Below are 45,766 nucleotides of genomic sequence, written 5' to 3' on the forward strand. Positions count from 1 at the left end.
GCACGCGTGGCCGGGGCGGGCGTGGCGCTGTATGGCGTTGGCCTGCTGGTGGCCTGACGTTCGCAAAGGAGCCAGGCGATGATTCCCGGTGAACTGATGCCGCTGGACGGCGAGATCGAACTGAACGCGGGCCGCGCCACGGTCAGCGTGACCGTGGCCAATACGGGCGATCGGCCGGTGCAGGTCGGGTCGCACTTCCACTTCTACGAAACCAATGCGGCGCTGTCGTTCGACCGCGAAGCCGCGCGCGGCTTCCGGCTCGACATCGCGGCCGGCACGGCGGTGCGCTTCGAGCCGGGCCAGTCGCGCACGGTGCAGCTGGTGGCGCTCGATGGCGATCGCATCGTCTACGGCTTCAACGGCAAGATCATGGGAGCACTGTGATGAGCGTGAAGATTTCACGGCAGGCCTACGCCGAGATGTTCGGCCCCACCACTGGCGACCGCCTGCGGCTGGCCGATACCGGCCTGGTCATCGAGGTGGAAAAGGACTTCACGATCTATGGCGAGGAGGTGAAGTTCGGCGGCGGCAAGGTGATTCGCGACGGCATGGGCCAGAGCCAGCGCATGTCGAAGGATTGCGTGGACACCGTCATCACCAACGCGCTGATCATCGACCACTGGGGCATCGTCAAGGCCGACATCGGCCTCAAGCACGGCCGCATCGCGGGCATCGGCAAGGCCGGCAACCCCGACATCCAGCCGGGCGTGACCATCGTCGTGGGCCCCGGCACCGAGGTGATCGCGGGCGAGGGCATGATCGTCACGGCGGGCGGCATCGACACGCACATCCACTTCATCTGCCCGCAGCAGATCGACGAGGCGCTGATGAGCGGCGTGACCACGATGATCGGCGGTGGCACCGGGCCGGCCACGGGTACCTTCGCCACCACCGTCACGCCGGGGCCGTGGTACATGGAGCGCATGCTGCAGGCCGCCGACGCCTACCCGATGAATATCGGCTTCCTGGGCAAGGGCAACGCCAGCCAGCCGGCCCCGCTGACCGAGCAGGTAGAAGCGGGGGCCATCGGCCTGAAGCTGCACGAGGACTGGGGCACCACGCCGCAGGCCATCGACACCTGCCTGTCCGTGGCCGACGATACCGACACGCAGGTGGCCATCCACACCGATACGCTGAACGAGGGCGGCTTCGTCGAGGCGACCATCGCCGCGTTCAAGGGCCGCACGATCCATACGTACCACACCGAGGGCGCGGGCGGCGGCCATGCGCCGGACATCATCAAGGTGTGCGGGGAATCGAACGTGCTGCCGTCGTCGACCAATCCCACGCGGCCGTACACGGTGAACACGCTGGACGAGCACCTGGACATGCTGATGGTCTGCCATCACCTGGACCCGGCCATCGCCGAGGACATCGCGTTTGCCGAGTCGCGCATCCGGCGCGAGACCATCGCCGCCGAGGACATCCTGCACGACCTGGGCGCGTTCTCGATGATCTCCAGCGATTCCCAGGCCATGGGCCGCGTGGGCGAGGTCATCATCCGCACCTGGCAGACCGCGCACAAGATGGCGGCCCAGCGCGGCAAGCTTCCCGGCGATCCGCACGACGCGCGCGGTGGCCACGACAATTTCCGCGTGCGGCGCTATATCGCCAAGTACACGATCAACCCGGCCCTGACGCACGGCATCGCGCACGAGGTGGGCTCGATCGAAGTGGGCAAGTGGGCCGACCTGGTGCTGTGGAAGCCGGCGTTCTTCGGCGTGAAGCCGAGCCTGATCATGAAGGGCGGCATGATCGCGGCGGCGGCCATGGGCGACCCCAATGCGTCGATTCCGACGCCGCAGCCGGTGCATTACCGGCCCATGTTCGCGTCGGGCGGCGGCGCGCTGCCGAAGTCGTCGCTGACGTTTGTCTCGCAGGCGGCACTGGCGGCCGATGTGGGCGGGCGCTACGGTCTGGCCAAGACGCTGGCCGCCGTGCGCGGATGCCGCTCGGTCAGCAAGCGCGATATGGTTCACAATGACTGGCAGCCGCACGTGACCGTGGACCCCGAGACCTACCAGGTGGTGGCCGACGGCCAGTTGCTGATGTGCGAGCCCGCCACGGTGCTGCCGATGGCGCAACGCTACTTCCTGTTCTGAAGCTGAAGCCGTGATCAAGATCGACAAAGTCCTGCCCGCGCCGCACGGTATCGCACCGGTGCTGGTGCGGCGCGCCCCAAAGCTGGTCCTGCCGTTCGGCGACCGCAGCAAGAGCCGCCTGCGTGCGGCGCTCGACAACGGCGCCGAAGCGGCGCTGTTCCTGCCGCGCGGCACCGTGCTGCGCGGTGGCGACCTGCTGGTGGCCGAAGACGGCACCTTCGTCGAGGTGCAGGCCGCGCCGGAATCGGTGCTGCAGGTGACGGCCACCGACCCGCTCGCCCTGATGCGCGCCGCGTATCACCTGGGCAACCGCCACACGCCGGTGGAAGTGGGGCGCGACTACCTGCGCCTGGAATACGATCCGGTGCTGGCCGACATGCTGACGCGCCTGGGCGTGCAGATCGCGCGCGCCGAACAGCCATTCGAGCCCGAAGCGGGCGCCTACGGCGGCGGCCACAAGCACGGCCATGACGCGACGTTCGCCGAAGACTACGCGGCGGCCCAGGCGGTGTTCCACGAGCATCACGGGCATGCGCATGGTCACGGTCACGACCACGGTCATTCGCACGACCATGTGCATGATGAGCACTGCGGGCACAAGCATTAACCGGATGGCATCGTGAATCAGGCGCTTGCCCTCTCCCCCGACCCCTCTCCCGCGCGCGGGAGAGGGGAGACCACCACCGAGGTGGCAAATGCCGCGGGTTTTCTCCCCTCTCGCGCGTGCGGGAATGCGGAGACCAGCACCGAGGTGGCAAATGCCGCGGGTTTTCTCCCCTCTCCCACCAGCGGGAGAGGGGCTGGGGGAGAGGGCAGGCGGTTGACCAACCACGAATTCGCGAAACAGCTACGCTCGCATCAAACCGCAGCCGAAGAGCGCCTGTGGTACTTCCTGCGTGCCCGCCGTTTCCTGGGCCTGAAATTCAAACGTCAGAAGCCAGTCGGCCCGTATATTGCCGATTTCATCTGCATGGAGCACAAACTGATCGTCGAGGCCGACGGCGGTCAGCACGGCTCGCTTCGAGATTTCGATCGCGATATCTGGTTGCGGGAACAGGGCTACACAGTGCTCCGCGTCTGGAACAACGAGATCCACGATCAGATCGAGGGTGTGCTGGAAGCCATTCGTCAAGCTGCTTTGGCCAATGGGCTGGTCGAACCGCTGGCTCCCTCTCCCAACAGCGCAGCAAATGCAGTCGGTGTTCTCCCCTCTCCCGCCAGCGGGAGAGGGGCTGGGGGAGAGGGCGAGCCCGCCACGTTGCCGACAACGTGCAGACGGAGCCATACGCCATGACCGCGCTCCCCCAACTGATCTCGCTGCTGCACCTGGCATCGCCGGCGTTGCCCATTGGCGGGTTCAGCTATTCGCAGGGGCTCGAGGCGGCCATCGATTGCGGGCTGGTCAGTGACGCCGCCACGGCCGAGCACTGGATTCGCGACAACCTCGTGCAGGTGCAGGCCCAATGCGAGGCGCCGGTCTGGCTGCTGCTGCATCGTGCCTGGCGGCAGCAGGACGCGGCCGCGGTCGCCCGCTGGAACGACTGGTTCCACGTGACCCGGGAAACGTCCGAATTGCGGCTCGAAACCGAGCAGATGGGCTGGTCGCTGGCCAGGCTGGTCGGCCAGATGGAATGGGGCGATGTGGCGCTGCGCGACACCCTGCGCAGCCTGTCGCCGCTGTGCCTGCCCACGGCCTTTGCCGCGGCGTGCGTGGCGCTGGATATCGATGCCCGCGAAGGGCTTGCCGCCTACGCCTTCAACTGGGCCGAAAACCAGGTGGCCGCCGCGCTCAAGGCGGTGCCGCTGGGCCAGGTCGCCGGCCAGCAGATCCTGCGCGGCCTGCACCGCCATGTGCTCGACACCGTGGAAGAGGCGGCCCGTCGCGCCGATGCCGACCCGCCGCAGCTTTCCACGTTTTCTCCGATGCTGGGCCTGCTGTCCGCGCGACATGAGACCCAGTATTCCCGGCTTTTCCGCTCCTAGCGTTCCTGGACCGAATCATGACCCGTACCAAGAAGAATCCTCCGCTGCGCGTTGGCGTGGGCGGCCCTGTGGGCTCCGGCAAGACCACCCTGCTGGAAATGCTCTGCAAGGCCATGCGCGACCGCTATGACCTGGTGGCCATCACCAACGATATCTACACCAAGGAAGACCAGCGCCTGCTGACCATCTCGGGTGCCTTGCCGGCCGAGCGCATCATGGGTGTGGAAACGGGCGGCTGCCCGCATACGGCGATCCGCGAGGACGCTTCGATCAACCTGGAGGCCGTGGACCGCATGCTGGCCAGGTTTCCGGATGCCGACGTGGTGTTCATCGAATCGGGCGGCGACAATCTGGCCGCGACCTTCAGCCCGGAACTGTCCGATCTGACGATCTACGTGATCGATGTGGCGGGGGGTGAGAAGATTCCTCGCAAGGGCGGACCGGGAATTACGAAATCCGACCTGCTGGTGGTCAACAAGACCGACCTGGCACCCTACGTGGGGGCGTCGCTCGACATCATGGAAAGCGATACGCGCAAGATGCGTGGCGATCGTCCGTTCGTGATGGGCAGCGTGAAGTCAGGGCAAGGCCTGGACCAGGTGATTGCCTTTATCGAGCAGCAGGGCATGCTGAACGTCTGAGCCCTGCAGGCACCCCGCCGTGGGCGGGGCGTTTCAACGGGCGTGCCGGCGCGCCAGTGCCCGTGCCACGCCAGCCACGACATCGCGATCGACGTCGTTGAGATCGGCCATATAGCGCAGCGTTGCCTGTACCGACGGAGACTGCTCGGCGTCGAACGGCGAGCGTGGGGCTTCCTGCGCCTCTTCGGACCGATGCTTCGAAAAGTCAAGCATCTCGGTAGGCGAAACGCCGAGCGTGTCGGCAAGGGTACAAATGTTATACAGGGCAACATTGCGCGTGCCGCGCTCGATGCCGCTGAGGTAGGATCGGGCCAGGCCGCTTTCCAGCGACAGCGCCTCCTGAGACCAGCCACGTTGCTTGCGCAACCAGGTCAAATGTCGCCCGAACAGCTTGAGTGGGTCTGCTGTCATATGCTGCTGTGTGGATAGTAAGTCGCTAAGTCGATCGAGACTAAGGGCTCGATCTATGCGGAACGACAACTTATAGTTGGTCGTTCTATCGGTGCCGGTTCCTCATCGTAAGCGATACACCTGTCACCGATGCGGCACAGTTGCCGTGCCGGGCAGTCATCACAGACCGCCCTCCCGCAGGGGTCCACCACACGCCCATGGGCTGGAATCCGCGCCACGCGGACCATTGGGCATCCCGCCATCCTTCGGGGCACGGTCCAATTTCAACAAAATGCGATGCCGATATGCGCCTACCCCTGCCGGGAGAGGCGTTGTCACCCGACCCCGACACCCGATGCCATGGGCCGCATCGATTCTCATTTCTGTGTCATTCCGGCAACGGCCGGACCCGGCTGCCCGGCCTGAGTCCGTGAAGGACACGTCACCCGTCCGGGTGACGCCGGTGCCTAGCGCCGCTGGTACTGCGTGGCGCCGAACAGGATTTCGCGTTCCTTGTCCGACTGCAGCGGCTTGCGTTCCTTGGCCAGAACCTCCACGCCGCGCTTCACGGCCGGACGCTCGGCAATTTCGTTGAACCAGCGCTTCAGGTGCGGGTAGTCGTCCAGTTCCACGCCCTGGTTTTGCCAGCTGCGCAGCCACGGGAACGTGGCAATGTCCGCGATCGAATAGCTGTCGCCGGCCAGCCAGGCGTGTGCCGACAGTTGCTTGTCGATCACGCCGTACAGGCGCTTGGCCTCGTTGGTGTAGCGGTTCACCGCATACTCGATCTTTTCCGGCGCGTAGATCCGGAAGTGGTGCGCCTGGCCCAGCATCGGGCCCACGCCGCCCATCTGGAACATTAGCCACTGCAGCGCGTCGTACTTGCCGCGCACGTCGTCGGGCAGGAACTTGCCGGTCTTGCCGGCCAGGTACAGCAGGATCGCGCCCGATTCGAACAGCGAGATCGGCTTGCCGTCGGGGCCGTCGCTGTCGACGATCGCCGGAATCTTGTTGTTGGGGCTGATCTTGAGAAAGTCGGCGTCGAACTGGTCGCCGGCACCGATATTGATGGGATGGACCTTGTACGCCAGGCCGCATTCCTCAAGCATGATATGGACCTTGTGGCCGTTCGGAGTGGCCCAGGTGTAGACGTCGATCATGTGCAACGCTCTCCATGGAAGATTGGCCGGGGCATTTAAGCACAGAGTGAATAACCCTGCTGCCAGCAGATGAAAAAGCCCGGCACGGGGCCGGGCTTGTCGGTCGGGCAGGCTTTTCGCGCCTGTCAGGCGCCGCGCGTCACGGGCATCCGGATGCTGTCGGCGCTGACGTTCATGTGCTTGGCCAGTTCCAGCTTGGCGATGGCGTTGCGGTGCACCTCGTCCGGGCCGTCGGCCAGGCGCAGCGTGCGCTGGTGCGCCCACCAGTTGGCCAGCGGGAAGTCGCCGGACACGCCGGCGGCGCCGTGCACCTGGATGGCCCAGTCGATCACGCGCAGCGCCACGTTCGGTGCCACCACCTTGATCATCGCGATCTCGGCCTTGGCCACCTTGTTGCCCACGGTGTCCATCATGTAGGCCGCCTTCAGCGTCAGCAGGCGGGCCATCTCGATATCGCAGCGGGCTTCGGCGATGCGCTCCTGCGTCACGCCCTGACGGGCCACTTCCTTGCCGAACGCCACGCGCTCCAGGCTGCGCTTGCACATCAGTTCCAGCGCGCGCTCGGCCACGCCGACACTGCGCATGCAGTGGTGGATACGGCCCGGGCCCAGGCGACCCTGTGCGATCTCGAAGCCGCGGCCTTCGCCCAGCAGGATGTTGCTGGCCGGCACGCGCACGTTCTTCAGTTCGATTTCCATGTGGCCGTGCGGCGCGTCGTCGTAGCCGAACACGGGCAGGAAGCGTTTGATGGTGATGCCCGGCGTGTCGGCCGGCACCACGATCATCGACTGCTGCTCATGGCGGCCCGCCTGGGGATCGGTCTTGCCCATCACGATGTAGACCTTGCAGCGCGGGTCGCCGGCACCCGACGACCACCACTTGGTGCCATTGATCACGTAATAGTCGCCGTCGCGCTCGATGCGGCATTCGATATTGGTGGCGTCCGACGACGCCACGGCCGGCTCGGTCATCAGGAACGCCGACCGGATCTCGCCGCGCAGCAGCGGTTCGAGCCACTGGTCCTTGAGCGCCTCCGATGCGTACCGCTCCAGCGTTTCCATGTTGCCGGTGTCCGGCGCGGCGCAGTTGAACACCTCGGCGGACCAGGGCACCCGGCCCATGATCTCGCACATCGGCGCGTATTCCAGGTTCGACAGGCCTTCCGGCGCCCGCTTCGAACGCGGCAGGAACAGGTTCCACAGGCCCGCTTCGCGCGCCAGCGGCTTCAGTTCTTCGACGACCTTGGTCGGCACCCATGCATTGCCGGCCTCGCGGTTGGCCTGCACCTCGGCGTAGAAACGCTTTTCATTCGGGTAGATGTGCTCGTCGAAGAAAGCCAGCAGCCTGGCCTGCATCTCCTTGACCTTGGGCGAGTATTCGAATTGCATGGGGTCTCCTCGGGGTTTGATGGGCACGCCGTGCCGACTGTGGCTACTGTATCGGAACGTGACTAATAAGAAAAATGAATTTTCTGGATTGGTCAGTATCAATATTGTGCATTCCGTGCCAGAATGCGCGACATTGATGCCTCAGTAAAGCACGCGCGCAGGAAGGTGCCATGCAACTCAGCCGGATCGACCTCAATCTCTTCGTGGTGTTCGACGCCATCTACAACGAAGGCAGCATCACGGCCGCGGCGCGGCAGCTGAACCTGACGCAGCCGGCGGTGAGCCACGCGCTGGGGCGGCTGCGCACGCTGTTCGACGATCCGCTGTTCGAGCGGCGCGGACAGGGCATGGCGCCCACGCCGCTGGCGCGGTCGCTGGCCAGCGAGGTACGCGGCGCGCTGCAGTCGTTCGCGCGGACCCTGCAGGACACGCCGCATTTCGATCCCGCCAACACCACGCGGCGCTTCACCATCGGCATGCGCGACGCGCTGGAGAGCACGCTGCTGCCGCCGCTGATGGCGCGCGTGACCGCCATGGCGCCGCATGTGGAAATCGCGGCGATCCGCTTCGACCGCCGCGAGATGGAGTCCGAACTGCTGGCCGGCACGCTCGATACCGCCATCGACATCCTGCTGCCGGTGTCGCCGGCCATCCATCACAGCGCCTTCATGTCGGACCCGATGGTGGTGCTGGCTCGCCGCGACCATCCGCTGGTGAAGAAAGAACTGACGCTGGAACGCTATCTGGCCGCCGAACACGTGCACGTATCGTCGCGCCGGCGCGGGGCAGGGCTGGAGGACCAGGCGCTGCACCGCATGGGCCTGACGCGCCGCGTGCGGCTGCGCTGCCAGCACTATGCGGCCGCGTGCCGCGTGGTCAGCTGCACGGACCTGCTGGCCACGCTGCCGCTGCGCTACGCGCGCATTGCCAACGAGCCCTATGCCAACCGGCTGCTGTCGCTGCCGTTCAAGGTGCCGTCGCTGGAACTGCATCTGTACTGGCATGCGGGCGGCGAGAACGACGGCGCCAACCGCTGGCTGCGCGAACAGTTGATGGCGGTCATGACGTCGCTCGGCAGCGGCATGGGCGATGTCTCGGACGCGCCGGCAAGCTGACGCATCAGCGCTGCACCACCGCCGCGCCGCGCGCGTGCAGCGCGCTCGGATCACAGCGTAAGAAAGTGTTCGAAAGATGGACGATAGTGGCGGGTGTCCCTACCATCACTGCGTTCCATCTGTCCCCGACGCCTCATTTGGCGGCGCAGCAGCGCCCAGGCGTCGTCCCGGCCCACACACCGGGATGCGGGCAGTTTCCCCAATCCAGACCTATCACATCGAGGCACGCCGACATGCCAGGGAAACTCTTGCGCACTGCTTTCATCAACGGACGGCCGATGGCACTCGGCGCCATGGCCGCCTGTGCCGCCCTGACGCTGGCCGCCTGCGGCGGCGGTGACGGCGGCGGTTCGGCAACCGCCGCGGGCAGCAGCAGTGGCAGCGCCGCTCAATCGGGCGCCGCCACCCAGCCGGCCGCCAGCGGCCAGGCCGCCGCGCCAACCGCCGGCGGCACCGACCGCGCCTGCTACACCGTCAGCGGCGCCGCACCGGCTCCGGTGACCGGCTCGGTCGCGCTGCTGCCCGCGCGCGGCACGGGCGTATCCGGCTACAAGGTGCTGGCCGACGCGCGCAGCGCGGGCCTGTGCTACGCCAACTATCGCCGCGAGCAGGTGGGCCTGGCCCCGCTGACCGCGCGCGACCCGCTCAACACCGTGGCCCAGAACCACACGGCCTACATGCTGGCCAACAACACGCTGACGCACGATGAACAATCGGGCAAGACTGGTTACACCGGCGCGGCCCCGAACGATCGCATCCAGGCTGCGTACCCGAGCAACGCCACGGCCGAAGTGGTGGCCGGCGCCAATCGCTGGACGTCGCAAGCGGGCGCCAGCCTGTCGATGACGCCGAAGGACCAGCTCGTGATCGATCTGGTCGATGCCCCGTTCCATCGCGCCGCCCTGCTGGGCAGCTACGGATCGGCCGGCAGCGGGTTTGCCGAAAGCGTGGGCGCGGGCAGCAGCGGCGGCACGCAGGCGTACGACTTCCAGACCATCGACCTGGCCGACCGCAGGCAGGGCGGCGCCGACAACCAGATGGTGGCGTATCCGTACAACGGCCAGGCCGATGTGCCGGTCAGCTGGGTCAACAACGAGAGCCCGAATCCGGCGCCGGCCTACGCGGGCAAGACCATGGGCTACCCCGTGACGGTGCAGGCGGTGAACACGTCGCTGGCGTTCAACGCCGACACATTCTCGATCACCGATGCAGCGGGCAACGGCGTGCCGTGCGAGAAGGTGGATGCGCGCACGTCGGGCATGTCCGGCGCGGCGAGCGGCCTGGCGATCTGCACGCCGACCGCGCCGCTGGCCGGCAAGACGCGCTACAACGTCACCGTCAGCGGTACGCTGAACGGGCAGGGTGTGAACCTGAACTGGTCGTTCACCACGCTGTAATGCCGTGATCCATCGGGCCGGTATCGCGCCCGATGCGCGCCACGGGAAGGAGGACGGGAGGCATCTGCCTCCCGTTTTTCGTGTCAGCGCCTAGTTGACCCCGGGCGGCTCGGTGCCCTGTTCGATGCGCAGCTGGCCGCGCGCGAGCGCGTCGTCGCGCTGGATGCCGTAAGGCGCAACGGGGCGCGCATCGGCGGGCATGGCCGCCCATAGCCGGGCCACCCAGTCGCGCACGGCCGCATTGTCGGGCTCGGCGCTCCAGACATGCAGCCCCTTGCCGGGGCGCCACTGCATGGCGACCGAAGCGGGATCGTCCTCCAGCGTGACGGTGGCCGATTTCCGCGCTTCCGGCACAGCCGCCTGCCCCGTGGCCTTTGAAGCGGCCGGCGATTCAGCCGGCGCCGGGGCAGGCGCCGCCATGTACGCCGACTGCGGCACGCGCCGCGCGCGCGCTTCGGCGCCCACGCCTGGTGCAGGTGCTGGTGCTGGTGCCGCGTCGGTCGGGGCCTGCGCCGATGCCATGGGCGGGGGCGCGGCCAGGATAGCCGGCGCGGCAGGGGCAGCGGGTGCGGCAGGCGTGGATTCCGCAGTCGCCGCGGCCGGTGCGGTCGAAGGTGCGTGCGCCTTGCGGGCCGTGAGCGATGGCGTGGTCGGCCGATGCACGGGCGCCGCCTGGGGTGCCGCGCGCTCCGGGGCGGCAGCCGACGTCTGCACGTCCTGCGCATCCTCTGCGGCCGGGGCCGCCATTGCCGGCGCGGCGCCCGACGCCGGTGCGGACGCCAGCCCCGGCTCGTCTCGCGTTGCAGGCCCTGCGTCGTCGGCGATGACAACATTCGACGAGAGCGAGGCCGTCATCGGCGTGCCGTCATCAAGCTGGCTCAGCACGATCCGGGTGGCCAGGCCCGCGACGGCAAACGCAGTGGCTGCGACGCCCAGCGAACGCCACCAGCGCGACACGGCCGTGGCGCGCCGGGCAGGGGGCGGTGCGACGGCTGCCGTGGAAGCCGCGCCGTCACGGTGCTGCGCGGCCTGCGTCCGCAACCATGCCTCGGTCGGCGCGCTGACCGGCGCACCCAGTACGTCGTCGGCGGGCTTGCCCCGCAACACCTGATCGAACACGACATCGCGGCGCGCGGCCTGCGCGGCCTGCAATCGCGCGGCCTCGCGCAGCACGCTGTCGGACAGCGTGGGTGGTGCGCCAAAAGTGGGCGGTGGCGCCGATGTCCGCACCGCATCGCGTTCGGCCTCGGCCGCCATGCGCGCCTGCACCGCGCGCGCGGCGGTGGCCACGGCGCTGGCCAGGCTTGCGGGCGCTTCAAAGCGCGGCACGTCGCGCAACAGCGCGGACAGCCGGTCTTCACCGGCGATAAAGCGTTCAGCGGCGTCGTGGCCGGGATTGCCGGATTGCCGGGTCGTCATGGCCGGGGCTCCCCGGGCACCATGCCGCCATCGGCCAGCACCGTGCGCAGCCGGGCGAATGCATAGCGCAGCCGGCTCTTCACCGTCTCGAATTTCTCGCCCAGCATCGCGGCGATTTCCTCGACGCTCATCTCGCTGAAGAAGCGCAGCACCACCACCTCGCGCTGTGCCACGGGCAACTGCAGCAGCGCCTGGCGCACACCGGCCAGATGCTCGCGCCATTGTGCCTCCGTCTCGGGTGTCAGGTCGTCCACCGGCATGGCCGGTTCGTGTTCGTCGATCGATTCGCGCAACCGGGCATGCGCGCTGCGCACCTGATCCAGCCAGGCATTGCGTGCGATCTGGAACAGGAAAGTGCGGAACGCGGCGGTGGGCGTGTAGTCGCCGCAGCGGGTCATCAGCTGGATCCACGTCTTTTGCGCGATATCCTCGGCCTCGCCCGTGTCGCCCCGGCACAGCCAGGCGACGTAGTTGAAAAGGCCGCCATTGTGGCGGCGGAACAGTTCGCCGATCGGGGCCTCGATGACGCCGCCGGCCACCAGCAGCATCAGGTCGGCGTCGGGCAGCGCAGCGATGTCGGGGGCGGGGCTGGCAGGCGTCATGGCAACGAGTATAGATTGCCGCTTGGCGCGCGGCGGCTGTCATGGAACGAAGCAGGCGGGAGGATGGGGTTGAAGGGGGGTGAGTTAAATGGACAAAATATGGTGCCGCGCTGGCCATGCCGTGCCGCCGGGGCGGCTGGCGTCGGCCGCATAGGAAAAATCGCCCCGTAACGCAAGGCTGGCTTTCAGACGATTCGCACATCCGTCCGCCTTTTTCGCCGCTACAATCGCCGGAGATTTCCACCAGGAGACACGGCATGACTGAAGCAGTGGCACCCCGTTCCGCGGACCCGACCGCGCATCATTCCGATTCACTGCGCTGGCGTGGCGCGCTGGCCGTGGCGCTGACCGCGCTGCTGGCGGCCTGCGGTACGCCGGACAAGGGCGCCGGCGCACCCGCCGCCTCGGCCACGCCGGCGTCTGCGCCCCCCGCGCAGGCGGCGATGCCGCCGGCGCCAGAAGTGTCGTCGGGCTATCGCCCGGACATGACCACCACCTACGCGCAGAAGCACATGGCGGCGGCCGCGAATCCGCTGGCCACCGAGGCGGGCCGCGAAATCCTGCGGGCCGGTGGTTCGGCCATCGACGCCGCCGTGGCAATGCAGGCCGTCCTGACGCTGGTGGAGCCGCAAGCCACCGGCATCGGCGGCGGCGCGTTCATCATGTACTGGGACGGCAAGCGCGTGCAGGCCTACGACGGCCGCGAAACGGCGCCGGCCGGTGCCACCGAGAACCTGTTCATGCGCGCCGACGGCAAGCCGATGGAATTCTCTGAAGGCCAGATCGGCGGTCGGTCGGTGGGTGTGCCCGGCGTGCTGCGCGCGTTGGAGATGGCCCATCGCGAGCACGGGCGCCTGCCCTGGGCGCGCCTGTTCCAGCCGGCCATCCGCCTGGCGGACAAGGGCTTCCCGATGTCGCAGCGGCTCTACACGCAGGTGGCGGCCGACAAGTTCATGGGCGGGTCGCCCGAGATGACGGCCTACTTCCTGGACGCGCAGGGCAAGGCCAAGCCGGTGGGCACGATGATCAGGAATCCGCAACTGGCGCAGACGCTGCGCGAGATTGCGAAGAGCGGTCCGAACGTGTTCTACAACGGGCCGATCGCGCGCGATATCGCGGCCAAGGTCAACGGCCATCAGAACGCCGGCAGCCTGTCCGAGGCGGACCTGAAGGGCTACAAGGCCAAGGTGCGCGTGCCGGTGTGTACCGACTACCGGCAGTACAAGGTCTGCGGCATGCCGCCGCCGTCATCGGGCGGCATTGCCATCGCGCAGATCCTGGGCACGCTGGAGGCGCTGGAAAAGCGTGACCCGCGCTACGCGCTGGCCAGCCTGAAGCCGACCAGGGTGGACCTGCCGTCGCTGATGGAGCCGAATCCGCTGGCCGTCCACGCCATCGCCGAAGCCGACCGGCTGGCCTATGCGGACCGCGGCCTCTATGTGGCCGATGCCGATTTCGTGCCCGTGGACGTGGCCGCGATGGTCAACCCCGACTATCTGGCCGAGCGCGCGGCGCTGATCGGTGACCAGAGCATGGGCAAGGCGCAGCCGGGCACGCCGCCGGGCGTGAAGGTGTCGTTCGCGCCCGATCGGTCGCCGCCGCGCATTTCCACGTCGCAGATCGTGGCCGTGGACAATCGTGGCGGTGCGCTGTCGATGACGACCACTATCGAGTCGTATTTCGGCTCGCACATCATGGTGCGCGGCTTCATGCTCAACAACCAGTTGACCGACTTCTCGTTCACACCGACCGAAAATGGCAAGCCGGTGGCCAATCGCGTGCAGCCGGGCAAGCGTCCGCGTTCGTCGATGGCGCCGACGCTGGTGTTCGACCGCCAGAGTGGCAAGCTGGTGGCCGCGCTGGGTTCGCCGGGCGGCTCGCAGATCATCGAGTATGTGTCGAAGACGCTGGTGGGCCTGCTCGATTGGGATATGGATGTGCAACAGGCCGTGGGCATGGCCAACTTCGGCAGCCGCAACGGCCCCACCGAGGTGGAGCGTGGCCTGGTCACGCCGCAGCTGGTGCAGGCGCTGAAGCAGCAGGGCCATCAGGTGGCCGAGATCGAGATGACCAGCGGCACGCAGGCCATCATGCGCAAGACGGTCAACGGCAAGGCAGTCTGGGCCGGTGGCGCGGACCCGCGCCGCGAGGGCGTGGCGCTGGGCGACTGAGTCGCTTGGCGAGCCGATGGGCTGCCGCTGTCGCGGCAGCCCCGGGCGGCCGGCAATAGAAAACGGGCGCGACATTCGCGCCCGTTTCGGTTCTACGTCTTGTGACTGCCGGATTTATGCGTCCAGCTTGACCCCCGCCGCCTTCACCACTTGTGCCCAGCGTTTTTCCTCGGCCTGGAACCACTTGGTGGTGTCGGCCGGGGACATCGTGACGACCTCGGCGCCCTGGCCGGCCAGGTTGGCGCGGATCTCCGGCGTGCGGATGATCTTCACCAGCTCGGTGTTGATGCGCTGGACCAGCGCATCGGGCATGCCGGCCGGCGCCATCACGCCTTGCCAGGTACCCGATTCGAAATTCGGCACGCCGCTTTCGGCAATCGTCGGCGTCTGGCCGACCAGCGCCATGCGGGTGCGCTTGGACACGGCCAGCAGCTTGAGCTTGCCCGATTGCACGTGCGGATAGGTAGCCAGCATGCCGTTCATCAGCACCTGGGCGGTACCGCCAACCGTATCGGCAATCGCCTGCGCGCCGCCCTTGTAGGGCACGTACTGCCAGCCGGCCTTGGTGGCCTGCTGCACGGCCACGCCGGCCAGATGCGGTGCGCTGCCGATGGCGGTGACCGCAAAGTTCAGCGACTGCTTGTGCGACAGTTCGACCAGTTCCTTGAGGTTGTTGGCCGGCACCGACGGATGCACGACCAGCAGGTGCGGCGAATAGGCCAGCATGGCCACGCCCTTGAGGTCCTTATCAGGGTTGAAAGTGAGCTTGGTATAGACCGACGGGGTGATCGCCAGCGCGCCAACGTCGCACAGCAGCAGCGTGTGGTTTTCGGTGCCGGCCTGCGCCACCATGGCGGCGCCGATGTTGCCGTTGGCCCCCGGGCGGTTGTCTACCACGATCGGCTGGCCCAGTGCTTCGCCCAGTTGCTTGCTGATCAGGCGCGCGATGATGTCCGACGAACCGCCGGCAGGATAGGGCACCACCAGGCGGATCGGCCGGGTTGGCCATTTGTCCTGCGCCCAGGCCGAAGCGGGTGCCAGGATGCCGGACGTGCCCACGGCACCAAGAGCCGCAAGGCCCGGAAGCTGGCCAAGGAATTGGCGGCGAGAAGAGGTCATGCTGTGTCTCCAGTCAACACTTATCATCAGTCGTCGTACAACAATGGACGGAGTGTAGGCCCGCTTTTCGATCGGGTCTATCGGGAAAACACGTAGGCGGAGGCCGCCAGATATCACAACAATGCGGTCGGCGGGAAGCTGGGGCAGGTCGGGGGCACACTGCGACAAAGCGTGATGCTGCGGGTTTGTGCTCAGTTGTCCGATGACATGGGGCAGGGGTGACGCTTGCTACCCTCCCCAGCGTGCGGGAAGGGTAGCAACGACTGGCAGCAGAAGAGCCCGCTCAGGCCCCCGACTTCTTCGCGTACTCCCAGCCCATCTCGGCCATGGGCCGGGCGCGCTTGCCGGCGTCAAGGGCCTGCGCGGACGATGCCGTGCCGTCCACCACGCGCTTCATGATGCCCTGCAGGATGCCGGCGATCCGGAACATGCTGAAAGCGAGGTAGAAATTCCAGTCGCCGGTGATCTGGCGGCCGGTGCGCTGCTCGTACATGCGGCGATAGCTGGCCTCGTCGGGAATGCCCAGGCCCTTGTGGTCCAGCCCGGCGATGCCGCGGAACTGGCCCGGCGCGATATGCCAGCTCATGCAGTGGTAGCCGAAGTCGGCCATTGGGTGGCCCAGCGTGGACAGTTCCCAGTCCAGCACGGCCAGCACGCGCGGCTCCGTCGGATGGAACATCAGGTTGTCGAGCCGGTAGTCGCCGTGGACGATGCTGGTCAGGTCCAGGTCTTCCTGCGGGATATGTTCGGGCAGCCAGGCAATCAGTTGGTCCATGGCCGGGATCGATTCGGTCTCCGACAGCTTGTACTGCTTGCTCCAGCGTTCGATCTGGCGCTGGAAGTAGTTGCCGGGCTTGCCGTAGTCGGCCAGGCCGATGGCCTTGTAGTCGACCGAGTGCAGCGCGGCGATGACGCGGTTCATCTCGTCATAGATCGCACCGCGTTCGGCCGTGGTCATGTCGGGCAGCGACTGGTCCCACAGCACGCGGCCGCTGACGAACTCCATGATGTAGAACGCGCGGCCGATCACGTCTTCGTCCTCGCACAGCGCGTACATGTGGGCCACGGGTACGTCTGTGCCGGCCAGCGCCTTCATCACGCGGTATTCGCGTTCGATGGCGTGGGCGGACGGCAGCAGCTTCGACTTCGGGCCCGGCTTGGCGCGCATCACATAGGTCTGGCCCGGCGTGATCAGCTTGAACGTGGGATTGGACTGGCCGCCCTTGAACTGCTCGACGGTCAACGGGCCGGCAAAGCCCTCGACATGCCCGCGCATCCAGGCTTCCAGCGCGCCCACATCGAAACGCTGCTGGTCTGCCACGGGGCGCGTACCTTCAAAGTGCGATACGTTGCTGCTCATCTTTGTCTCTCTCCGCAGTGTCTTTATTTTGTGATCATTGTCGAAGGCGCGTTACAGGTGTGGGGATTACCTGTAATTCGGCTTGCGTTTCTCAAGGAACGCCGTAATGCCTTCGCCGCCGTCCTTGTGATGGAGCGCGGCCACGAAGCTGTCGCGCTCTGCGGCCAGATGTTCGGTCAGCGTGGCGCTGCCGGCATGGTTGATCAGCGATTTCATGCCGCGCACGGCGTTGGGCGATTCCTTGGCCAGGTTTTCGGCGATGCGCAATGCCTCGGTCAGGGCATGGCCCGGCGGCACCACGCGGTTGACGATGCCGAAGTGTGCCAGCCGGGCCGGGTCCACCGGCTTGCCTTCCATCAGGATTTCGCTGGCCAGCTGGCGCGGCAGCATCCGCGCGATTTCATACGAGCCACCGCCGTCGGGGGTCAGGCCGACCTTGACGTAGGCCATCACGAACTTGGCGTCGCTGGCGGCCACCACGTAGTCGCAGGCCAGCACCAGCGAGAACCCGGCGCCGGCGGCGGGGCCTTCCACGGCAGCGATGATCGGCTTGGGAAAGGCGTGGAACGATTCGATCCACTGATGCAGCGTCTCGATGCTCTCGGCCTGCACCGACGGCGGTTGCGATCGGTTGCCCAGCAGGCGGTTCAGGTTGCCGCCGGCGCAGAACACACCGTTGGCCCCGGTCAGCACCACGGCGCGGATCGAGTCGTCGCGGGTGGCCACGTCGAGGGCTTCCTGCGATGCGGCGTAGATGTCTGGGTGCAGCGCGTTGCGCGCCTCCGGGTTGGAGATGGTCAGCACGAGCGTCGCGTCGACGCGTTCGGACAGCAACTGGGCAGTCATGGCAGCCTCGTTATCTTGGTACGAATTCTTGATGCAAATGCACAAAGGGCGCCCCGTGTCTCTCGCGAGGCGCCCACTCGATCAGGCTTCTTCGGTCAGCAGCGACAGGCCCAGTCCGGCGCGGCGCCACAGCCACGGGCTCGGACGGTAGCGCATGTCACCGGTCAGGCGGTTCATGTTGCGCAGCACTTCCAGGATGACCGCGGCGCCGATCGTGTCGCCCAGCGCCAGCGGGCCTTTCGGATAGCCGAGGCCCAGGTTGACGGCCAGGTCGATATCGGTCGGCGTGGCGATGCGTTGCTGTGCGATGTCGCTGGCGATGTTGACGATGCAGCCGATGATGCGCTGGGCGATGAAGCCGGCCGAATCGCGGATCACGGTCACGGGCACGCCATCGCTGGCGAACAGGCCGTGCGCGGCATCGCGGGCGGCGGCGCTGGTGGCTGGCGTGGTCATCAGCGTGCGGCGCTTGGTGGCTTCGAACGGCAGCAGCGTGTCGATGGCCACCACGCGCGTGGCGTCCAGGCCTTCTTCCAGCGCGGCGGTGGTGGCGTCCAGGCCCAGCGGCGTGACCACGATCAGTGCATTGGCCGAAGGCTGGTTGCCGGCTTCGACGGTCACGCCGAGTGCAGTCAGCAGCTTCACGGTCATGGCGTGGCCGCGTTCGTTGGCGCGGCTTACCCACACGCTGGCCGGGCGCGCATCGGGCACCGGCCTTGCGGCGGGCACCTGCTTCTGGCCTTCCGGGTATGCGTAGAAGCCGGCGCCGGTCTTGCGGCCCAGCAGGCCCCCGACCGAACGCAGCGCCGTGATCGGCGACGGGCGGTAGCGCGGCTCCTGGTAGAACTGGTTGTAGATCGATTCCATCACCGGGTGCGACACGTCGAGCCCGGTCAGGTCCATCAGCTCGAACGGGCCCATACGGAAGCCGGCCTGCTCGCGCATGATGTTGTCGATGTCGACGAACTCGGCCACGCCTTCCTGCGCGGCCTTCAGGCCCTCGATGTTCATGCCGCGGCCGGCATGGTTCACGATAAAGCCCGGCATGTCCTTGCAGCGCACCGGCGTATGGCCCATGCGGCGCGACAATTCCATCAGGCGGTCGCCCACGGCCGGGTCGCCGGACAGGCCATCGATCACTTCCACGACCTTCATCAGCGGCACCGGGTTGAAGAAGTGGTAGCCGACCACACGGCCCGGCTGCTTTGCGCCCACGGCAATGGCCGTGATCGACAGCGACGAGGTGTTCGACGCGATCACCGCGTCTTCACGCAGGATGGCTTCGAGCTTGGCCACCAGCTCGCGCTTGACGTCCAGGCGTTCGACGATGGCTTCCACCACCATGTCGCAGCCGGCCAGGTCTTCCAGTGCGCCGGCGGCCTTCACGCGGGCCAGCGCGGCGTCGCTGTCGGCGGCGCTGATCTTGCCCTTGTCGGCCAGCTTGGCAAAGGTATCCTGCAGGTACTGGCGCGCGGCGGCCACGGCCTGTGCGTTGGTATCGAACAGGTGTACGGTCAGGCCTGCCTGCGCGGCGATCTGGGCGATGCCGCGGCCCATGGCGCCAGTGCCAACGATGCCGAGCGTCTGGATAGTGGAATTGCTCATTGTTGGTCCAAAAAAGTTGTGGCTAAATTAGCACGATCGTACGTTTTCTGCACCTTTCGCGACAGAGGCGCCGCGCATGCGGCGTGCGCTGATCGGCCATGTCTGGCAGGGCAGACAGCGACGGTGCGGCCCCGGGCCGACACCGGCGATTCCATCCCAATTCGGAGAGAGACGACATGCTGAAGCTCTGCGGTTTTGCCGCCAGCAACTACTACAACAAGGTCAAGCTGGCGCTGCTGGAAAAAAACCTGCCGTTCGAGGAAGTGCTGGCCTGGATTGGCGAGACCGACCTGTCGGCATCGCCGCTGGGCAAGGTTCCCTACATCATCACCGATGCCGGCCCGCTGTGCGAGTCCGAAACCATCGTCGAGTACCTGGAAGCCACCTACATCCAGGCGCCGCTGCTGCCGCAGGACCCGTTCCAGGCCGGCAAGGTGCGTGAAATCATCACGTTCCTGGAGCTTTACCTGGAGCTGACCGCCCGCGAGCTGTACGCCGAAGCGTTCTTCGGCGGCAAGGTCAGTGACCGCGTCAAGGAGCGCCAGCGCAACCTGCTGGACAAGTACATCCCCGCGTTCGGCCGTCTGGCGAAGTTCTCGCCATATATCGCCGGCGACTCGTTCACGCTGGCCGACTGCGCCGCCGTGTGCCATCTGCCGCTGATCTCGTCCTGCACGAAGATCATCTACGGCGAAGACCTGCTCGCGGGCCTGCCGGTCAAGGATTACCTGAAGGCGATGGCCGAGCGGCCGAGCGTGCAGAAGGTCAACGCCGAACGCAAGGCCAACACCGAGCTGATGCTGAGCCGGAACAAGTAACGCGCCAAATTAAGCAAAAAGCCCCGCGGCGGGAAGCCAGCGGGGCTTTTCTTCATGGCGGGGATGCGCGGCGCTTATAGCCGCCCGGCCGGTTAGAGCCTGGCCAGCCGCTCCAGCGCCAGCTTGAGCGTGTCTTCCTTCTTGGCGAAGCAGAAGCGCACCACGCCCGATTCGCGCGGCTCCGAATAGAACGCCGATACCGGAATGGCCGCAACGCCAATTTCGCGCGTCAGCCACATCGAGAAATCGGCCTCGCTCATATCGGAAATGGCCGAATAGTCGACGCACTGGAAGTATGTGCCGTCCGACGGCAGCAGCCTGAAGCGCGTATCGGCCAGCCCGGCGCGGAAGTAGTCGCGCTTGGCCTGGTAGAAGCCGGCCAGGTCCAGGTACGGCGCCGGGTCGGCCATGTAGTCGGCCAGGCCGTGCTGCACCGGCGTGTTCACCGTGAACACGTTGAACTGGTGCACCTTGCGGAACTCGTTCATCAGCGCAGCCGGCGCGGCCACGTAGCCGACCTTCCAGCCCGTGACGTGATAGGTCTTGCCGAAGCTCGACACCACGAAGCTGCGGCGCGCCAGTTCGGGGTGGCGCGACACCGATGCGTGCTGCTGGCCGTCGTAGACCATGTGCTCGTAGACCTCGTCGGACAGCAGCAGGATGTCGGTGCCGGCCAGCAGGTCGGCCAGTTGCTGCATGTCTTCCGCGCGCCAGATCGTGCCGGTGGGGTTGTGCGGCGTGTTGATCATGATCATGCGCGTCTTGGGCGTGATCGCGGCGGCCAGCTTGTCGAACGGAATACGGAACAGCGGGGCTTCCAGCCGCACCGGCACGGCCCTGGCGCCGGCCAGTTCGATCGACGGCAGGTAGCTGTCGTAGCACGGCTCCAGCACGATGACTTCGTCGCCGGGGTGCACGGCGCACAGGATGGCCGTCAGCAGCCCCTGCGTGGCGCCGGCCGTGACCGTGATCTCGGTGTTCCAGTCGTACTGATGGCCGTACAGGTTGGCGATCTTGCCGGCGATGGCCTGGCGCAGCTTCGGCACGCCGGCCATCGGCGGGTACTGGTTGTGCCCCGCGCGCATCGCGCCGGTCACGGCATCGACGATGCGCGGGTCGCAATCGAAGTCCGGAAAGCCCTGGCCCAGGTTCACGGCGTTCTTTTCGGCGGCCAGCGCCGACATCACGGTGAAGATCGTGGTGCCCACGTTGGGCAGGCGCGACAGCGGCGGATTCAGCGGATTCAGCGGGGCGAGGGTCGATTCGGACATGACTGGGCGGAAACGGAATAGGACCGGGCGGGAAACCAGAGCGACATTCTAGCGGGGATCGCCGGCCGGGGCGGGCGCGACGGCTTCAGGCGCGCCTGCGGCATCGGCGGCGGCCTGCGCGGCCAGCCAGCCCGTGAAGGCCAGCGGCGTCAGCACGTCCACACCGCTGGTGCGGCGCAGGCGGCTCCTGAGCTTGAGGACGGCCTTGTCCTTCGACACCAGCAGCACCGCCCGCGCAAAGTGCGCCAGCTCGATGAACTTCTGGTCGTCGGTGTCGCGGCACCTGGGCAGGCGGATGGCGCCGGCGTCTGCCGGTTCGGGCGCCGGGGCCAGCGTGGTCAGGCGGTCCACCTCGGCCAGCGCGGCATCGATATCGACCGCGAACCGGGCAAATTGCGGATAAGCCAGCACCCGGCGCAGTTCTTCGCGGCAGTCGGCCCGGATGACCGGCGCGATGGCGCCCGACGCCAGCGCGGCGCGGATCGGCTCCACATGCGGATCGCGGAAGACCAGCAGGTCGACCCAGACATTGGAATCGAGTACGACGCGGGGGGCGGAGGTGCCGGGCAGGGCGCCGGCGGTGACTTCAGTGGGCATTCGCTACAATCTCAGCTTTGTTTCTGCCCGCGATTTTGCCATGCTCATCGTCCTGTCTCCCGCGAAGTCCCTGGACTACGAGACACCGCCGCGCGTCAAGACCCACACGATGCCGCGCTTTATCGACCGTTCCGCCGCGCTGATCGAGCGCCTGCGCAAGCTGGCGCCGCAGGATGTGGCGTCGCTGATGGATATCTCCGACAAGCTGGCCGTGCTGAACGTGACCCGCTATGCGGACTGGTCGCCCGAATTCACGGCCGCCAACAGCAAGCAGGCCGTCCTGGCCTTCAACGGCGACGTCTACGATGGCCTGGACGCCAAATCGCTGTCCACCGACGATCTGGCGTTCGCCCAGAAGCACATTCGCATCCTGTCCGGCCTCTACGGCGTGCTGCGCCCGATGGACTGGATGCAGCCGTACCGGCTGGAAATGGGCACCCGGCTGGACAACGCCGCTGGCCGCGACCTGTACGCGTTCTGGGGCGACGATGTCACGAAGCTGCTCAACAAGGACATGGCCGACCTCAAGCACGAGGGCGCGGCCACGCTGGTGAACCTGGCGTCCGAGGAGTATTTCAAGGTGGTGCGCCCCAAGGTGCTCGACGCCCGTGTCATCACGCCGGTGTTCGAGGACTGGAAGGGCGGCCGCTACAAGATCATTTCGTTCCATGCCAAGCGCGCGCGCGGTACGATGGCCCGCTACGCGGTCACGCACCGGGTCACCGACCCGGCGCAGCTCAAGCGGTTCAAGGAAGACGGCTACGCGTTCGACAAGGCGGCTTCCGACGATGCCCGCTGGGTTTTCCGCCGCCGCCTGGAAGACTAGGAACAAAGGACAAATTCAATGACCCCGGCACTCCCTACCTCGGCACTCCACGTTTCCTCGCGGTTCGATTCGGGCGCGATTGAAGTCGAAGCCATCGATCGCGCCGACGACATCCGCCTGCGCATCCGCGCCGATTCCCACGCCGATTTCCGCCAGTGGTTCCACTTCCGCCTGCAGGGTGCGGCGGGCCAGGCGTGCCGGCTCAAGTTCCTGAACGCCGGCGAGTGCACGTATCCCGACGGCTGGCGCGACTACCGCGCCGTGGCGTCCTACGACCGCGCGCACTGGTTCCGGGTGCCGACGCAGTACGACGGCACCACGATGACCGTCGAGTTCACGCCCGAACATGACAGCGTGTGGCTGGCGTACTTCGAGCCGTATTCCGACGAACGGCACCTGGCACTGCTGGCCACGTGCCAGCGGTCGCCGCTGGCGAAGCTGACGCACCTGGGCAGCACCGTCGATGGCCGCGACCTGACCTGCGTGACGCTGGGCCAGCCGGGACCGGGCAAGAAGACGATCTGGATGATCGCGCGCCAGCATCCTGGCGAAAGCATGGCCGAGTGGTTCTGCGAAGGCGTGCTGCAGCGCCTGACGGGCACCGGCGCGTGGCAGGGCGATCCGGTCGCGCGCAAGCTGCTCGACCGCGCCGTGTTCCATATCGTGCCGAACATGAATCCGGACGGTTCGTCGCGCGGCAACCTGCGCACCAATGCGGCCGGCGCGAACCTGAATCGCGAGTGGATGCAGCCGAGCGAGGAAACGAGCCCCGAGGTCTACCACGTGCGCCGCGCGATCGAGCGCACCGGCGTGGACCTTTTCTTCGACATCCACGGCGACGAGGCGCTGCCGTACAACTTCGTGGCCGGCAGCGAGATGCTGCCCGGCTTTACCGACGCCCAGCGCGAGCAGCAGTCACGCTTTATCGAAGCGTTCAAGCGCGCCACGCCCGACTTCCAGGACGTGCACGGCTACGCCGCCAGCAAGTACAACGCCGACGCGCTGAAGCTGGCCTCGAAGTACATCGGCCATACCTTCGGCTGCCTGGCGCTGACGCTGGAAATGCCGTTCAAGGACAACGCCGACCTGCCCGACGCGGCCGTAGGCTGGAACGGCGCAAAAAGCGCGCTGCTGGGCACGGCCATGCTGCAGGCGATCCTGGAGTATCTGGGCTGAGGCAAGGCGCTCTCCGCCTCCCTCTCCCACCTGTGGGAGAGGGAGGGGGATATCCACAGCGCGACAGGCGGCAGCGCGGCAGCCTCAGTTCTTCTTCTTCGTCTTGGAGGAGGAAGACGTGCTCTTGGCGCTTGCAGTCGATTTGGTCGTCGATTTGGTCGTCGACTTCGACGTGGACGATGTCTTGGCGCTGCTCTTGCCCTTCTTCTTGCTGTGCGACGACGCCGTGGGCACAGCCGGCGCAGCCGCCGGCTCGGTGATCGTGTCGCCGTTGCTGTCGAGCAGTTCGTAGGCCAGCATCATCCCCTCGTTGTAGCCGCAGCGCACCTTGACCGGTTGCCACTGGGCCTCGCCCTTGCGCTTGTGGGCCGTGGCATTGAAGGTCACCACCGAACTCACCGGCACCGCCTGCTTGCCGGGCGAGAAGCGGCCTTCCCAACGTTCCTCGGCGGCCTGGCCGGCCGACAGCGCGCCGGTGGGGATCTTCAGCGCGTCATAGGACGCCGAACGCGGCACCACCCAGCTGGCGTGTGCGGCGCAGTCCGCCACGTCGGCCGTGGCATTCTCCGACTTCATCAGCTGCTCGCGCATCTGCGCGCGATACTCGGCCAGGCTCACGCGACCCTTGTCGGGCAGCGTGACCGTGGTGGTCGGTGGATTCTTGTTGACGACGGGCGGTGGCTTGACGGCAGCGGTGCTAGCCGGAGCGGTCGATGCGGTGGCGGGCGTGCCGGCCGGCGTGGCCGGGGCGGCGGCCTGGGCGGTGTCGTCGGTCGGCGCGGTGGCGCAGCCGGCCAGCGCGATCGCGCCTGCCACTGCGGCAGTCAGCAAGCGAAGCTGGCTGCCAAACAGTCTGGAAATTCGTTTGATCACGGGATCGTCTTTGCCTGATTCAGCAAGGAGGGTTGGTGAAGGATTGCCATGATAGAGGAAAGCCTGCCGGCGAAGTTCCTAAATCTTGTTACCCTTCGTTCTAACTGCTTACAACTTGCGCGCATCAGGCGCTATTACCTGTACGCGGTAGCAGATGTCCCAGTGTTCATGCAACTCAGGCGAACCCCGAGACACGCAAGTGACGTGTCCCGGGGCGCCGGGCGCCATTGCAGCGCCCGTTCCGGACGTGTCTCAGAACGTGCTGGCGAAGCGCAGCAGGTCGTCCATCAGCGCGTTGAGGTCGCGCTTGAGCTTGTCGAAGCCCGCCGAGTGGGTCAGGCCCACCTCGTCCATGTAGAGCTTGCGGTTGACTTCGAGCTGCAGGCTGTGGCGGTTGGCTTGCGGCTGGCCCACCACGCGCACGATCTCCACCCCCTTGTAAGGGTGATTGCGCCACACGTCGTAGCCCATCTCCTTGAGCACCGCTTCCACGCGATCGGTGAAGCGCGTGTCGCACGTGGTGCCGTCGCGGTCGCCGACGACGAAGTCCGGATGCTGCAGGCCCGGATGCTCGGTCGCGAACTTCGCGGCCTCGCTCGGCATCGAGTGGCAGTTGATGTGGAACACGCGGCCATGGCGCGCCACGGCGGCGTCCGACAACGTCTGCAGCTGCGCGTAGTACGGCAGGTAGTAGTTGTCGATCCGTGCCTGCAGCTCCGCCACGCTCAGCTTGCGGTCGTAGATCGGCTCGCCCGTGTCCAGCACGCGCCAGACCAGTCCCTTGCCCAGGCGCGTCTTGGACGTTTCCTTCTTCAGGCCCGGCCAGGGCGCGTCCAGCAGCGCCGCGTCGATTTCCTCCAGGCCGCGGTTGGCGTCGAGGTAGCTGCGCGGGCATCCCGCGGCCAGCAGCGGGATGCCACGTGCCGGGGCATCGGCGTAGAGCTGTTCCACGAACGTGTCTTCCGCCTGCCGCAGCAGCGGCAGGGGCAGGTTAGCGGCGTAGCGGAAGTCCGCCGGGTACGTGGTGCAGCTATGCGGTGAGTCAAGAAAGAGCGGGCCGCACTCGCCTTCCGGCATCTGCAGGAAGTACGGGCTTTCCGCGGTCTTTCGTTCTGCTTCGGTCATACGAACTGCCGGTGAGGTTTAGTCCAGGGAAATCTTGGCGGCGGCTGCCACCTTCTTGTTCTTGGCCACTTCGGCGGCGATCTGCTGCGCAAAGTGCTGCGGCGTGTCGCCCACCGGGGTGGCGCCCAGCTTTTCGAGCTTGGCCTTCACCTCGGGCAGGGCCAGCACCTTGATGGCGGCGGCGTTCAGCTTGGCCTGGATATCGGCCGGCAGCTTGGCCGGGGCGATCAGGCCGAACCAGGCGGCGTCGTTCACTTCGGGCAGGCCCAGTTCGGCGAAGGTCGGCACGTTCGGCAGGGCGGCCACGCGCTTGGGCGCGGCCACGGCCAGCGCGCGCAGCTTGCCGCCTTCGATGAACGGCAGCGACGACGGCAGGTTGTCGAACAGGATCTGCACCTGGCCGGCCAGCGCGTCGTTCAGCGCCGGGCCCACGCCCTTGTACGGCACGTGCAGCAGTTCGGTCTTGCTGCTCATCTTGAACAGCTCGCCCATCATGTGCGACACGCTGCCGTTGCCGGCCGAGCCATAGGCCAGCTTGTTCGGCTCGGACTTGGCCAGCGCGATGAACGACTTCATGTCGGTGGCCTTCACGCCCGGGTGGATGCTCATCACGTTCGGCACCGACGCCAGGTTCGTGATCGTCGTGAAGTCCTTGGTGGCGTCGTACGACAGGCGCGGGTACACGGCCGGGTTGATGCCGTGCGTGGAAGCGGTGGCAATGCCCAGCGTGTAGCCGTCCGGCGCGGCCTTGGCCAGGTAGCCGGTGCCGATGCTGCCGCCGGCGCCGCCGCGGTTATCCACCACCACGGCCTGGCCCAGTTGCTGGCCCAGCTTGTCGGCGACGATACGCGCGACGATATCGGTGGTGCCGCCGGCCGGGAATGGCACGACGAGCGTGATCGGCTTGGTCGGGTACGTGCCCTGGGCAAAGGCGGGGAGGGTCAGGCCGGCAGCAGCAAAGGCAGTGGCGGCGGCCAGGATCTTGAGCAGGGGACGGCGTTGCATCGAAAAGGAATCCGGTCGAAAGGTAAGGGAAAGGAGAGAGAGGCCGGTCTCTGCGGACCTGATGGGAAGCCTCGAACGTGTGCAACTCAGGAGCCAAGCAAAAATTGTGCGTCCTGATTCTGCGCGCCAATGCAACTTCGTAGCAAACGATTTAAAATCCCTAGCTCATTCCATTTGGTATTGAAGTTAGGGGTGCAGTATGCGGCGCTTGTGTCCGTCGATGACCGAGCTGATGGCCTTCGAGGCAGCGGCTCGCCATAGCAGTTTTACGGTGGCGGCACGCGAACTGCATGTGACGCAGGGCGCGGTCAGCAAGCAGGTGCGGAGCCTGGAGGCGTTCCTGGGCGTGGAATTGTTCGAGCGGGTGCGTCAGCGGCTATTGCTGACCGAGGCGGGCGCGCGCTACCTGGAGCGCATCGGGCCCAGTCTTGGCGAGATCGAGGCAGCCAGCGTGGAACTGATCGCACGCCAGGGGCGCGGCGGCATCCTGCATATCGCCAGCATGCCCACGCTCGGTGCGAAGTGGCTGATTCCCAGGCTGCCGCAGTTCTTCGCCAGGCATCCGGAGGTCACGCTCGAATTCGTGCCCCATGCGCAGGGCTACGACTTCTCCCAACCCGATCTCGATGCGGCCATCCGCTTTGGCGACGGCGTCTGGCCGGGCAGCCTGGCCGATTACATGACCGGCCGCGAGGTGCTGCCGGTCTGCCGGCCCGGGCTGCTCGGGCACGAACCCGATGGCGTGGCCCGGACGCCGGCCGCGCTGCTCAGATATCCGCTGCTGCACCATACGACCGTGCCCGAGGCATGGCCCGACTGGCTGTCGGAACTCGGTGTATCGACGAGGCAGGCGTGGAGCGGGGCGCGTTTCGACCAGTTCACGCTGCTGACGCAGGCAGCCATGTCCGGGCTGGGCATTGCGCTGATCCCGCGCTGCCTGATCGAGGAGGAACTGGCCACCGGCACGCTGACCGTGGCGCACCCGGCGCGCGTGCTGGCCAGGAAGGGCTACTACCTGTGCTATCCGGAGCAGAAGGCCCACCTGCCGGCGTTGCTGACGTTCCGGCAGTGGCTGATGGAAGGCGTTGACGTGGTGGCGTGACCGGCCGGCCCCGCCCCAGCCACCAGGCCATTACTTCCATTACTTCGACAGCACCTTCATCGCTTCTTCCAGCCCCGCCAGCGTGACCGGATACATGCGGTTCTTCATGATCTGATTGATGACCGTGATCGACTGGCGGTATTGCCACAGGCCTTCGGGCTCGGGGTTGAGCCAGACAAAGCGCGGGAACTGCTCGATCATGCGATTGAGCCAGACCGCGCCCGCTTCGGGGTTGTTGTACTCGACCGAGCCGCCGGGCTGCAGGATTTCGTAAGGGCTCATCGTCGCGTCGCCGACGAAGATCACCTTGTAGTCCGGCGTGTACTTGTGCATCAGATCCCACGTGGCGATCTTCTCCGCATGCCGGCGTCGGTTGTTCTTCCACACGTAGTCATACAGGCAGTTGTGGAAGTAGAAGTACTCCAGGTGCTTGAACTCGGTCCTGGTGGCCGAGAACAGCTCTTCCACGCGCTTGATGTGGTCGTCCATCGAGCCGCCCACATCCATCAGCATCAGCACCTTGACCTTGTTGTGGCGCTCGGGCCGCAGCTTGATGTCGAGCATGCCCGCGTTGGCCGCCGTGGAGTGGATGGTGTCGTCGAGGTCCAGCTCGGTATCGGCCCCCTCGCGCGCAAACCGGCGCAGGCGGCGCAGCGCCACCTTGATGTTGCGCGTGCCCAGTTCCACCTGGTCGTCGTAATCCTTGTAGGCGCGCGATTCCCAGACCTTGATCGCGGTGCGGTTGCCCTTGGACGGCCCGCCGATGCGGATGCCCTCGGGGTTGTAGCCGCCATGGCCAAACGGCGATGTGCCGCCGGTGCCGATCCACTTGTTGCCGCCTTCGTGCTTTTCCTTCTGCTCTTCCAGCAGCTGCTTCAGGCGCTCCATCAGCTTGTCGAGCCCGCCCATGGCCTCGATCCTGGCCTTTTCCTCGGCGGACAGTTCACGCTCCAGCGTCTTCTGCAGCCAGTCCAGCGGGATGTCGCTCTTCCAGTCCACCAGGCTTTCCACGCCCTTGAAGTACGCGGCGAAGGTCTGGTCGAACTTGTCGAAGTGCTTCTCGTCCTTGACCAGCGTCATGCGCGACAGGTAATAGAACTCGTCGATCGACGGCGAAATGACCTGCGCGCGCAGGGCTTCGAGCATGGTCAGGTATTCCTTGACCGATACCGGCAGCTTGGCGTGGCGCAGCGAGAAGAAAAAGTCGATCAGCATGGCTTGACTCCGATCAACGCGGACGTTCGAGCTGGTATTGCAAATGCGCGCGCACCGTGGGCCATTCGCTGGCGATGATCGAGAAGACCACCGTGTCGCGCAACGATCCATCGGGCATGCGCAGATGGCTGCGCAGCACGCCGTCCTGCTTGGCGCCCAGGCGCGCGATGGCCGCGCGGCTCTGGTGGTTCATCCAGTGCGTGCGGAATTCCACCGCGATGCAGTCGAGTGTCTCGAAGGCGTGGCGCAGCAGCATCAGCTTGCACTCGGTGTTGAGCGCGGTACGTTGCACGCGCTTGGCGTACCACGTGGAGCCGATTTCGACGCGGCGGTTCTTGCCGTCGATATTCATGTACGTGGTCATGCCGGCCACACGGCCATCGGCATCGAGCACCGTGAACGGTTGCATCGAATCCTGCGCCTGCAGGCCCAGGCGGCGCTCGATCTCGGCGGCCATGCCCTCGGGGGTGGGCACGCTGGTGTACCACAGGCGGAACAGTTCGCCGTCGGCGGCGGCCTCGCGCAGGCCGGGCAGGTGCCCGGCCGACAGCGGCGCCAGGGTGGCGTGTTGCCCGGTCAGCGTGACGGGCTGGACGAACTTCGTCATCGTCATTCGCCTATGTCGGTCAGCGGTTGGCGCGGTTCATGAACACCAGCCGCTCGAACAGGTGCACGTCCTGCTCGTTTTTAAGCAAAGCGCCATGCAACGGCGGAATGGAGGCCTTGCGGTCGGGGCTGCGCAATGCCTCGGCGGGGATGTCCTCGGCCATCAGCAGCTTGAGCCAGTCGATCAGTTCCGACGTGCTGGGCTTCTTCTTCAGGCCCGGCAGGTTGCGCATTTCATAGAACGCCTCCAGCGCCGCGGCTACCAGCTCGCGCTTGATGCCCGGGTAATGGACGTCAACGATCTGCTGCATCGTTTCGGCGTCGGGGAACTTGATGTAGTGGAAGAAGCAGCGGCGCAGGAACGCGTCGGGCAGTTCCTTTTCGTTGTTCGACGTGATGATGACCAGCGGGCGATGGCGGGCCTTGATCAGTTCGCGCGTCTCGTAGACGTAGAACTCCATGCGGTCCAGTTCGCGCAGCAGGTCGTTCGGGAATTCGATATCGGCCTTGTCGATCTCGTCGATCAGCAGCACCACGGGCTGCTCGGCTTCGAAGGCCTGCCAGAGCACGCCCTTGACGATGTAGTTCCTGATGTCGTGGACGCGGTCGTCGCCAAGCTGGGAGTCGCGCAGGCGCGACACCGCATCGTATTCGTACAGGCCCTGCTGGGCCTTGGTGGTCGACTTGATGTGCCACTGCAGCAGCGGCATGCCCAGCGCGGCGGCCACTTCCTCGGCCAGCATGGTCTTGCCGGTGCCGGGCTCGCCCTTGATCAGCAGCGGGCGCTGCAGCGTGCGCGCGGCGTTGACGGCCAGCTTCAGGTCGTCGGTGGCCACATACTGGGCGCTACCTTCGAACTTGACCTGCTGGGACGGATTGGCGTTGGCGTTGGCGGAGGTGGACATGAGGCAACCTGGGTGTATCGCTGCCGGCCTGCCAGGCAGGCCGGTCGAATGACAATGGGAAACAACAACCGGCTGGGCCGAAATCGTGCAACAACGGGCGGCAACAACCCCAAATTCGGCCGGAATGGGCCAGTATAAGAGCAGATCGACATTCGCGTTCAGTGGGGCTCACCCCAACGCGCACGCCGTGGACTGGCGCGTGCACGCTGCGGTACAATGCGCCGGTTTGACGCGCCCCCCAGTCAATATCCTCCTCACGCCCGGCAGTTCTGTCACCAGAGACATGGCAGATCACCGGGAGGCGGCAACAGCGCGAGATGGTTGCAGAATGGTGTTAGAGCACCGCGGCACATCAGCATATCGCCCCGGCTGCGCCTTTGTCTGACCGGCTTCGCCCGTGGCAGATCTCCGGCAATCCGCTCCCCATCCCCATTCGTAGCACGCCGTCTGGCGCCCCAGCAGGGGCAGGTCACACGCGGTTTAACACTTCCCAATCAGCTACGAAAATGAAAAAGCTCCTCACGATGGTAGTGTTGGGCGCGGCCGCAACGGCAGCGCATGCCCAGGACAAGGGCAATGTCGACACCGCCCGCGACAAAGTGGCCATGTGCATCGGCTGCCATGGCATTCCGGGTTATCGTGCGTCGTTCCCCGAGGTCTATCAGGTGCCCATGCTTGGCGGCCAAAGCGCCAAGTACATCGAGAACGCGCTGCACGGCTACAAGAAGGGTGATCGCAAGCATCCGACCATGCGGGGGATTGCCGACAGCCTGTCCGACCAGGACATCGCCGCCGTGGCTGCGTACTACTCGCAGCAGAAGGGCGACACGCAGAACAATCCGCTCAAGTAAAAGGCCCCTGATCATGAAGATGCTGAAAGCTGTTTCGTTCGTGCTGGGTGCCGTCGCGCTTGGCGTTTCTGCCATATCCGCCTCGGCGGCCGATATCGCGGCCGGCAAGGCGCTCGTGGAAAAGGGCGGCTGCGTGGCCTGCCACGGCAAGGACCTGAATGCGCCGATTTCGCCCGACTATCCGAAGCTGGCTGGCCAGCATCCGGACTACCTCTATCACGCGCTGGCGTCCTACCAGGTCAGCGGCAACCCGCTGGTGGGCCGCACCAATGCCATCATGGCCGGTCAGGTGAACAGCAACCCGGCCGTGACCGGCAAGGACGGCAAGCCGCGCCCGTTCACGCGCGCCGAGCTGCGGGATATCGCCGCCTATATCGGTTCGCTGAAGGGCGACCTGGTCCTGAAGAAGTAAGCGCCGGCGCGTTGCCCTGTTGCCCTGTTGCCGTCGCACCAGCGAAAGCCGCCCTCCGGGGCGGTTTTTTGTTGAGGCGCGCCCAAAAAACAACGCCGACCCGAAGGTCGGCGTTGCCGCTTGTCGCATGACAGCCAGTCAGTTGCCGCTGCCCGTGGCCAGGCGGCGCTGCTTCACCGCATTGGACAGCGTTTCGAGGATCGACAGCGAATCGTCCCAGCCGATGCAGGCGTCGGTGACGGACTGGCCATAGGTCAGGTTCTCCACCGGCGTGCCCTGGACGTGGTCCTGGCGGCCGGCCACCAGGTGCGATTCCACCATGACGCCGATGATGCGCTGGTCGCCGCCGGCCACCTGGCGGCCGATGTCCTCGCAGACCGGCAGCTGGTTTTCATGCTTCTTGCTGCTGTTGGCGTGCGAGGCATCGATCATCAGGCGCGCGGCCAGGCCGGCCTTCGAGATGGCATCGCAGGCTTCCGCCACGCTGGCGGCGTCGTAGTTCGGCGTCTTGCCGCCGCGCAGGATGATGTGGCAGTCCTCGTTGCCCGACGTCGACACGATGGCCGAGTGGCCGCCCTTGGTCACCGACAGGAAATGGTGCGGCTGCGAGGCGGCCTTGATCGCGTCGACGGCGATCTTCACGTTGCCGTCGGTGCCATTCTTGAAGCCGACCGGGCACGACAGCCCCGACGCCAGTTCGCGGTGCACCTGCGATTCCGTGGTGCGCGCACCGATGGCGCCCCAGCTGACCAGGTCGGCAATATATTGCGGGCTGATCATGTCCAGGTACTCGGTGCCGGTCGGCACGCCCATTTCGCTGATGTTCAGCAGCACTTCGCGTGCGGTGCGCAGGCCGTCGTTGATCTTGAAGCTGCCGTCCATGTGCGGATCGTTGATCAGCCCCTTCCAGCCCACCGTGGTACGCGGCTTTTCGAAATAGACGCGCATGACGACCTCCAGCTCGCCCGCGAAGCGGTCGCGCTGCACCTTGAGCAGCTTGGCGTATTCCAGGGCCGCGCGCGTGTCATGGATCGAGCACGGTCCGATGATGACGATCAGGCGGTCATCCATGCCATGCAGGATCCGGTGCATGGCCTGGCGGGCGCCATAGATCACGTCGGACGCCGCCTCGGAGCAGGCGAACTCGCGGATCAGGTGCGCGGGCGGCAGCAGTTCCTTGAGTTCTCGAATACGCAGGTCGTCGGTGTTCTTCAGCATGATGGCTCCGGGTCTTGTGAGGTCGTGGGTCTGGTTGGGGTTCTGCGTGGCGACCGGCGGGCATAAAAAAACCGCCAGGTTCGCTGGCGGTTTTTTTGTATTCAGGGCTGCCTACAGCTGTCCCTCTCTATCCGCCAGCGGTGTGAGATGCCAAAAGAAGTAAAAGTAAAACTTGGCGGACATGGCGGAAATCGGATGGGCTGTAGCGAGCTTGTGTCGGTTTTACGCTGATGCGTGAAATTTATGCTGCGGCGCGAGAGTGCTGGGCATTTTATTGCGCCGCAATCCCAAAAACTGCCGGATGCGGCCGCCGCCCGCGCGACAACGAAGCATCTTTATAGCGCGTTTCCACGGCGCTGGCAAGCGGCAGGTGCAACAGATTTAAGCAAATGCAGAGTATCCCTGCTGCCTATATTGGTATTGCGTGCTGCCGCGCGCACCGAACAAGAAAAGTGGAGCAGGGGAGGTGCCGATCATGTCTGTCGATGAAACAAAGCTGAACGCCTTCATGGAGCGCTTCGTCCATGATCTGGGCGCCGTGATGCACGCGGCGACGGTGGTGGTGGGCGACGAGCTGGGCCTGTACAAGGCCATGGCGGAAAAGCCGATGACGGCGGCCATGCTGGCCGAAAAAACGCGCACCGACCCGCGCTACCTGCGCGAATGGCTGTCGGCGCAGGCCGCCAGCGGCTATGTCGAATACGACGCGGCCACCGACATGTTCTCGCTGACCGAAGAGCAGGCGTTCGCGCTGGCGCAGGAGGGCAGTCCGGCCTTCATCCCGGGGGCGTTCCAGATTGCCGTGGCGCAATTTCGTGCCATCCCGAAGATGATCGACATTTTTCGAAATGGCCGTGGCCTGGGCTGGCACGAGCACGATCCTGCCCTGTTCCATGGCACGGAGCGGTTCTTCCGGCCCGGCTATGCCGCGCATCTGGTCAGAGACTGGATTCCGTCGCTGTCGGGCATGGAAGCCAGGCTGGCGGCAGGGGCTACCGTGGCCGATGTCGGCTGTGGCCATGGCGCTTCGACCATCATCATGGCGCAGGCCTTCCCGCTGGCCACATTTCGCGGATTCGACTACCACGAGCCGTCGATCCGGCATGCCGCCGAAGCCGCGCGCCGCGCCGGCGTGGGCGACCGCGTGACCTTCGAGGTGGCGTCGGCCAAGGAGTTTCCGGGCGCCGGCTACGATCTGGTGACGGTATTCGACTGCCTGCACGACATGGGCGATCCGGTGGGCGCCGCGCGCCATATCCGGGACGCCCTGAAGCCAGACGGCTGCTGGATGATCGTCGAGCCGTTTGCCAACGACAACCTGCAGGACAACCTGAACCCCGTCGGGCGCGTGTTCTATTCGGCGTCGACGTTCATCTGCACGCCGGGGTCGCGTTCGCAGGAAGGGGCGATGTGCCTGGGCGCGCAGGCGGGCGAGGCGCGCCTGCGCGGCGTGGCGGAGCAGGGCGGTTTCCACAGCTTCCGGCGCGCGGCGCAGACGCCATTCAATCTCGTGTACGAGGTCAGGCCCTGATCCCGCCGGAACAAGAAAACGGCCGCTGATGCGGCCGCTGTCTCAAGGTCAGGCAGTCCGGGCAATCAGGCCGTGCCGCCCACCGTCATGTTCTCGATGCGCAGCGTGGGCTGGCCCACGCCGACCGGCACGCTCTGGCCTTCCTTGCCGCAGACGCCCACACCGGAATCCAGGCGCATGTCGTTGCCGATCATCGTCACGTCCTTCAGCGATTCGGGCCCGTTGCCGACCAGCGTTGCGCCCTTGACCGGGTACGTGATCTTGCCGTCCTCGATCATGTAGGCCTCGCTGGCCGAGAACACGAACTTGCCGTTGGTGATGTCCACCTGGCCGCCGCCGAAGTTCACGGCATACAGGCCACGCTTCACGCTGGCGATGATTTCCTGCGGGTCGCGGTCGCCGTTCAGCATGTAGGTGTTGGTCATGCGCGGCATCGGCAGCGCGGCGTAGCTTTCGCGGCGGGCGTTGCCGGTGACCGGCATCTTCATCAGGCGCGCGTTGAGCGTGTCCTGGATAAAGCCGGTCAGGATGCCGTCTTCGATCAGTGTGGTGCACTGCGTCGGGTTGCCCTCGTCGTCCAGGTTCAGCGATCCGCGGCGGTTCTCGATCGTGCCGTCATCCACCACGGTCACGCCCTTGGCGGCCACGCGCTCGCCCATCCGGCCGGCGAAGGCCGACGAGCCCTTGCGGTTGAAGTCGCCTTCCAGCCCATGGCCCACGGCTTCGTGCAGCAGCACGCCGGGCCAGCCCGGGCCCAGCACCACGGTCATCGCGCCGGCCGGGGCGGGGCGCGCCTCCAGGTTGACCAGCGCGGACGCCACGGCCTCGTCCACGTACTTGCGCAGCAGGTCGTCCGTGAAGTAGCCATACGCGTAGCGGCCGCCACCACCGGACGAACCGATCTCGCGGCGGCCGTTCTGTTCGGCAATGACCGTGACCGACACGCGCACCAGCGGGCGCACGTCGGCGGCGATCACGCCGTCGCTGCGTGCCACCAGCACCACGTCGTATTCACCGGCCAGGCCAGCCATGACCTGCACCACGCGCGGGTCCTTGGCGCGGGCCAGCTTCTCGATCTTTTCCAGCAGCGCCACCTTTTCGGTGGCCGTCATCGAATCGAGCGGGTCGTTGGGCGCGTAGAGGTTGCGGCCCGTATGCGACGCCATGCTGCCGGCCACCTTGACGCGGCCGCTGCCGGCGCGGCCGATCGTGCGCGTGGCCGCGGCGGCCTGCGACAGCGCAGCCAGGCTGATGTCGTCCGAATAGGCAAAGGCGGTCTTGTCGCCCGATACGGCGCGCACGCCCACGCCCTGGTCGATGCTGAAGCTGCCCGACTTGACGATGCCTTCCTCCAGGCTCCACGCCTCGTTGCGGGTGTGCTGGAAGTACAGGTCGGCGTAGTCCACCTTGTGCGTGAAGATGTCGGCCAGCACGCGCTGGAGCGTGGCCTCGTCAAGGCCGTACGGTGCCAGCAGCAGCTGTTGCGCGGTGGCCAGGTTGCGAATTCCGAGATCTCCGGCGTTCATGATTGTCCTTGTCTTGAACCCCATGGCGACCCGGGCCACGGGGAAATGCAAACAGTAATGCCCTGAATCCTACAGTACGCGATGGCGCAGTGCCGGCAGGTTCTGACGCACTTCGGCCAGCCGGGCCGGATCCACCACGCCCGATACCACCCCTTCGCCTTCGGGCAGCACGGCCATCAGTTCGCCCCACGGGTCCACCAGCATCGAATGCCCCCAGGTGCGGCGGCCGTTTTCATGCTTGCCGCCTTGTGCAGCAGCCAGCACATAGCATTGATTTTCGATGGCGCGGGCGCGCAGCAGGATTTCCCAGTGGGCTTGCCCGGTGGTGTAGGTGAAGGCGGCCGGCATCAGAATCAAGCTGACGCCTTCGCCGCCCTTTGCCAGCCCGCGATACAGCTCGGGAAAGCGCAGGTCGTAGCAGATCGACATCGCCACGCGGCCACAGGGCGCATCGAACGCCACGGGCGTCTTGCCGGCCAGGATCGTGCGAGATTCGTCGAAATTCTCATCGCCCTTGGTAAAGCCGAACAGGTGGATCTTGTCATAGCGCGCCACGCGTGCCCCGTGCGGGTCGAAGGCCAGCGACGCGTTGTAGACGCGATTGTCGTCTGCGCACCACATCGGCAGCGTGCCGCCCACCAGCCAGATCCGGAGCCGGCGCGCGGCATCGGCCAGGAATCGCTGCACCGGGCCGTCGCCGTCGCGCTCGCGGATGGCTACCTTGTCCGATTCATGCCGGCCCATCATGCAGAAGTATTCGGGCAGCAATACCAGCCCGGCACCGCCATGGGCGGCTTCCGCGATCAGCGCGTCGGCGCGGGCAAGGTTGTCGTCGAGCGACGTGCCCGTCACGGTCTGGATGGCGGCGACGCGGAACGGATTGGCAGCGGTCATCGTGGCTTCCTGTATCGGGTGGGGGCGGGGAGGATCGTGGGCGCAGGCAGAGGACCGGATCGCGCGGCTTCAGCGGGTAAAGATGCCCGAACGGTCCTGAACCGGCGCCTGGCGCGACTTATTGTCCTCCACTTTGGTGACCTTGGGGTCGGCCCACGATCCGCTCACATGATAGTGCTGCGTGAAGACCTTCGAGACCTCGTCCGCGAACAGCAACTGGGCCGCCAGCGTGCCGATGCCGAGCACCGGGTTGATGAACGCGGCCGCCACCGATGTGGTGGTGGCGTTGATGCGCGGCACCACGGCCACCTGCAGGTCCTGCGTTTCATGCAGCAGGTCGGCCGTGCCGGTCATCGACGCCATCACCTGGCTGCCCTTGAAGCGGAATTCGTCGATCTTGCCCACGCCGTTCTCGATGGTGCCCGATCCGGTGATGTCGTCGAACACCAGCCCCTTGCTGGCCAGCGAGCGGAAGTCGAGCGTGGCAAAGCGCAGCAGGCTCTGCAGGCTCAGCACGCCCAGCAGCCGCGCGGCGCCCGGTTCCACGCTGAGGATCTGGCCGTTTTCCAGGTTCAGGTTCAGCCGGCCAGACAGGCTCGGGTAGTCGATCGACATCGGAGACCCGCGCCACGCGATGCGGCCTTCCAGCGACCCCTTGCCGTCGCGTACCGTGTGGGGCAGGCCGAAGCGGTCCAGCACGTCGCCGGCGTTGCGGACGTCGAGCTTGAAGTTGAGCAGCGTGCGGCGGCCTTCGGTGGGCGAGACATTGCCTTGCGCCGCCGCCTCGCGCAGGCGGCGCGGCAGGCGCCAGCTGCCGCTGCCGGTCAGCGTGGCGCCCGGCTGCTCGATGCTCAGGCTGTCCAGTGTCCAGACCGGCTGGTTGTCGGTGTGGCTGGTATGGGCCTTGACCTCCAGCTTGCCGAAGTCGCGGCCATGCAGCACGAACCGCTCGACCGACAGGTCCAGCGCCGGCATTTCCTCGACGCTGCGCGTGATGGCCTCGGTCATGTGGCCGTCGTCAGTGGCGTCGGGGATGTCCAGGTGCGACAGCCGCACGGTCAGCGACCCGGCCGGATTGGTGCTGTCGCGCCGCCACTGGCCATTGCCGGTGATCTGGCGCGATGCCATCTGCAGGACCCAGCCGCCGCCTTCGCGGTTGGCGTCGATCGTCACGTCGTTCAGCACGCGGCCGAAGGCATCGAGCGATTTGGTCCGCACATTGACGCGCTCGGGCAGGAACGGTGACGAACGGTCCACGTCGCCGGCCGGCTGGCGGTCGTTCGGCGTCGGCTCCATCACGGAACGCCAGGCGTCCACGTCGAGCCGGTCGGTGTTGATCGCCACGGTCACGCCGCTGGCCGGCAGTGGCGCAGGCTGGCCGACGCCGATGCCGCCGGCGATCACTTCGGTCGTGTCGCCCCGGCGCAGCACGTAGCGTGCGGCGGCATTGTTGCCGAGCTGGATCGTCATGTCGTCCAGTCCGGCGCGGGTGGCCGACGGGCGCAGGTCGAAGCGCAGCGGCAGGTCCTGTCCCGCCAGCTTGGCCAGCGGGGGCGGCAGGTCGAGCGCGAGCCCGTTGAGATCGGAGGCCATCTGCACCTGCAGGCGCTTGTCGCGCACGCCCACCACGGCGCTGTACGACGTGCTGCCCTCGATGCGCTTGCCCAGCGCACCGGCGCCGGCGCCCAGTACATCGCGCAGGCCCTGTGCCGTGGCCGTGCCGCCAATGGCCACATGGGTGGTGCCGTCCGGCAGGGTGCCGCCGGTCAGGCGGGTTTCGCCCCCCAGGAAGCGGCCGCGCACATTGTGCAGCTGGAAACCGTGCTCGTCGAAGGCGACCGCGCCGGTGGCGCCGAACAGCGTAGGCAGCTCGGGGAACAGGGTCACGTCGTTGCCGGGGAAGCGGAATTCACCGTTGACCTTCGACCCTGCGGCATGGCTCAGCGGCAGGTCGAGCTTCAGTTTCAGTTCGCCGTGGCCCGGCGCGCGCGCGTTATCGGTCACGTTGGCGGTCCAGCCCCTGACCGGCGTGGTGGCCACATAGCGCAGGAAGCCCTGCACCGGGCCGGTGGCGCCACCGTCGACCGCCAGGTGGCCGTGGTCGCTCAGGTCGTCGATCCTGCCGCTGACGTCGCGCAGCACGATCCCCGGGATGCCGCGTACGCCGGCCTGCTTGACCTGGAACGACATCGTGCTGCGCTCGAACAGCAGGTCGCCGGAGATGTCGGTGAAATCGGGCCAGGCCATGCCGGCGGCGGCGTTGGCGCCCGCGCCATTGCCGCCGGCGGTGCCGCCGACGTTCGGACCCGTTTCGTGCGGGGCGATCTGGTAGCTCACGTTGCGTACCGGCACTTCCACGCGGAAGTCGCCGGCCTTGGCGAACGGCGGGTGGAACGGGAAGTGGAACAGGTCGCCCTTGACCAGGAACTTCACGTCGTAGGCTTCGCCGCCCACCAGCGCGCCTTCCAGGTAGTGGCGCGTGGCCGGCATGGTCGACGGCAGGTAGCGCGGCACACGGTTGGCCAGTGCGCGATCCAGCTCGCCGGACAGGTCGGCAATGCCGCTATGGCCGTCGCCGCCCGCGCGCCAGCTGCCGCGCACCGTGCCGGCGGTGTCGGCGTTGGCAAATCGGATGCCTTCGGTGGTCACCACGAGCTTGTTGTCGGCGTCGTGGCGCCAGCGCACTTCGCCGCGCAGTTCGTCGAACGGCACGAGCGGGTCGTCGAAGACGCCGGGGAAGCTCAGCGTGGCGCCGGTGCTGTCCACGCGCGCCGTGCCCTGGCGGTCGTCGAAGCTGAAGTTGCCGGACAGGCGGCTGAAACCGGGCGTGCCGGTGTGGGGTTTGCCGTCCGGGCCCACGGCCGGCACCGCCGGCTGGCTATTGACCGATACGCTGCGCAGCGTGCCCTGCACCGTGTAGTGCGGCGCGCCGGGCCCGCGCGACAGCAGGCCGGCCCGCTCGCGCGACCAGGTGACGTCGAGGTTGTCGATATGGCCGGCCGGCTTGAGCGCGCGCAACTGGCGCAGCATGGCCGTATCGATCGGCATCGACGTGGCCAGCGCGCGCACCGTGTTCAGGTCGAAGGTTGGGGCGCGCAGCGCGAACTTGCGCAACTGGCCGGCGTTGTCGCGGGCCCAGTCGATGGTGACCTTGCGCATGCCGTCGCGCCACGACGCATCGGTGGCGGAAGGCGGCCCGGCCTGCGGTTCGCCCTGCCAGAGCAGCGTGTCGATGGTCAGCGAGTTGTTGCCCGTGCGGTCGCCCTTGTGCAGCAGCAGCGCCTGCGCGTTGGTCAGCTTGAGCGGCTCGGTGGCGCCCGTCAGCAGCAGGTCCACGCCCGTCGCGCGCAGCCGCAGCTGGCTGCGCAGCACATGGCCGCCGCGGATTTCCACGGTGCCGTCGGTGCTGAAGACGCCGCTGTTGACATTGTCGAAGACCGCCAGGTATCGCTGCACCACGGGCAGCTGCAACTGGTTGAAGGCCCAGCTGGCCTGGCCGGCCCAATGCCGCCAGTTGCCGGCGCCATGCAGGTAGTCGTGCCGCAGGTTGGCCTGGAAGACCAGCGGCTGTGGCGCCAGCGATGCGCTGCGTGCCTCCAGGCGTACCGCGTGCTGCACGCCGTGGCGCTCAGACGTGAAGTGGATGTCGGCGACATCGAGTTGCGGCAGCTTCGCCTTTTCGTCGAGCCAGCGCAGCTTGCCGCTTTTCAGCTCGATATGGCCCTGCGACAGCAGCCAGTTCAGGAACGGATCGTCCTCGCTGGACGATCGGGTGGCCTCGATCGGCACCCCGGCCACCAGCAGGGCGCCCTTGTCGGTACGGCGGATCAGCACGTCGGTGCGGTCTGCCGTCAGGCTGGCGAACTGCAAGGTCAGTGCGGGCACCGATTGCCAGGACAGCTTGCCTTCGAGCGTGCCGGCCGACAGCAGCATGCGGCGGTCGCGGTCCACCGCCTGCACGTTGCTGGCGCGGAACGCCGGATGCCAGCCATCCCAGTAGGTATCGAGCTGGCCGATGGTGAGATTGGCGGTCAGCGCGGCGGACCCCTGCTGCTCCAGCCACTGGCGCGCGGTGTGGGCCTGCGGCCAGAGCACGAAACGGATCAGCAGGACGGCGACGATGGCCAGCGCGGCCAGCACGGCCACGATACGCACCAGCATGCGCCAGAGCCGGCCCCAGGCCGGGTGCCGCGCCAGCGCGCGCAGCCCTTGCCAGACCAGGCCCGGGCCCTTGCGCACGCGCGCCAGCACGCGCCGGCCACGGCCGGGCGCGGCGTGTTGCGAAGGGGGGGAAGCGGCGACCGCGGCGGTACCGTCACTGCCCGCGCGGGGGGATGCGGAACCGTCGTCCGGGGCGGTGGGGCGGCTGGACATGCGCAGATTATCCGACAATACTAGCCGCTCTCCAAAGTGGTGCGCGCAAGCGCCACCGCGGTCTCTACGGCGCCTGCCCGATAAAGCAAAGTAATTGGAATGACTGTCCCTGATCCGACGAGTTCCGCCGCGGGCACCGCCCCGGCATCGACTGGCCCGCAGCACCCGCTGGATGGCGCCGGAACCACTTCGATCCTGGCATCGCCGGGCGCCGCCGGACCGATCGGCAACATGGCCCAGGGGGCCTTTGCCACGATGACGGCGCAGGGACTGACCCCCGCCGATTGCGAGGGTCATGTATTGTACTCGGCGGCGTACTCGCATTACGCGCGGCGCGTGCTGGCCGCGCGCGCGGGGCTGCCCGGCGTGGTGGCGCAGGCCGTGGCCGGCCCGATCACGCGCGAATGGATGGAAGCCCGTCTGCAGGTCCTGCACGCGCCATCGGCCGATGCCGAGGCCGCCGCGGGCCAGGCGCTGCGGCGCCTGCGCGCCGAAGTCATGTGCGTGATGATCGAGCGGGACCTGCGCGGGCTGGCCACGCTGGCCGAAATCACCGGCGCCATGACCGACCTGGCCGAACTGTCGATCCAGTATGGCCTGCGCGTGCTTGGCGACGACCTGGCGGCCACCTTCGGCCAGCCCACCGGCGACCAGAGCGGCGAGGTGCAGGAACTGGTGGTGGTCGGCATGGGCAAGCTGGGCGGGCGCGAGCTCAACGTGTCGTCCGACATCGACCTGATCTTTCTCTACGACGAGGACGGCGACACGCGCGGCGGGTCGCGCAGCCTGTCGAACCACGAATACTTCATCCGGCTGGGCCGGCGGCTGATTACGCTGCTGTCGGAAGTCACCGGCGACGGCTACGTGTTCCGCGTGGACATGCGCCTGCGCCCGAACGGCGACGCCGGCCCGCTGGTCTGCAGCTTCGGCATGCTCGAGGAGTACCTGGTGGTGCAGGGCCGCGAGTGGGAACGCTATGCGTGGATCAAGGGCCGCGTGGTGTCGGCCGTCGATACCCCGCATGCCGCGCGCGCCGCCGCGCTGCTGGGCCGAATGACCACGCCGTTCGTGTTCCGCCGCTACCTGGACTACGGCGTGATCGCCGCCATCCGCTCGCTGCACGCCCAGATCCGTTCGGAAGCGGCCAAGCGCAGCGGCGGGCTGGCGGGCCATGGCGTGAACCAGCGGTCGTTCAACATCAAGCTCGGCCGCGGCGGTATTCGCGAGATCGAATTCATGGCCCAGGTGTTCCAGCTGATCCGTGGCGGGCAAGACCCGGCGCTGCGCGTGCGACCCACCCTTGAAGTGCTGGACGTGGCCGTGGCGCGCAACCTGCTGCCGGCCGGCCAGGCCGAGCAGCTGGCCGATGCCTACCGCTTCCTGCGCCAGCTGGAGCACCGGCTCCAGTACCGCGACGACGCCCAGACGCATCACCTGCCCACGTCGGACGACGAGCGCCAGGCCGTGGCGCTGATGATGGGCTGCGCCGGCTGGGACGCGCTGGTCGCGCAGATGAACACGCTGATGGACCCGGTGGCGCAGCAGTTCGAAGCCACCTTTGCCGATCCGTTCGCCGACGGCGAGACGGCGCAGAGCGAGCCGCTGTGGCCGGCGCTGGTGCGAGAGGAAATGGCGTCGCGCGCCACGCAGTCGAACCCGGGCGACGATGACGACGAGACCGATCCGCAGTCGTCGCCGTGCCAGGCGCTGCAGGCGGCAGGCTTCAGCGACTGCACCGGGCTTTACGACCGTCTGCGGGCCATCGGCACGTCGATGCGCTATCGCGCGCTGTCGGAAACCAGCCGGGGCCGCTTCGATCTGCTCGTCAACCGTGCGCTGGACCTGGCGGTCAAGCAGGACGATGCCGACGCCACGATCGCGCGCTTCCTGGACTTCCTGGATGCGATCAGCCGCCGGGCCTCTTACCTGTCACTGCTGTCCGAGTACCCGCAGGCGATGGATCGCGTGGCACAGACGCTGCACGCGTCGCGCTGGGCGGCCACCTACCTGACCCGGCATCCGCAGCTGCTCGACGAACTGCTGGACAGCGATGCGCTGGCCGGCGCGCCGGACTGGGCCGGTTTCCGCCAACGCCTGTCGGAGCGGCTGCAGGCGTCCGACGGACAGGTCGAAACGCAGATGGACATCCTGCGCCGCGAGCACCATGCCGAGACCTTCCGCATCCTGCTGCAGGACCTGCAGGGGCTGCTGACAGTCGAGCAGGTGGCCGACCGCCTGTCGGACCTGGCCGATGCCATGCTGGAGGTCACCATGCAGGTGGTGTGGCGCCAGCTGGCCACGCGCCATTGCGAGTCGCCGCGTTTCGCCATCATTGCCTACGGCCGGCTGGGCGGCAAGGAACTGGGCTACGCGTCGGACCTGGACCTGATCTTCCTGTACGACGACGACCATGAACGCGCGCCCGACGTCTACGCCGCGTACGCGCGCCGGCTGATCACCTGGCTGACCAGCCATACGGCGGCGGGCATGCTGTTCGACGTGGACACGCGGCTGCGGCCGAACGGGGCGGCCGGGCTGCTGGTGACGAGCTTCGACGCGTTCCGGCGCTACCAGCTGCGCGAGGGCGACAACACCGCGTGGGTCTGGGAGCACCAGGCGCTGACGCGGGCCCGCTTCTGCGCCGGCGACCGCGACATCGGCAACCGGTTCGAAGACCTGCGCGACGAGATCCTGCGCCAGCCGCGCGATGCCGTGGCGCTGCGCGAGGAAATCGTGCAGATGCGCGCGAAGGTGGCCGAGGGCCATCCCAACCCGACCGCGCTGTTCGACCTCAAGCACGATCGCGGCGGCATGGTCGATATCGAATTCACGGTGCAGTACCTGGTGCTGCTGCACAGTGGCGCGCATCCGGAACTGACGCGCAACGCGGGCAATATCGCGCTGCTGCGCATGGCCGGCGTGCTGAACCTGATCGACGCCGGGCTGGCGCTGGCCGTGGGCGATGCCTACCGGCTGTTCCGGGCGCGCCAGCACAAGCTGCGGCTCGACGGCCAGGACCAGGCGCGCGTGGCGCCCGATAGCGTGGCCGGACAGACCGCGTCGGTGCGCGCGCTCTGGCAATCGGTGTTCGGCGAACGCTGAGGCGCGGATGAGCGCCGTGCAGCGGTCGCCGGCCGCGCCGCCGCCATTGCGGCCATCGCCAACTCAGCGACCGCGCCTGCCCGGATGGCCGGCCATGCTGGCCACCGTGGCCGGCGTGGCGGCCCTGTCCGCGCTGTTCACCTTTGTGCCCTGGTGGCACGCGCACGGGCTCTATGTGCGTGATGCCGTGCGTCTGGACGGCCAATGGTGGCGCGTGCTAACGGCGATGTGGGCGCATCTGGACTGGCGCCACTATCTGTCCGACGTGGCCGCCACGGCGGGCCTGCTGCTGCTTGCCGGCCGCGTGGCCCGTATCCGCGAGATGCTGGCGGTATTGCTGATCTGCGGCGTGGCCGTGCAGGTGGCGTTGCTGCGCATGCCCGAGGTGGGCTGGTACGGCGGATTGTCCGGCGCCACGCACGGCCTGGCGCTGTGGACGGCACTGCGGCTGCTGCAGGCCCCCGGGTGGTCGCGCGTGATCGGCGTGGTGACGTGCGTGATCGTGCTGGGCAAGGTCTGGATCGAACAGTCATGGCTGGCGGCCATCGTCTTCGATCCATCGTGGGGCTTCGGCGTGGTACGCGGTGCGCACGCGGCCGGCGCGGTGGCCGGCCTGGCTTGCTGGCTGTTGCAGGAGTGGTGGGGGCGTCGGCGCTGATTGGCAGGCCCTCTTGTGGCCAGCGTCGGCGCTGATTGGCAGGCCGGCCCTCTCCCCCGGCCCCTCTCCCGCCTTGCGGGAGAGGGGAGTGTAGTGGTCCAATTTCCTCAGACAGGTCGATAGGTGGAAAATCACGATCGACGAGGAAAGACGACATGACAAAGCAACGCCGCAAGTTTGACGCCGCCTTCAAGCTGGAGGTAGTCCGGATGGTCCGGGATCAGGGCCTATCGGTCGCTGAGGTTTGCCACACGATGGCGATTGGGGAGACTGCCCTACGGCGCTGGCTGGTCCAGTATGACCTTGAAGTGGCTGGCGGCAAGGGAGTGGGCAAGCCGCTGACGCCTGAGCAGCAGCGCATTCGCCAGCTCGAAGAGGAAAAC

The 45,766-nt window shown here is 66.9% G+C and carries 41 protein-coding genes (1 of these 41 cut by a window edge); 20 read left to right on the plus strand and 21 right to left on the minus strand.

What is annotated here, in order from left to right; translation table 11 throughout:
- The 7 genes from D9X30_RS13080 to ureG all read left to right on the plus strand — a co-directional run.
- Nucleotides 1-57, plus strand: partial view of a HupE/UreJ family protein gene (locus D9X30_RS13080; RefSeq protein ID WP_153947604.1) — the final stretch only. 582 nt of this gene lie to the left of the window's left edge; only the last 57 of its 639 coding nucleotides appear in the window; the start codon falls outside the window, past its left edge; the stop codon is at nt 55-57.
- 21 nt (nt 58-78) lie between these two features.
- Complete coding sequence (locus D9X30_RS13085) at nt 79-384, plus strand: urease subunit beta (RefSeq protein WP_092594635.1); 306 nt, start codon at nt 79-81, stop codon at nt 382-384.
- Nucleotides 384-2,102 (plus strand): urease subunit alpha, encoded by a 1,719-nt coding sequence (ureC, locus tag D9X30_RS13090; protein ID WP_153947605.1) that lies wholly within the window; start codon nt 384-386, stop codon nt 2,100-2,102. Before D9X30_RS13085 ends, ureC begins: the two co-directional genes overlap by 1 nt.
- A 10-nt stretch (nt 2,103-2,112) precedes the next feature.
- A complete protein-coding gene (gene ureE, locus D9X30_RS13095; protein ID WP_283780789.1) occupies nt 2,113-2,709 on the plus strand; it encodes an urease accessory protein UreE in 597 nt (198 codons plus the stop codon).
- 213 nt (nt 2,710-2,922) lie between these two features.
- A complete protein-coding gene (locus D9X30_RS13100) occupies nt 2,923-3,396 on the plus strand; it encodes an endonuclease domain-containing protein (RefSeq protein WP_153947606.1) in 474 nt (157 codons plus the stop codon).
- Nucleotides 3,393-4,085, plus strand: a complete 693-nt coding sequence (locus D9X30_RS13105) for an urease accessory protein UreF (protein ID WP_153947607.1) — start codon at nt 3,393-3,395, stop codon at nt 4,083-4,085. The genes D9X30_RS13100 and D9X30_RS13105 overlap by 4 nt, the downstream gene beginning before the upstream one ends.
- A 17-nt stretch (nt 4,086-4,102) precedes the next feature.
- Nucleotides 4,103-4,726, plus strand: coding sequence for an urease accessory protein UreG (gene ureG / locus D9X30_RS13110; RefSeq protein WP_092594629.1), 624 nt, complete (start codon nt 4,103-4,105; stop codon nt 4,724-4,726).
- 33 nt (nt 4,727-4,759) lie between these two features.
- Here the strand turns inward: ureG and D9X30_RS13115 are convergent, their stop codons facing one another.
- From D9X30_RS13115 to D9X30_RS13125, 3 genes are all read right to left on the minus strand, one after another.
- Nucleotides 4,760-5,137, minus strand: a complete 378-nt coding sequence (locus D9X30_RS13115) for a helix-turn-helix domain-containing protein (protein ID WP_153947608.1) — start codon at nt 5,135-5,137, stop codon at nt 4,760-4,762.
- Nucleotides 5,138-5,583: 446 nt separating this feature from the next.
- The gene (locus D9X30_RS13120; RefSeq protein ID WP_153947609.1) at nt 5,584-6,276 is read right to left on the minus strand and encodes a glutathione binding-like protein; all 693 of its coding nucleotides are present in this window, start codon (nt 6,274-6,276) and stop codon (nt 5,584-5,586) included.
- A 125-nt stretch (nt 6,277-6,401) separates the two neighbouring features.
- The gene (locus tag D9X30_RS13125) at nt 6,402-7,664 is read right to left on the minus strand and encodes an acyl-CoA dehydrogenase family protein (RefSeq protein ID WP_153947610.1); all 1,263 of its coding nucleotides are present in this window, start codon (nt 7,662-7,664) and stop codon (nt 6,402-6,404) included.
- Nucleotides 7,665-7,834: 170 nt separating this feature from the next.
- On the opposite strand from D9X30_RS13125, the gene D9X30_RS13130 reads away from it, so the two are divergent.
- Both D9X30_RS13130 and D9X30_RS13135 read left to right on the plus strand, forming a co-directional pair.
- Nucleotides 7,835-8,779, plus strand: a complete 945-nt coding sequence (locus tag D9X30_RS13130) for a LysR family transcriptional regulator (RefSeq protein ID WP_153947611.1) — start codon at nt 7,835-7,837, stop codon at nt 8,777-8,779.
- A 278-nt stretch (nt 8,780-9,057) separates the two neighbouring features.
- Nucleotides 9,058-10,176, plus strand: coding sequence for a CAP domain-containing protein (locus D9X30_RS13135; RefSeq protein WP_228770880.1), 1,119 nt, complete (start codon nt 9,058-9,060; stop codon nt 10,174-10,176).
- A gap of 90 nt (nt 10,177-10,266) precedes the next feature.
- Here D9X30_RS13135 and D9X30_RS13140 read toward each other — a convergent pair whose 3' ends face one another.
- Together D9X30_RS13140 and D9X30_RS13145 are read right to left on the minus strand one after the other, a co-directional pair.
- Entirely contained in the window at nt 10,267-11,595 is a 1,329-nt protein-coding gene (locus D9X30_RS13140) for a hypothetical protein (protein ID WP_153947613.1), read from the minus strand.
- On the minus strand, nt 11,592-12,197 hold the full coding sequence (locus tag D9X30_RS13145; RefSeq protein ID WP_153947614.1) for an RNA polymerase sigma factor: 606 nt from the start codon (nt 12,195-12,197) through the stop codon (nt 11,592-11,594). The genes D9X30_RS13140 and D9X30_RS13145 overlap by 4 nt, the downstream gene beginning before the upstream one ends.
- 257 nt (nt 12,198-12,454) lie before the next feature.
- On the opposite strand from D9X30_RS13145, the gene ggt reads away from it, so the two are divergent.
- Nucleotides 12,455-14,368, plus strand: a complete 1,914-nt coding sequence (gene ggt, locus D9X30_RS13150) for a gamma-glutamyltransferase (RefSeq protein WP_153947615.1) — start codon at nt 12,455-12,457, stop codon at nt 14,366-14,368.
- Between the two features lie 114 nt (nt 14,369-14,482).
- Here the strand turns inward: ggt and D9X30_RS13155 are convergent, their stop codons facing one another.
- The 4 genes from D9X30_RS13155 to D9X30_RS13170 all read right to left on the minus strand — a co-directional run bounded on the left by D9X30_RS13155 (nt 14,483) and on the right by D9X30_RS13170 (nt 19,298).
- Nucleotides 14,483-15,487 (minus strand): Bug family tripartite tricarboxylate transporter substrate binding protein, encoded by a 1,005-nt coding sequence (locus D9X30_RS13155; protein ID WP_153947616.1) that lies wholly within the window; start codon nt 15,485-15,487, stop codon nt 14,483-14,485.
- Between the two features lie 283 nt (nt 15,488-15,770).
- Nucleotides 15,771-16,847 (minus strand): phosphotransferase, encoded by a 1,077-nt coding sequence (locus D9X30_RS13160; protein WP_153947617.1) that lies wholly within the window; start codon nt 16,845-16,847, stop codon nt 15,771-15,773.
- Between the two features lie 66 nt (nt 16,848-16,913).
- The gene (locus D9X30_RS13165) at nt 16,914-17,693 is read right to left on the minus strand and encodes an oxepin-CoA hydrolase, alternative type (RefSeq protein ID WP_153947618.1); all 780 of its coding nucleotides are present in this window, start codon (nt 17,691-17,693) and stop codon (nt 16,914-16,916) included.
- Nucleotides 17,694-17,774: 81 nt separating this feature from the next.
- On the minus strand, nt 17,775-19,298 hold the full coding sequence (locus tag D9X30_RS13170) for a 3-hydroxyacyl-CoA dehydrogenase (RefSeq protein ID WP_153947619.1): 1,524 nt from the start codon (nt 19,296-19,298) through the stop codon (nt 17,775-17,777).
- 176 nt (nt 19,299-19,474) lie between these two features.
- Between D9X30_RS13170 and D9X30_RS13175 the strand changes: the two genes are divergently transcribed.
- Entirely contained in the window at nt 19,475-20,116 is a 642-nt protein-coding gene (locus D9X30_RS13175; RefSeq protein ID WP_153947620.1) for a glutathione S-transferase, read from the plus strand.
- Between the two features lie 92 nt (nt 20,117-20,208).
- Here the strand turns inward: D9X30_RS13175 and D9X30_RS13180 are convergent, their stop codons facing one another.
- Together D9X30_RS13180 and D9X30_RS13185 are read right to left on the minus strand one after the other, a co-directional pair.
- Nucleotides 20,209-21,387 (minus strand): pyridoxal phosphate-dependent aminotransferase, encoded by a 1,179-nt coding sequence (locus D9X30_RS13180; protein WP_153947621.1) that lies wholly within the window; start codon nt 21,385-21,387, stop codon nt 20,209-20,211.
- 48 nt (nt 21,388-21,435) lie between these two features.
- Complete coding sequence (locus tag D9X30_RS13185) at nt 21,436-21,984, minus strand: putative toxin-antitoxin system toxin component, PIN family (protein ID WP_153947622.1); 549 nt, start codon at nt 21,982-21,984, stop codon at nt 21,436-21,438.
- Nucleotides 21,985-22,024: 40 nt separating this feature from the next.
- On the opposite strand from D9X30_RS13185, the gene yaaA reads away from it, so the two are divergent.
- Nucleotides 22,025-22,810, plus strand: coding sequence for a peroxide stress protein YaaA (gene yaaA, locus D9X30_RS13190; protein ID WP_153947623.1), 786 nt, complete (start codon nt 22,025-22,027; stop codon nt 22,808-22,810).
- 18 nt (nt 22,811-22,828) lie between these two features.
- A complete protein-coding gene (locus D9X30_RS13195) occupies nt 22,829-23,986 on the plus strand; it encodes a M14 family metallopeptidase (protein ID WP_153947624.1) in 1,158 nt (385 codons plus the stop codon).
- Nucleotides 23,987-24,070: 84 nt separating this feature from the next.
- Here the strand turns inward: D9X30_RS13195 and D9X30_RS13200 are convergent, their stop codons facing one another.
- The 3 genes from D9X30_RS13200 to D9X30_RS13210 form a co-directional block, all read right to left on the minus strand.
- Nucleotides 24,071-24,859: a BspC domain-containing protein gene (locus tag D9X30_RS13200; protein ID WP_502799631.1), complete on the minus strand. Its 789-nt coding sequence runs from the start codon at nt 24,857-24,859 to the stop codon at nt 24,071-24,073.
- A gap of 252 nt (nt 24,860-25,111) precedes the next feature.
- Nucleotides 25,112-25,984, minus strand: coding sequence for an N-formylglutamate amidohydrolase (locus D9X30_RS13205; RefSeq protein ID WP_153947626.1), 873 nt, complete (start codon nt 25,982-25,984; stop codon nt 25,112-25,114).
- An 18-nt stretch (nt 25,985-26,002) separates the two neighbouring features.
- A complete protein-coding gene (locus D9X30_RS13210; protein ID WP_153947627.1) occupies nt 26,003-26,989 on the minus strand; it encodes a tripartite tricarboxylate transporter substrate binding protein BugE in 987 nt (328 codons plus the stop codon).
- A 199-nt stretch (nt 26,990-27,188) separates the two neighbouring features.
- Here D9X30_RS13210 and D9X30_RS13215 point away from each other — a divergent pair, with 199 nt between their 5' ends.
- On the plus strand, nt 27,189-28,091 hold the full coding sequence (locus D9X30_RS13215; RefSeq protein ID WP_153947628.1) for a LysR family transcriptional regulator: 903 nt from the start codon (nt 27,189-27,191) through the stop codon (nt 28,089-28,091).
- A 39-nt stretch (nt 28,092-28,130) separates the two neighbouring features.
- Here the strand turns inward: D9X30_RS13215 and D9X30_RS13220 are convergent, their stop codons facing one another.
- The 3 genes from D9X30_RS13220 to D9X30_RS13230 are packed head-to-tail and all read right to left on the minus strand — an operon-like array spanning nt 28,131 to nt 30,817.
- Nucleotides 28,131-29,306 carry a vWA domain-containing protein gene (locus tag D9X30_RS13220; RefSeq protein WP_153947629.1) on the minus strand — a complete coding sequence of 392 codons (1,176 nt, stop codon included), beginning with the start codon at nt 29,304-29,306 and terminating at the stop codon, nt 28,131-28,133.
- A gap of 13 nt (nt 29,307-29,319) precedes the next feature.
- Nucleotides 29,320-29,913 carry a GNAT family N-acetyltransferase gene (locus D9X30_RS13225; protein WP_153947630.1) on the minus strand — a complete coding sequence of 198 codons (594 nt, stop codon included), beginning with the start codon at nt 29,911-29,913 and terminating at the stop codon, nt 29,320-29,322.
- Nucleotides 29,914-29,932: 19 nt separating this feature from the next.
- On the minus strand, nt 29,933-30,817 hold the full coding sequence (locus D9X30_RS13230) for an AAA family ATPase (protein ID WP_153947631.1): 885 nt from the start codon (nt 30,815-30,817) through the stop codon (nt 29,933-29,935).
- A gap of 506 nt (nt 30,818-31,323) precedes the next feature.
- On the opposite strand from D9X30_RS13230, the gene D9X30_RS13235 reads away from it, so the two are divergent.
- Both D9X30_RS13235 and D9X30_RS13240 read left to right on the plus strand, forming a co-directional pair.
- Nucleotides 31,324-31,668, plus strand: coding sequence for a c-type cytochrome (locus tag D9X30_RS13235; protein ID WP_066738862.1), 345 nt, complete (start codon nt 31,324-31,326; stop codon nt 31,666-31,668).
- 13 nt (nt 31,669-31,681) lie between these two features.
- The gene (locus tag D9X30_RS13240) at nt 31,682-32,080 is read left to right on the plus strand and encodes a c-type cytochrome (protein ID WP_153947632.1); all 399 of its coding nucleotides are present in this window, start codon (nt 31,682-31,684) and stop codon (nt 32,078-32,080) included.
- Nucleotides 32,081-32,218: 138 nt separating this feature from the next.
- Here D9X30_RS13240 and aroG read toward each other — a convergent pair whose 3' ends face one another.
- Nucleotides 32,219-33,298: a 3-deoxy-7-phosphoheptulonate synthase AroG gene (aroG, locus tag D9X30_RS13245; protein WP_153947633.1), complete on the minus strand. Its 1,080-nt coding sequence runs from the start codon at nt 33,296-33,298 to the stop codon at nt 32,219-32,221.
- Between the two features lie 475 nt (nt 33,299-33,773).
- On the opposite strand from aroG, the gene D9X30_RS13250 reads away from it, so the two are divergent.
- Nucleotides 33,774-34,829 carry a class I SAM-dependent methyltransferase gene (locus tag D9X30_RS13250; RefSeq protein WP_153947634.1) on the plus strand — a complete coding sequence of 352 codons (1,056 nt, stop codon included), beginning with the start codon at nt 33,774-33,776 and terminating at the stop codon, nt 34,827-34,829.
- 65 nt (nt 34,830-34,894) lie between these two features.
- On the opposite strand, the gene tldD is transcribed toward D9X30_RS13250, so the two are convergent.
- The 3 genes from tldD to D9X30_RS13265 form a co-directional block, all read right to left on the minus strand.
- Nucleotides 34,895-36,355: a metalloprotease TldD gene (gene tldD / locus D9X30_RS13255; protein ID WP_153947635.1), complete on the minus strand. Its 1,461-nt coding sequence runs from the start codon at nt 36,353-36,355 to the stop codon at nt 34,895-34,897.
- Nucleotides 36,356-36,424: 69 nt separating this feature from the next.
- The gene (locus D9X30_RS13260) at nt 36,425-37,249 is read right to left on the minus strand and encodes a carbon-nitrogen hydrolase family protein (protein ID WP_153947636.1); all 825 of its coding nucleotides are present in this window, start codon (nt 37,247-37,249) and stop codon (nt 36,425-36,427) included.
- 69 nt (nt 37,250-37,318) lie between these two features.
- On the minus strand, nt 37,319-41,623 hold the full coding sequence (locus D9X30_RS13265; RefSeq protein WP_153947637.1) for a YhdP family protein: 4,305 nt from the start codon (nt 41,621-41,623) through the stop codon (nt 37,319-37,321).
- Between the two features lie 231 nt (nt 41,624-41,854).
- On the opposite strand from D9X30_RS13265, the gene glnE reads away from it, so the two are divergent.
- The 3 genes from glnE to D9X30_RS13280 form a co-directional block, all read left to right on the plus strand.
- Complete coding sequence (gene glnE / locus D9X30_RS13270; protein ID WP_502799632.1) at nt 41,855-44,725, plus strand: bifunctional [glutamate--ammonia ligase]-adenylyl-L-tyrosine phosphorylase/[glutamate--ammonia-ligase] adenylyltransferase; 2,871 nt, start codon at nt 41,855-41,857, stop codon at nt 44,723-44,725.
- A gap of 94 nt (nt 44,726-44,819) precedes the next feature.
- Nucleotides 44,820-45,383, plus strand: coding sequence for a rhombosortase (gene rrtA / locus D9X30_RS13275; protein WP_153947639.1), 564 nt, complete (start codon nt 44,820-44,822; stop codon nt 45,381-45,383).
- Nucleotides 45,384-45,538: 155 nt separating this feature from the next.
- The coding region (locus D9X30_RS13280) for a transposase (protein ID WP_153947640.1) at nt 45,539-45,766 on the plus strand (228 nt) is incomplete at its 3' end.

This window comes from Cupriavidus sp. U2, assembly GCF_009663685.2.
GTDB classification, from domain to species: Bacteria; Pseudomonadota; Gammaproteobacteria; order Burkholderiales; family Burkholderiaceae; genus Cupriavidus; species Cupriavidus necator_C.

Bases quoted from the DNA above. Each gene is read 5' to 3' on its own strand.
- D9X30_RS13085 (WP_092594635.1), top strand. From the start codon at position 79: ATGATTCCCGGTGAACTGATGCCGCTGGACGGCGAGATCGAACTGAAC.
- ureC (WP_153947605.1), top strand. From the start codon at position 384: ATGAGCGTGAAGATTTCACGGCAGGCCTACGCCGAGATGTTCGGCCCC.
- D9X30_RS13105 (WP_153947607.1), top strand. From the start codon at position 3,393: ATGACCGCGCTCCCCCAACTGATCTCGCTGCTGCACCTGGCATCGCCG.
- ureG (WP_092594629.1), top strand. From the start codon at position 4,103: ATGACCCGTACCAAGAAGAATCCTCCGCTGCGCGTTGGCGTGGGCGGC.
- D9X30_RS13115 (WP_153947608.1), bottom strand. From the start codon at position 5,137: ATGACAGCAGACCCACTCAAGCTGTTCGGGCGACATTTGACCTGGTTG.
- D9X30_RS13120 (WP_153947609.1), bottom strand. From the start codon at position 6,276: ATGATCGACGTCTACACCTGGGCCACTCCGAACGGCCACAAGGTCCAT.
- D9X30_RS13125 (WP_153947610.1), bottom strand. From the start codon at position 7,664: ATGCAATTCGAATACTCGCCCAAGGTCAAGGAGATGCAGGCCAGGCTG.
- D9X30_RS13130 (WP_153947611.1), top strand. From the start codon at position 7,835: ATGCAACTCAGCCGGATCGACCTCAATCTCTTCGTGGTGTTCGACGCC.
- D9X30_RS13135 (WP_228770880.1), top strand. From the start codon at position 9,058: ATGGCACTCGGCGCCATGGCCGCCTGTGCCGCCCTGACGCTGGCCGCC.
- D9X30_RS13140 (WP_153947613.1), bottom strand. From the start codon at position 11,595: ATGACGACCCGGCAATCCGGCAATCCCGGCCACGACGCCGCTGAACGC.
- D9X30_RS13145 (WP_153947614.1), bottom strand. From the start codon at position 12,197: ATGACGCCTGCCAGCCCCGCCCCCGACATCGCTGCGCTGCCCGACGCC.
- ggt (WP_153947615.1), top strand. From the start codon at position 12,455: ATGACTGAAGCAGTGGCACCCCGTTCCGCGGACCCGACCGCGCATCAT.
- D9X30_RS13155 (WP_153947616.1), bottom strand. From the start codon at position 15,487: ATGACCTCTTCTCGCCGCCAATTCCTTGGCCAGCTTCCGGGCCTTGCG.
- D9X30_RS13160 (WP_153947617.1), bottom strand. From the start codon at position 16,847: ATGAGCAGCAACGTATCGCACTTTGAAGGTACGCGCCCCGTGGCAGAC.
- D9X30_RS13165 (WP_153947618.1), bottom strand. From the start codon at position 17,693: ATGACTGCCCAGTTGCTGTCCGAACGCGTCGACGCGACGCTCGTGCTG.
- D9X30_RS13170 (WP_153947619.1), bottom strand. From the start codon at position 19,298: ATGAGCAATTCCACTATCCAGACGCTCGGCATCGTTGGCACTGGCGCC.
- D9X30_RS13175 (WP_153947620.1), top strand. From the start codon at position 19,475: ATGCTGAAGCTCTGCGGTTTTGCCGCCAGCAACTACTACAACAAGGTC.
- D9X30_RS13180 (WP_153947621.1), bottom strand. From the start codon at position 21,387: ATGTCCGAATCGACCCTCGCCCCGCTGAATCCGCTGAATCCGCCGCTG.
- D9X30_RS13185 (WP_153947622.1), bottom strand. From the start codon at position 21,984: ATGCCCACTGAAGTCACCGCCGGCGCCCTGCCCGGCACCTCCGCCCCC.
- yaaA (WP_153947623.1), top strand. From the start codon at position 22,025: ATGCTCATCGTCCTGTCTCCCGCGAAGTCCCTGGACTACGAGACACCG.
- D9X30_RS13195 (WP_153947624.1), top strand. From the start codon at position 22,829: ATGACCCCGGCACTCCCTACCTCGGCACTCCACGTTTCCTCGCGGTTC.
- D9X30_RS13205 (WP_153947626.1), bottom strand. From the start codon at position 25,984: ATGACCGAAGCAGAACGAAAGACCGCGGAAAGCCCGTACTTCCTGCAG.
- D9X30_RS13210 (WP_153947627.1), bottom strand. From the start codon at position 26,989: ATGCAACGCCGTCCCCTGCTCAAGATCCTGGCCGCCGCCACTGCCTTT.
- D9X30_RS13215 (WP_153947628.1), top strand. From the start codon at position 27,189: ATGCGGCGCTTGTGTCCGTCGATGACCGAGCTGATGGCCTTCGAGGCA.
- D9X30_RS13220 (WP_153947629.1), bottom strand. From the start codon at position 29,306: ATGCTGATCGACTTTTTCTTCTCGCTGCGCCACGCCAAGCTGCCGGTA.
- D9X30_RS13225 (WP_153947630.1), bottom strand. From the start codon at position 29,913: ATGACGAAGTTCGTCCAGCCCGTCACGCTGACCGGGCAACACGCCACC.
- D9X30_RS13230 (WP_153947631.1), bottom strand. From the start codon at position 30,817: ATGTCCACCTCCGCCAACGCCAACGCCAATCCGTCCCAGCAGGTCAAG.
- D9X30_RS13235 (WP_066738862.1), top strand. From the start codon at position 31,324: ATGAAAAAGCTCCTCACGATGGTAGTGTTGGGCGCGGCCGCAACGGCA.
- D9X30_RS13240 (WP_153947632.1), top strand. From the start codon at position 31,682: ATGAAGATGCTGAAAGCTGTTTCGTTCGTGCTGGGTGCCGTCGCGCTT.
- aroG (WP_153947633.1), bottom strand. From the start codon at position 33,298: ATGCTGAAGAACACCGACGACCTGCGTATTCGAGAACTCAAGGAACTG.
- D9X30_RS13250 (WP_153947634.1), top strand. From the start codon at position 33,774: ATGTCTGTCGATGAAACAAAGCTGAACGCCTTCATGGAGCGCTTCGTC.
- tldD (WP_153947635.1), bottom strand. From the start codon at position 36,355: ATGAACGCCGGAGATCTCGGAATTCGCAACCTGGCCACCGCGCAACAG.
- D9X30_RS13260 (WP_153947636.1), bottom strand. From the start codon at position 37,249: ATGACCGCTGCCAATCCGTTCCGCGTCGCCGCCATCCAGACCGTGACG.
- D9X30_RS13265 (WP_153947637.1), bottom strand. From the start codon at position 41,623: ATGTCCAGCCGCCCCACCGCCCCGGACGACGGTTCCGCATCCCCCCGC.
- glnE (WP_502799632.1), top strand. From the start codon at position 41,855: ATGGCCCAGGGGGCCTTTGCCACGATGACGGCGCAGGGACTGACCCCC.
- rrtA (WP_153947639.1), top strand. From the start codon at position 44,820: ATGCTGGCCACCGTGGCCGGCGTGGCGGCCCTGTCCGCGCTGTTCACC.